Source organism: Bacteroides sp. AM16-24 (assembly GCF_003471885.1).
Taxonomy (GTDB): Bacteria; Bacteroidota; Bacteroidia; order Bacteroidales; family Bacteroidaceae; genus Bacteroides.
This window is the reverse complement of sequence record NZ_QRKI01000012.1, coordinates 115,343-173,013: the sequence shown is the minus strand read 5'-3', so window position 1 is coordinate 173,013 and position 57,671 is coordinate 115,343. Positions and strand designations below refer to the sequence as shown.

The following is a 57,671-nucleotide window of genomic DNA, read 5'->3' as shown; positions in this document are numbered from 1 at the left end:
GCCTTTCTACCAAATGCAGCATTAAACAAAGCAGACACATCAAATCCTTTCCAAGCGGCATTCAAAGTCAAGCCTAAGGAAGTGGTGGGGCGGCTTCCTAAATAATTGGTATGTGCACGCTGGTCTTTACCGTCAATTATACCATCACCGTTCAAGTCTTTACGCAAAATACTACCCGGAGTAGCACCTTGAGGGGTATGACTATAAACATCCTCCCAAGTCTGAGCCATGCCGTCATTCTCATAGCAATAGATAAATCCATAAGGCATATCAATGAAAGTAGTTCCACGGCCCAAGAATTCACTCCATTTCTCAAGTATATTTCGGTTATACGAACCGTTCAAATTAACAGAATAGTCCACCTGACCTATTTTATCTTTCCAATTTAAATTTAATTCAAAACCTTGGTTACGCATGTTGCCAATGTTTCTACGTGGAGCATTATAAGCACCATTCAAATGAATAGACATTTGTGAGGGACGAATCATATCGGTAGTCAGTCGGTTATAATAATCCAACTCCACTCTTAAACGATTATTCAAGAAGCCTAAATCCAAACCTAAATTAAATACTTTAGACACCTCCCACGTTAAATCCTTATTAATCATTTTTTTATTGGCAAAACCTTTCGCAATCTGGTCGTTACCCATGATATAATTCCACTGGCTTAATGTCTCCACCTGCTCAAAGCGACCAACACCGGAGTTATTACCGGTAGTACCGTAAGAAATTCTAAATTTACCCAAAGAGAGCCAAGAAGAGAGAAAATCTTTCAGAAATTCTTCTTCCGTAAAACGCCATGCGGCTGACACAGAGGGGAAGAAACCATAACGATGTCCTTTAGCATATTTAGAAGAACCATCGACACGGAAATTAAATTGGAACAAATATCTATCGTAAGCATTATAATCAAAACGGCCTACATAAGAGCGCAAAGCCTCAGAAGAAGAGCCACCGCCATTTCCATAAACATTGGTCAATGCAGCACCAATTTCGGAAGTGGACTCGTGGATACGGTCGTTACGATAAGCTCCTAAATTGCGTGCTTTCCAATACTCTTCACTGTACACGAACATCACATTGAGGTGATGGTCATTAGCAATGGTAGTCTCATAATTGGCACGAGCATTAAATTGCGTTTTATAATTGGTAGCATAATCATTCTTGATAGGTGCTTCATCGGGTACCCAATAACGTCCAATCTCCGATTCTGACTGGAAATTATAAGCTTTCCCGGTCGGCATGCTTGCTTGTTTCTTGAAAGAATGATGATAGCTTAAAGAATAGTCCACATGGGCAGTGAATCCCTTAAACACTTTCCAGTCCATAAACAGATTGCCGTTCATTTGTTGTACAGTCTCTGTATTTTTGGCATTTAAGAAAATAGCATAAGGATTAAAAGCCAAAATATCCTCACCATAAGCCATTGCACCACCATAGCGGCCTGTTTCCGGATCATACGGAGTAACACCGGCTACAGAGTGCATAAAATCACTACCGCCGGAACCCCCTTCTGAAAAGCCATCAGCCCAACTATAAGAAAAGTCAGACCAGTTTCCATCAAAGCGAGCTCCCACCTTCACATTATTGAATAGGTTATAGTCAAAATTGAAGCGAGTGTTATAACGGGTATAATCATTACAAATTTGAAGACCCTTTTGATCCATAACACCTACAGAAAGGAAAAAATTAGATTTATCATTACCTCCTGTAGCAGACACTGAATAATTTTGCTTAGATGCATTGCGCATAATGATATCTGTCCAATCTGTATTAGGATAACGAAGCGGATCAATCATTCCCAAAGCCATCCATTGATCAATGGTACCATCTTTAAAAATCAAATTTTCACGCGTATTGCTCTCTGACCCTATACGCTGCTCCAAAGTCAAAGAACGCGGATAGTCAGCCATGAAATCATAAGTTTTCATCGGATCTTCAAAAGCGTAAGAAGCATTGAAGTTAATGCTTGTCTTTCCCTTTTGTCCTGTACGGGTTGTTATCAAGATTACACCGTTTGCCGCACGCGAACCGTAAATAGAAGCAGAAGCAGCATCTTTCAACACAGAAATGCTTTCCACATCAGCCATATTAATACGGTTAAGGTCTACATCCGGCATTCCATCCACAACGACTAAAGGGTCGGCATTGTTTACCGTACCCAAACCACGAATCTGCAAAGAGGCACCGTCTTTACCAGCCATACTGGTATTTCCCTGAACCGACAACCCCGGAATCAAACCTGACAAACCTGAAGAAACGTTAGACAACGAACGGCTTGCGATTTTCTCATCAACGTTCACCGCAGCAACTGCACCAGTCAGATTTACCTTTTTCTGAGTACCATAACCTACTACAACCACTTCTTCCAGCATTTCGCTGTCTTCCTTCAAACGAATCGTGAGAGAACTTGCATCCTTCACCTTTACCTCAGTGGTTACATAACCGATAAAAGACACTTGAAGAACAGAGTTTTCATTGACGTTAATTGTAAAATTACCATCAATATCCGTAATTACTCCATTGGTCGTGCCTTTTTCCAAAACGTTGGCACCGATAATTGCCTCACCTTTATCATCCATCACTTTCCCGGTCACTTTCTTACTCTGCAGTACTCCGTCCATACCATGGTTTACAATAGCTTCTACCGATTTCCCACTTTCTAAGTTGTCCATCATAGAACTACCATCCACTGCCCAAATAGGGACTGAAAATAGCGATGAAAACAACACCATCCTCACTCTAGCAAAGTGATGACTGTATATATTTCTACAAATATAGAATATTTCTTTTCCCATATCCACTTTCCATTTATTAAATATTAAGGTTTTACTTACAAATTATTGAATATTATTTATTATGAAATAATATCGCGCATTCCAATAGTCAATGTTTTTTACGAAGTATCCATACACATTCTATTTTTTGTTAGAAAATCAAATTACATTATTTTTCTCAATCTATATCACAGGTTGGTCGGTCATTGTAAATACCAGTGTACCGCCTTTCATAATATCATTGTGGTGTATAGACAAGCCTTCAACCGCTTCTCCATTTAATGTAACAGACTTCACATACTTATTCTCCTCAGACAATCCCTTGGCCTCTATTATAAAGGTTTTATTGTCAGGTAATGTCAAAACCACTTTAGCTATTTGAGGAGCACCGAGAATATATTCACCACCCGCAGGATTTACCGGATAAAAACCCATAGCGGAGAATAAATACCAAGCAGACATTTGTCCGCAATCGTCATTACCGCACAACCCATCCGGTTTAGGTAAGTAAAAACGATCAAATATATCACGGATGCATGCTTGCGTCTTATCTTTTCTATCAGCATAACTATAAAGATAAGCAACATGATGACTGGGTTCATTGCCATGAGCATATTGGCCGATCAAACCAGTAACATCCGAAACGAACCCCTCACCTTCAATACAATCATCCATTAAGAACAAAGAATCAATTCTACCTGCAAAAATTTCTTTACCTCCCATTAAGTCTATCAATCCCGGAATATCATGTTGTACATGCCAAGTGTACTGCCAAGCATTGCCCTCCGTATAGTCACCACCGGAAGTAGATGCATGAGATAAAAGCAAAGGATTGAAAGGAGTGCGCCACTTACCATTAGAGTCCTTACCTCTCATCAGTTTGGTTTGTGGGTCAAACAGATTCTTGTAAAACTCTGAGCGTTTTTTAAAATATTCATAATCATCTGCCTTACCCAATGCCTTTGCCATCTGCGATACACAATAATCATCATAACCAGATTCAAGCGTTCGGGATATAGATTCTACGTTTATTATATCAAATGGATAATAACCATACTTATTGTAAGTTTCCCAGTCAGAGTTCAAGTGACTAACCACTGAAGAGCCCTTAATAGCTTCATAAGCATCTTCTACATTAAAACCTCTAAAACCTTTCAGATAAGCATCCACAATAACAGGAATAGAATGGTTACCAATCATACAATAGTTTTCTTTACCCCATAATGTCCAAATTGGAAGAGCACCTTTTACCTTATAATGAGCAATCATACTTTGTACCATACCATCCACACGCTCAGGAGCAAGAATTGTATACAAGGGATGCGCAGCACGGTAAGTGTCCCACAAAGAAAAAGTAGAATAGTAAGCACCGGTCGGAGAAGTGTAAACCTTATCATCAGCACCTCTGTATTTTCCATCCAAATCTGCAATATTGTTAGGTTGAATAAACAGATGATACATAGAAGTATAGAAATTATTTTTTTCCACTTCCGTACCACTTACCTGAGCACGTGACAACAATTCATTCCACTGATTAACAGTTCCTTGCCTTACATTTTCAAAATTCCAATCAGGATTTTCCTTTTCCAGAGAAGCTAAAGCCCCCTCTATACTGACCGAAGACATGGCAACCTTTGCCTGTATAACAGTTTCTCCGTCACCATCAAACGAGAGGATTAAACGTTTGGCTTTCTCACCTTCCTGCATCGGAAGTTCCTCTTCCACCTTATAAGGTTTATCAAATTTAATCACATAAAAGTATTGCCTCTGCACCCACTCCGTCACTTCATTGTTTCCAATAATAGTATATTCATCGGGCATCGAAATATTTGCATTCAGCACATGTGTATGCAGTCTTTCCATATCATTAACCAATCCCCTTTGCAAATCAAGCAAGATACGAGGGGTGCCATCCTTAAACAAATATTTATGAAAAGCAGTACGTGAAGTAGCAGTCAGTTCAACACCAACATGGGCATCTGTCAAGTCAACAGAATAATACCCGGCAGAAGCTTTCTGAGTTTCTTTATTATATCTGCTCCGATATACACTGTCGGGCAAATTACCACAGTAAGGTAGCATAAGTACATCACCCAAGTCAGGCAACCCTGTACCATTCAGATGAGTTTGAGTAAAGCCATCAATGAAATCGTCATCATAATTAAATCCTGAACAATATCTCCACGAACCAGTACCAGATTCAGGGCTAACCTGTATTAGTCCAAAAGGCGCACAGGCACCGGGAAAAGTATGTCCATTGTCTGCATTACCTATTAAAGGATTGACATACAATGAGTAATCCTCAACTTTCTGTTCTACAGTGCAGGAACAGAAGGTTAGCAACAGAAAAAAATTACACAATTGTTTTTTCATGAATATTTTATTTTAGAATTAATTGCAAATACAAGCTATATCTCCACAATTATAGTTACTCCGTTCTCATCGAACTTCTTCCTCAATTACTTTCAATATTGTAGGTTCAACAATTACATTCTTACGAACCCTATCACGGTTAGGAGGCAATGTCTCCCACTCTAAATGGAATTTCTTACCTTTTATTCCTTTACCACAATCATTCCCAATTTTCTTTACCAAAGTAGTTTCAGGCTTCTCAAAAGTCCTCTGCATCTCTTCCGGTGATTTAACCGTGACCGTATCAACTACCTTAAATGAGTTTTCATCAACCAACAAATACCCTTCGCCATATTTTATATGACTATAGCTAACCTTCAATAAGTTCTTTTTATACCTCTGTACTCCTTTTGTTTGGATTTCCCAGTGAACTCCACCACCACCAGAGAAATACCATCTATAATCCCAATCTGTAATTTGCTTAATTTTCCACTTTCTTTTTACATACTTAGCCATATACAGCTGATTATTCCCCTTCTCATCAAATTTTTGATAAGCAATCACCAAGCGATTCTTGCTATCAAATCCAGTACGATCTCCTCCATTGATGAGTCCTGCCTTCACCGGAACAGGATCAACCCATAGTTCCTGTTTATCAATGGTTAGAGGGAGCTCTACAGGCTTTCCATCAACACTCTCCCAATCTTTAAAATTACGACTACGAGCGTAAGAGAGGTGATTATTTGTTTCACATAAATAAGAATCTCTCCATACCCAAACCAAATGATAATATCCATCAGGACCTTTACTTGGCCCACTCATATAAGCATTTCGTTCTCCTTTACCATCCATAAAAGGTTTATCAAAAAAACGACTCCACGTCTGTTTTTTCACATCATATACATTATAAATTTCATTACCATTACCACTACCTCCATCTCTATAATGATAGATGAATTCATTATTCGGACCAGTCATAAAAGATGGATAAGTTACCTTTTTCTCATTCTCTCCCGTCATATAGTTGATAACCTTAAAGGAAGTGATATCCAATGGTTTGGTAGTTCTAAAATACACCAAAGGGTCTACATGCATATTTCCACTTAGATGAATTTGCCCGTCACTATCCACCTTCATTGCAATGGAATTATGGCCATCCCAACCTATTTTAGATGGCAATGTCTGAAATACCCATTTATCTTCATCAATATTACGAGAAGCAACCACCATCTGATGGTCGGGATTGTAAAAAGCTACAAATTGTTTATTTCCATGAGTTAGCAAACTGAAAGCCACCGGAACTTCAGACAAAGCCGGTGCCACAACTATTTCCTTTTTTGCATTTTGTGCAAATAGATTGGAAAAAGAAAATAAGAATATAATTAAAATAAATCCGATACCTTTTATATTGTTTTTTAATAAACAATGCCGTTCTAAAGATTTTCCTGAAGTGGTGATTACGTCTTCCAAATTCAAAGAAGTCTGCAAAAGAATCATTTCGTTTCTCATAATATAGCACTTTTAAAATAAACTGATTATTTTCAACGAGAGCAAAATTATGATTTAATTTACTACTATCACACTCTAAACAGAAAGGATTAATCCCATCCAAATAGGTAGCACTAACCAGTTTATATATCACTATATATCAACTGATTACACAAACAAAAAGAGAGTACCATTTTCTTTTGATACTCTCTTTTTCTAAAAATCATTCTAATAAAGTGCCTTTTTCTTTGATGTATTCGGCAGGAGACTTACCCTTCAACTTTTTGAAAGAACGAAAAAAAGAAGTTCGGGAACTAAACCCACACTGCTCCGACAACGAAGCTAATGTAAATCTGGCAGCCGACTTATCTTGTACACGCAATATAAATTCTTCAACCCTATATTGATTGATATAATCGGTAAAGTTGATATGCTTGTATAAGTTCAAAACCTGAGATAGGTCTACAGCACTACAACCAATAAAATTCGCCACATCCTGCAACTTCAAATCAGGGTTCAAGTACATCTTTTCCCGCTCCATGCAAATTACCAACTTCTCTTCAATGCGGAGAACCTCCTCTTCTTCAATTCTGGACTTTTGATATTTTTCTTTCGGTAATTCTTCTACAGATTCTTTTTGCCCCTGAATACCCGACTTTATTTTTCTATACTTATCCAATAGACTATAATAACAAAAAAACAGAATCAAACAGGCAATAATGCACAAAACGAAAATCCATATAACGAACGAAGCTCCTCTTACAACTTCCACTTTCATCGATTTAATGGCATCAGGATCAGATATCACCCTTACTTTAAAAACATAATCACCGACAGACAAGTTGGTATAAGTGGCCTGATTACTTATAGCCAAAGTCTTCCATCCTTCATCGTATCCATCCATGCAATATTCATACATATTGGTGTTTTCAATGGCATAGTTTAATGCAGAAAACGTAAAAGTAATATTATTATCACTGACAGGAAGCGTTATCTTTTCAAGGAAAGTGGAAGAAAAAGGCATTAATTCATCCCCTGCACAAAGAGTTTTACCAGATACAGAGATAGATGTAATAGCAGGAGGCAAGGATGTTTCTAACTGTTTAGAATCTGATTGAGGCATATAGCGTACTAAGCCACGCTCATTTCCCCACCAAATGGTACCATTTTCTGTTACCTGCACCGGACTATTAAATATATAACCGGGTATACCGTCATATAATGAGAAACTTTTATGGTGTCCATCTTTCAAATACACCAATCCACGTTGTGTCGCAAACCATAATCCTTTATTTTTGGGGTCTTCCACTATACTTCCAACTGAATTATCCGGAAGAAAATCATCCATTGTAATATGCTCAAACTTCGTAAAATCTCCGTTAACTTTCACCACCCCTTCCTTATCATCACAAAACCATAAATTATTGTCACTATCTTCATAAATGTGGCGTATACTCTTGGTGTATGGCAATATGTGTTCCGGAAATATGTCTGATTTGAACACACCAGCAGCTTTATCGTACAAGGATACAGCCTCACTTCCTCCAAACCATATTCTATCCTTGGAATCAACTTTCACGGTAAATATAGATTTGCTAGAAAGAGAAGAATTCCGGCTGTCATATACTATGTACTTATCTGTAGACGGCTCATACATATATACCCCATTAGAAGCACTTATCCAAAACTTTCCATCTTTATCTTGCTCACATTCAGTAAATGAATTTTCCATAAAACAATCATCCTGTTTAAAGAAAGAAAGTTTGCCAGTTTCAGGATTTAGAAGATACAGACCACCACCATAAGTTCCTATCAGATAATCTTCCTTCAAAGGCTTTACAAACAAGATTATATTAGAGCGCAAAATGGATGACTTAGATGTATAATTACGAATAAGACCTTCCCTTTCAGAAATATAACAAAGTCCATCTCTAGTTCCAATCACTTTCCTGCCCAGCGTATCAATATAAAAAGCACGCACATTCATATTATAAGAATCGAATAGAGATGAATAAGAATAAACAGAAAATACATTACCGCGTTTAGGAGTATAACTGAATCCTCCCATATAAGTACCTACATAAAGAGTATTTTTATCTTTAAGTAACGAATAAACAGCATTCGAACAGATTCCATCCGTGCCTAACGAATGTTCTATAGAAAACAATTCTTTGCCCGTAGTTGCTTTTACTATTTTTATACCACTACCATTTGTACCTATATATAAGGTATCATTTGCTACCGGAACCAGTTCATTGATACATCCGTTGCCAACTTCAGGATAGAGTGTAAAGGATTTATTTTTTATATCAAATCGTAACAGGCCTCTGCTGGCTGTTCCTAAGTAAATGAAGTCCCCTATCATAGCCAAACAACTATAACCATTGATTCCTCCTCTAAGATTATTTCTATAAACCTCAATTTTACTTGTCGCCACATTATAATAAACCAACCCGTCATTGGTAATAGCCCAAATGGAATTGTCCCCTCCATCAATCACTTTAAATACATTGTTTGTCAACGACAGTGCATTCGAGTCAAAAAGAACTTGACGAAATGTTCCATTTGAAAGCAAATATAGCCCCCGGCTGGATGACACAAATAATCTCCCCTCTTTATCCACCAAAACATGTTTCACCACCAAAGGTTTATCAGTCAGATGAATATGTTCCACAATTTCCGTTTTTCGATTGAATTTTATTAAGCCATTATCTGTACCAACCCATAAAAAAATAGAATCTATCTCTGCTACAGAGAATACAGTTTGTCCTTTAAACTGAGGATAGCTAATAATGTTAATACCATCAAATCTATCTAAACCAGTTTGTGTACCTAACCATACAAAACCTCGATTATCTTTATAAATAGCATTTACGGTATTATGAGATAATCCCTCTGATATAGTTACAGAGCGAAAAGAAAGGGATTTTGCGAATGAAGACAACGAAAAAAATAAGAGCAACAAAATTGCCAATAACCAATATAGTATCTTACTGAAAGGAGACATATTCATACCAACTGTATTTTTCATAAGATTACATAAATTCAGACTTTAACTAAGAGAGTGAACAAACTTAGTGATTTTTTCAATATATATATTCAAGTGCATGACAAAATTTTAAATATACAGAACTTTTTTCGTTCGAATGATCTAAGTTGCATATTTACGTGAGTTCAATTTTATCAGCTTTTCATGATCATGAGATTCTTTGTTCAATCCCGAGTCTTACTACAAGATGAAGATTTAGACTGTTAAGAGACTCCCATTCTTGACGACCTTTTTGTTTTTACACATCAGTTAAGTTAGCACCAATCAGGATATTTTAAATGAAAGGCAAATAGGTTTTTATTTTCAAAAAACTATAATAAATGAATAAAAGCAATGCAACAAAATATCCCAGATACGGAAAAGGAGAATCACACGGAATTCCTTTCCGAAGCCTTCTTCCAATAGGATTAAAGAATTTTTTTGTAGCTGGCCGTTGTATTTCAACCGATCATTACGCACATGGAAGTCTACGTGTAATGCCACTTTGCCTGGTGACTGGAGAGGCTGTAGGTGTAGCTGCCGGACAAATCTGCAGATCCCAATCACCTGACGTACATAATGTAGATATAAAACGACTTAGAAACAGGCTTCAACAGGTAGGTCAATTGTTGTAATACTGTAAAAAAGAAGGACGCCAAAAATCATGGCGCCCTTCTCCTATCAATCACAGTCTTACGAGAACTATTTCAAATCCAAAGTACTTCTTACTGTTGCAATAGCCGATTCACTTGGTGTAACCGCCTTCCTTGTACAATAATCAAATTCGGCTGATTTTTCACCGCTAAATGATTTCCATTTCAATTTTAGCTTAACTGTTTTACCCTCTGTATCAGGCAGTTCGTCCAACTTAAAAGCTGCTAAGCCATCACCTTCACTTCCGTAGGTATCGCCATACGCATTGTGGCGGAATTCTACCTCATAAGGATTCTCCGGATTTTGTCCCAACAACAAGTTAACGAAATGCTTTTTACTGCCTCCCCATATAGTCCTGAAACGAAGTGTCAGATATCCATCTTCAGCGATAGTTACCCAATCATTCACAATCTCTACAGGGTCTGTGCCATACACCTCATCATTTTTTTCTCCCAAATCCGGTGCAATAGGCTTGGTCAGGATACTGTCTATCCAGTTTATATGCACGGCCTTTGTGTAATCGCCACTGGGTTCATTCACTTCACTGTAATTCACCAAGGCTCTGACTTCTTTGTCTCCGAAAGGAGAAGTACTTACATTGGTCGGCAATAGGGTCGTCTTATCATCCAACTGCAGGAAGAATGCATCGTCGGCAGCGCCCTTCACTGTTACAAGAGCATTAGGGTACCTCAAATAATAGGCATTGTTATCATCATCGTCCAAACAGGACTGCAAGCCTATAGTACAAACAATAGCCCCGGCAAATAAAAGTGCTTTATTAAATACAGAATTAATTTTCATAGTGTGGTTCCTCCTATTAAACATTTAAAATAATTTTTCTACATTATAGAAATGAAATATGGGAGAAAAGACTGCATGACATATTGTTAATTAACAATAATCACTACAGATGTAAAGAAACAGAACGAAAACGGTGTAGGCAAGTGATTTATCAGCACTTACCTACACCGTACCTACACCCCGTTAATCAACTACATATCTGCAACTTATGCATCGGATGTAGAAGTGTATGCAAAAACGCATAAAACTCTTCTTTGTACAGCAAGTAATTCTCACTACTTACTGAAATCCCTTGGAGTCGGAACAGGTGGCAATGGCTTACGATCCTGCAATTCCTTCATCACTTCTTCGATAGCCTTATTGAGCTGTTCATCTTCACCGTTCCATTCCTTCACCGGATCATTATCTATCAAGATATCCGGATCGACACCATGATTTTCAATAATCCACTGGCCTGTTTTCACATCATAGCTGGTGAAGAAAGGAACACGGATATCCGTGCCATCCATATAAGGCAACGGGCCGCTGATACCTACAATACCACCCCAGGTACGGGTACCGATAAGTTTACCAAGCCCCAGTGCACGGAATCCCCATGGAAAGAGGTCACCATCGGAAGCAGAATATTTATTAATCAAACAGACCTTCGGTCCCACTTGCACGGCATCGGGTATAGTGCCGACACGCTTCGTACCACGTCCCATCGTCAATCGGTAAGGTTCGCGAGACAAACGTTCCAGAATCATAGGAGATACATTACCGCCACCATTGGCACGGTCGTCTATAATCAGACCTTCCTTATCAAGTTGCGGATAGAAATAACGGGAGAACTCGTTCAGACCTTCCGGACCCATATCAGGAATATAGATATAACCAATACGTCCATTGGATGCCTTTTCCACCTTCTTCAGATTATTCTGTACCCAGTTATAATGATAAAGAGGATATTCATTTTCCAGCGGACTGATGACAATCTTTCTTGCACCTGCCAATTGCGGCTTGCTGTTCAGCGAGATTTCTGTCGGTACATCAGCCTTTCCTACCAGTAAAGCATAGATATTCTTCACCGTATTTGTCGGTATGCCGTCAATGGCAACGATGTATTCCCCGGCCTTAACCTCAATACCCGGTTCAGTAAGCGGAGAGCGCAGTTCCTTACTCCAGGAAGCACCGGGAAGTATCTTATCCAAACGGAAGAAACCACTCTTATCTGCCGATACCTCAGCACCCAGCAAACCGGTCTTGATACGTGCCGGTTTATCCGTTTCACCCGGATTGACGTATGCGTGTCCGCAGTTAAGCTCACCAATCATCTCTCCAATGATATAGTTCAGGTCGAGACGCGTCTTTGCATAAGGCAGCAGAACAGAGTATTTCTGTTTGATTGCTTTCCAATCCACACCATGCATATTCTCCAGATAAAAACCATCACGATAAGCACGCCAGGCCTCATCGAAGATTTGTGCCCATTCCTTGGGGTAATCTATCGTAATGGACATATTATCCATATTGACAGGCGTACTCAGATTAGCCGCTCCTTCCGGTATAGCGGTTACATAAAGCTTGTTGTCCTTGTAGAACAAAGCCTTTTGGCTACCCGGAGTAACCGTCATCATAGCACCATCGGCAACCGTTTCTTCTTTCTGTCCTTCAAGATCGAAAAACTTCGTTCCGCCATTGCCCCAGTAATATACCTTCTTTCCGTTTGAATAGAAATTAGCATAATAAGAAGCCGACAATGGAAGCTTGATGATACGTTCGGTGATACCTTCCGGATCAAACTTGACGAGTGACGCAGAAGCAGTTTCCTGTTTCGCGTCTTTCTTTCCGGCAGTCTTTTCAGCAGCCTTCGGAGCCTCACTCTCACTGTCGTTCTTCACTCCGGCATCTTTCTGTATGAAAGGTGACGGGGTATCTTTTGAGAGCAAAGCAAGATAAACTCCATACATATTATTATAGACGTGGTTCCATTCCAACCAGCCGTATGTAGGATTGAAATCACGGGCAGATGAGAAAATCAGATACTTACCATCCGTACTGAATACCGGTGAAGAAGAATTATACCACTTGTCCGTCACCGGATATTCCTTCTTTCCGGCAATATCATAGACATATACAACAGTTATTTCATTATCTGCATCACGGGTATAGGTCAGCCATTTGCTATCCGGTGAAAAAGTCACATCCTGCGGTTCCCCCATCGGGTCCTGCAATAGCATAGTCACCTGTCGTGAAACTACATCCAGCAGATTGATCCGATTCTGGCGGTCGGTATAAACAATCTTTTTACTGTCCGGACTCCATTCGAAAGAGCGGATATACGTATCATTATTCTTGGTCAGCTGCACCGGATTACCTTCCACTGCATCCTGAAGATAAAGTTCTGTCTCCCCGGTAGCATCCGAGATATAAGCAATGTATTTTCCATCCGGAGACCATTGTGCATTACGTTCGTGGGTACCCGGAGTGCGGGTTATATTTTTCGTCACACCCTTGGTTGAGGGTAGATTAAAGACCTCTCCGCGAGCAGTCACCACCACCCGTTCTCCGTCGGGAGATGCACTGGCGGCTGTCAGATACTTAGCCCCATTCTTTATGGCGCTGCGTGCATAGATATTATCCGAAGCAAGACTGATATTGACTTTCTCGGGCTGACGGGTGGCAGCATCCATCTTATAGATATATCCGCCATTCTCAAACACAATGGTATTGCCGGAAGCACTCGGGAACTTCACATCATATTCAGTAAAGTTAGTAACCTTCGACGTCTGCTTTGTCTTCGTATTATAAACAAAGATATTCATGGTGCGGTCACGGTCGGAAAGGAAAAAGATATCATCGCCTATCCACATGGGGAAGATATCCTGAGCAACATTATTCGTTATATTCTCCACTGATTTCTTTGCCGGATCGTATATCCAGACATCATCCGCCATACCACCTTTATAATACTTCCAGGTACGGAATTCACGCATGGTACGGTTGTAAGCCAGTCGCTTGCCATCGGGAGAATAACTACAGAATCCACCCTCGGGCAAAGGAATAATTTCGGGCATACCACCCTCCTGATTGACAGAATAAAGCTTACCGGCAAAACCGTCACTGATACGGTTACGATAAATGACCTGTTTACCATCTGGTGTCCAAGTCATCACAATATTGTTAGGTCCCATACGATCGCCCAGATCATCACGGGAATTCGTTGCAGTATACGTCAGGCGTTGTGGTTCTCCACCGGCTGCCGGAATGGCATATACTTCCGTATTTCCATCATACTGACCGGTAAAAGCAATCGTTTTGCCATCGGGTGAAAAACGAGGGAACATTTCGTAACCCACATGCGAAGTCAGGCGCTGCGCCTCTCCTCCAGTGACAGGCACTCTATATAAATCGCCTGCATACGAGAAAACAATCTCGTTCCCGTTCGTTGCCGGAAAACGCAATAAACGCGCTTCACCTGCTGCCGAAAGACAGACAGATACACCTACAAGGGCAAATAGGGATAAAAGTAATTTCTTATTCATACTCTTAAATATTAATTGACTTACAAAAGTATGAAAAGAAAAATAATAATTACACAAAAAGCATACAAAAAGATCAATCCTGCCAATTTTCATTCAATAAAAACTCCGAGATATGCTTGTGTCTCACCCCCTCTATATTGTCCTGCCATATTTCATCCATACTCACTACATATTTGGGATAATGGTCATTAATGGCAAGTAAAGGTGTAAACTCCCTGTCAATGGTGGCCTGCGATGCCAATTGATAAGTGACCTGAACATAAATCTTTTCTTCTCTGCGCAATGCCACGAAATCGACCTCCTTATCATCCTGCTTGCCAATGTACACTTTATAGCCTCTCCGCTTCATTTCCCAATATACCACATTTTCCAACGCTCCAGCTATCAGGCGGTCTTTATATCCCATTACCGAGTAAATAAGCGACAAATCACTCACAAAATATTTTTCATTGGTCTGTAGCAATTCTTTCCCTTTTATGTCGTAACGCTGCACACGCTGAATGATAAATGCTCCTTCTAAAGCACTCAAATAGTTATAAATAGTATTAATATCCACCTTACGTTGCTGATTTTTGAAATAATCAGCAATATTCTTTGCATTCAAACGATTACCGATATTATCAAAAACAAATTTCACTATTCGTTCCAGCAGTTCCACATTACGAATGCCATGGCGTTGCACCGTATCGCGCAAAATAACAGAAGAATAAATATCATACACAATCTTATAAATAGCCTCATAAGTATAATCAGTCGTATGAATAGCAGGAAAACCACCCATACGCAAATATTTCCGAAACTCCTCATGAATTCCTATTTTATCTTGAAACAAAGACAGACCATGAAAATCCAGATACTCCCTGAAAGAGAGAGTCATAATATGAAAGTCAACATATCGGCCAGCCAAATAAGTAGAAAGTTCTGAAGAAAGCATACGGGAGTTAGAGCCGGTTACATAAATATCCACATCCCAATCTACCATAAACGAATTGACTGCCTTCTCCCAATGTTCCACTTCCTGTATTTCATCCAGAAGAATATAATATTTCTCCTTTGCACTTTTCACCACATTGCTAATATGGATATATAAAGCTTTAGCATTTTTCACATCCATCCATTCGAAACTCTCAAAGTTCATGTAAATGATATGGTTTTTATCCACTCCTCTCTTCATGAGTTCCTCACGGATTAATTGCAAAACAACCGATTTCCCGCAACGACGGATCCCGGCAATCACTTTTACAAAAGGCTGGTCTATAAAGGGAATGATTTGCTGCATGTATAGTTCTCTATCAATCATATCGGCAAAATGTTTTAGGGATTACAACCACAAAGATACACTATTTCCGGAAGACCTTTAGGGTTATACCCCGAAGAAAAGGATTGTTTTCGATTTTTTTTAGGGTTATACCCCGAAAACAATATCAAAAGCAAGAAAATCTTCGCCACTTTAAGTACAACTCAACCGATGCTCTGATTATTAACAAACTCTCCGGGTTTGATACCGAATTGCTTTTGGAAACATTTGGCAAAATAAGATGGATTATTAAAACCTACCATATAGCAAATCTCATTGATCCGGTATTTATTCTCTGAAAGCAAAGCAGCAGCTTTCTTTAACCTCACAATCTGAATCAGTTCATTCGGAGTAACATTAGCCAGCGTTTTTATTTTGGCAAATAATCCGGAACGACTGATGCAAAGTTCTTCTGCCAGAAAATCAACAGACAGTTCCGAATTTGAGAAGTTTTGCTCTATAATCTCATTGATACGGGTAAGGAATTTATTATCCATAGAATTATTGGCAATACTGTTCAATGGTACCAATGGCATTTTAGAGAATTTCTGACGCAACAAATTACGTAGATCAAGCAGATTCTTAATACATGCTTCCAGATACTGTACCGAGAAAGGCTTTTCAATATAAGCATCCGCCCCGCAGTCCATACCTTCTATCTTTGAATTCGTATCCGTTTTAGCTGTCAGCAAAATAAACGGTATATGACTGATGGCCTGATCAGCGCGCAAAGCCTTGCAAAGTTCCACCCCATCCATGCGCGGCATCATCCAGTCGCTCACAATCAAAGTCACATCATTCTCCTTCAACTTTTCCAAAGCCTCTATCCCATCTTCAGCCGTAAGAATAGAGTATTGATTAGAGAAACTGCCGGAAAGGAAGTTCAGCATTTCTTCGTTATCATCCACAATCAGCATGACTGGTTTATCCTTAGAGACTACTGCCGGTAAACTTTCCGATAAAATATCCTCAGGAATTGCCGGATTCAGTCCATTCGCTTCCCCTTCCTGAACTGCCTCCTGACTTTGTTCTATGGGCAACGTTACTATAAAGGACGATCCTTTATTGACTTCAGACTCCACTTCTATGCAGCCATTATGAGACTCCACAATACCTTTCACAATACTCAGTCCAATACCTGTACCGGGTTTATTGTCCATGGCCTGATAGAATGGTTTGAAAATCTTCTTCTGATCCTCCTTACTTATACCGATTCCGTTATCTGTCACTCTGATTACAAATGTATGCTGTTTCGGTTGCACCACACACGAAAGGATAACTTCATCTTTTGTATACTTACTTGCATTCGTCAGCAAATTACTGATAAGCTTTGTAACCGCCTCGCTATCCACCATAGCCGTAAAATTCGCATCGGGATACTCCACCGTAAGATGAGCACCATGTTGGGTTATGAAAGGATTAAACCGTTCACAAACAGCCTCCAGCAATTGACGGATATTCTGTGATGTGTACTTCATAGTCATCCCCTCCTGTTCCACTTTGCGGAAATCCAACAACTGATTTACCAAGAACAATAATCTCTGACTATTACGATCTATAATATTAAGGTCATCACGCAGCATCGCCGGCATAGGTATGGATGATCTCATAATCTTTTCCAACGGACCAATGATAAGCGAAACCGGAGTACGGATTTCATGAGCTATCATTGTGAAAAACTTAATCTTAGCTTCATGCACCTCTTTCTCTTTATTCACATTCAGTTGCTTAATCTCTGCTGTATGTTTCTTTTCACTCCTTTTCAGCAGAAAGCGGATGAAGAAAGTCAATGCCACACACAACAACAGGAAATAAAACAGTTTGGCCGGTAGACTCCAATAGAAAGGCGGATGAATAACTATTTTCAGGCTTGCTTCCTGTTCGCTCCAGATACCATCGTTGTTAGTAGCCCTCACCTTAAAAATATAGGTCCCGGCAGGCAGATTGGTATAAGTAGCCTTGTTTTGGGAACCTACATAATTCCATTCTTTATCAAACCCCTCCAGTTTATAAGCATACTGATTCTTTTCCGGCGTACAATAGCTCAATGAAGCATAAAGCAAGCTGAAGACATGATCTTTATAAGATAATTCCAGCTGTTCCATCTGGTTCAGAGCCTTCGGCAACAACTTATCACCTATCCGGATCTCTTTATTGAATACTTCCAGTCCCGTAATAATTACCGGAGGGAGTATCTTGTTCGTTCTAATCTGATAAGGATAGAAAGCATTAAACCCATTTACAGAACCAATGTAGATTTTCCCATCGGAAGCTTTCAAAGCAGCATTCACCAGAAATTGCTCGCTTTGCAATCCGTCGCTTCGTGTAAAGACCTGGCAACTTTCTCCGGGAACATATCGCACCAGCCCTTTTGTAGTAGTCAGCCATAAGACACGCTGATCTTCAATAATAGCACAAATATTACTGCTGGGAATATCCAATGGAATTAATTCAAATTGGTCTTCCTTTGCATTGTATTTGCAAAGTCCGTTCATCGTTCCAATCCACATTTCCCCATTACCATCTATCAATACACAATTCACCTGATCATTAATCAATGCACCGGGGGCACTGCTATGTACATAATTCGTCCATTCCTGCTTACCCGGATCATACTTGAACAACCCGTTTCCCTGAGAAGAGAACCAGATATTTCCATCGGCATCCTGATCTATGTCCATGATCCAAGAACCAAGATCCCTTATTCGGGTAAAGTTATCCTCGTCCCTGTTATACAAGTTTACTCCCGACATGGAGGTTACCCAAATACGGGCTTCACGGTCCTTAAAGATAGCATAAGAGCTGCTTCTATCAAGGGTCGTGGGATCTCCCGCTTTAGTTGTATAAACTCTGAATACCCCTGTCTTTGTATTCAACACATTAACTCCCCCCGTATAAGTACCAATCCATAAATCATCACCATCCATACAAAGTGCATGTACGTTATGATAAGAAAGACTATTTCTGTGCTCATCGGGCAGATAATGAGTAAAACGTTTATCTTTAGGTGAAAAGCAACTCAAACCACCGTCATCAGAGGCAATCCAAATATGCCCGTAAGTGTCTTCACAAAAGCGTCCGATAACAGTTCCATTGACAGAATTGGAAAAACGAGAATGAGCAAAGCACTCAAACTGCCCGGTATTGGGTGACAGATAATTCACACCACCATAGAAAGTTCCTATCCAGATTCCGCCTTCGCGGTCTTTTACAATAGGATAAACAAAACGATTGGACAAAGAATAAGGATTCGTTTCATCTTCTGTAAATAATTGGTGTTCGCATGTAAGGGTATTAAACAGCAAAAGCCCGTCATCCGAACCTATCAGTAGTTGATGGGGAGCATATTCCATCAAAGAGTGAATATGCGTTGCCCCTTTACCATCCGACGGGTGCAAGTAAGTAGTTGCCTTACCAGTATACCGGTCTATCTTTTGCAAACCACACTCCCAGGTTCCCAACCAGAGTGCATGTTCAGAATCTTCCAGCATAACCAAAGAGTTGGAATCATACCCACCCGTATCGTAGGTAATATGGAAAGGCTCAAATTTATTCTCCGCTTTATTCAACTTAGAGACAGTCGGGTATCCCCAATTAGTAACAGCCCATATTTGATTTTCACCGTCAATCAACACACTGGCCATTAACCCATCGGCATTTTTAAACTCATAATGCTCCAGATAATGTTTGGATACATTATATTTGAAGATTCCCTGACCTACGGTTGAAAACCACAAATTGCCATCCCTGTCTTCAGCAATATGATTCACATTGGTTTTAATACTATCCCCTTTAGCTGTCAGAAGCTTAAACGGTTCGAAGTTTTCCGTTTCATAATCATAAATATAAACTCCGTCCCCTGTTCCTATCCAAATTCGATCTGCAGTATCATATAAAAATGAGATATAATCATTAATTCCTTCAGGATTCAACCTGTATATTTTAATAGTGGTACCGTCATAACGGTTTAGACCATCATCTGTACCTAACCACATAAAGCCATATTTATCCTGCATAATAGCACGTACAGCAGAAGAAGACAATCCGTCTTCTACTGAAAAATGACGAAACCAAAAATCAGTAGAACCGGCAGAGAGCATCAGCGGAACCATAACAGCTATAATTGCAAGGATAATCTTTTTCATTTCTTTACCAGATATTGGTTGAACATAATTCCCAGTACAATCAATATGAGGCCGATATACGTTGTAAATACAATCTGCTCACCCAATATGATTGCAATAAAAAACAAAGACAAGAAGGGAGACAGGTAGCAAAGCTGGTTGACTAGTGCCGGATTGGATGTTTTCCGCATGGCAAGACTGAAAAAGATAAAAGGAATACCCATTTCGAACCCACCGACATACATACCCGACAAGATACCGGGCAAAGTATTCAAATGAACACCCACTATCATTGCGCCAATCAGCAAATACAACGTGCCGAACAGGAAACTCATAAACAGAGCGATACTACCATCTGCTTTATCTTTGAACTTATTGTTTATCATCCAATACATGGCCCACAGCAAAGCACTCAATGCCGCCAATAATAAGCCATGCACGGGTATATCCATACCTCCCGACTGTCCGGTTCCTACAGAAATAAGTACTACTCCACCCAGTGAAATGAACATGCCGATATATTTCTTCGGTGGTATGGGCTGATGGGCGAACAAGGCCAACAGAATAAGCAGTACAATAGGCCATGCATAATTGATGGGCTGTGCCACCTGTGCAGGTAGCAGGTCGTATGCTTTGAACAACACCAGATAATAAGCGACAGGATTCAGTAATCCCAATAATGCAAAGTATCCCCATTGGCGACCGGAAAGTTCCGACACCAGTCTCCACTTCTTCTGGAAAGTCAGCAAAAGGGCAAATATGACTAATGAAGTACAACTGGCTATCAGCAGCATCTCAAAATGAGTTAGATGCGTTAAAGCTATCTTAAAAGCAGTGGCTACAGTAGACCAACTAAGCACTGCAATGCAGGCATAAACAACGGCACTTGTACTGTTTTTCATCGGTTCATATATGTTTCTTTTGCAGACATCGTATTTATCTGTATGTTTATAAAGGATTGCTTCCCGTAACCCTGATGCGGTATGGCCATTGAGCATCTTTCTCTCCCGGAGCGGGATTCATCCAATGTTCCGTTGGCGCTCCCATCACAACCAGCCACAAATAAGTCAGAGTTTGATCTTTTGGAGCTGTAAAAATAATACTTTTCCCGCTATTATCGCCCATTTCCCCATAAATAGATTCACCTTCTGCCGTTACGGCAACAAAACCATAACGCCAACCCGCCTTATCTGTATGGATTGCAGTATATCTTTCCTTTCCCGCTTCTCCGCAGAAGTCCACTTTCACTTTCTCTCCCGGTTGAGGAACAAGCAAAGGAATCGCATTGAATCCATAATTTTCAGGACAATTCTCCGATGTTATTTCGTACCAACCATCCGGCTGAGTAATTAGCTGAGAAGTATATTTATTGGCATACGGGCGTGTTTCTTTCCAGACGCGCGGAAAGTCCCAGTTAATAAAGTGCCGGTAAGTATCAAACATCTCATCACAGAATTGTTGCTGATTCAAAGCAGCCAAACGTTTGTAGGTGATAACCGGGTCTTCTCCCCTCTTTCCCTGACGGTAAAGTTCGGCTATAATGGGAAGTCCCCGTTTCATACCCCAATATTCCAATACGTAAGGTGAATGATAAATGTTCTCCATGTGGAGATAAGCCTTGTGAGTCAACTTCATGAAAGCCTCCCAATGATATTTTTCATCAGTAATCCATTCGGGATTAACCTGCCACAGCATCCATTGCGAAGTCATTTCAAAGAAACCGCATCCTCCCCAGGCTTCACCCTGCCCATCGCAACTGATCTGTGCCTGAAAACTATGTCCCAATTCATGGGCGATACAGTTCAGTTTCTTATCTTGCACACGGTTGGGGGCAATCCATAATGCACCGATTTCTCCGTCATAATCTCCACCGTATGCCGTGCCTTCCAGGGAATAGTTCAACATCACCATCATACGATACTTGTCGCACTTGGAACCGGGACGTGAGAATTCCAGTGTATCACAGAAGAAACGGTAAAAGCTCTCCAACTTATCCATCAGATTCGGTAAATCAACTTTCATATCATGTCCTTCCAACTGTGGAGGGTTGGACAAATCGTTCCCGAAGCCTTTCTCCCAGAAGATGACGAAGTTTTCAGTGCAGGCCATGCGGCGGTAGCTCCACTTGCTTTCAGGGTTTTGCAAATCCATTCCCTGAAGGTCTTTGGGAATATAAATGGCTTTGCCAGCAGGTATAGGAACGGATGCCACATTCTGCGCCTTCAAGGCTAATCCCCAAACGATAGCAAGACTTAATAAAAGGATATACTTCTTCATAATCTTTATTTTGTTCCTGACGGATAGTTTTTAATAACAGTATCTAAATAATCGATACGTTGTTGAAGCCATTGTTTCATCCGGGTTATCTCCGTCTGATAATTTTTATCAATAGGCCAGCATTCGGCATTACGCTTCATTGCGCCGGAGCATCCTACGGCAAAACGACGTGTTTCTTCCCAAAATTCCGACATAATCTCACCCTTTATTTCCATCCAACGTGCCTTGTATTCGCTCACAAAGCGCTTATTTTTGAAAAGATCCGTAAAGAAAGACGGAACACGATAGCCTCCGGTATGATTGACCGGATCAGTCCCCAATACAAGTTCCCGATAGCTGGTGAAATAGTTATGTCCGGTATACATGGTTCCCCAGTCAAAGTCAAATCCTGCATCAAAATCCCAAAGTGGTCCCATAGTCCAAAGCCCGTTTTTATCTTTATGCATATAGATGCTGCGTGGAGCATCTACCTCCACATTGTACACCAGTTCCTGTATTATCATATAATCTATAAACGAAGCAATATTCATCAGCCGAGCGGTTGTTTCATAATCGCTGTCATGTATGCTCTGTTCTAATCGGGCAAAGTCATCCTGCACCCCTTTCAGTTGTGTGACAGTAGCGTCTTCCGGATGTTTCACACAAATGGGCATTCGGTAAACTGTCGACCAGAAGTTGTCTCCCCCGTTCGGATTCAATTCCGGTCCGTCGTCCGCATCCAACGAAATCAGCATACCCTGTTCGTCATCCACCGCTACGCGGCTACTCCCTTGTTCCACTTGCTCGGTCAACTGATAGAGCCCGATGTACTCACCGTTCAGTGTTACTTCCACATAACGAGAATGATTAGTATAAGGCAAACCTAACTTCTCACCTATAATAAATGTAAAGGTATTCATCATGTGGGTCGGATCACGGTAATTGGCAAGAAGCACCCAATCCTTTTCAGTAGCCAGTCCAAGTATTTCCGACTTCTTATCCAGCTTAATGCGATAAGGTTTCTTCGGATACCAAAGCCAGGTAGAATTCCCACGTCCGCGAATGCGCCCTGGTCCGGTATAGTCCCATTCTTCTTTTTCCGAGTCAATCATAAGGGTACAATTCACATAGTCCTTCTTGTCCTTTGAAATAACAGGAGCACCATTTTCGGTGTTGATGGTCAGTTGGGCAACTTGATACATGGAGGGTGATGGTACTTCTGGCACTATCGGGCAAGGGTCAACAGGCTCTGAAGCATCAGAGCAGTTTACTAAAAACAAAGATAAACAGACTAAGCCAAACAAATTTGAAAATTTCATTGATATATAATTTAAGGCAGTCTTAAAAACATTTTAGGACTTTTAGACTGCCTTTTTCTACATTAGTTAAATTTTAATTATACTTAAAATAGCAGAAAACATCCCTATAAGTTCAATTGACAGCTGGTAATACCTGAATAGGAATACTTAAAAAATTTACGTATCCGTTTATGGATATACACAATACAGCTCGCAATGAGCTAGTACCAACCGAAACCGTTCTCGGACAATAAAAAGCATTATTGGCAGAAGTAGGTTTCGTAAAAGAACTACCAGGTCCTTCCATAAATTGAAAATTATAATAATCAGGATAAGTCACAGAATTCCCGCCTAAACTATCATCATAATATAAATACAAGTAACCATTTTGATATACCTTTACAGGGCTATTAAAAGGATCCTTTAAATTGATGGTACCTACCTGTGTAGTAGAGCTACTACTCCCATCTGGACTCGTGCTCCATCTTAATTGTCCTGTTTCAGAATAAACCATAACATGATACACTTTCTTAGTTTCCGTAATAGTTTTATCACCAAAAGTAGCTCGCATAGTTATCGTATAAAGCTGTGATGGAGATGCATCATCCTGATTTACGATAGTAATCGAGTGCCCCGAAAATTGTTTTGAATACGCTTCATAGCCGCCTTTTTGCTTCGAATATGACTGACACTCAACCGTCCATTGAACGTCAAAACGATCTGCTAAGTCTACAGAATAAGTACCAGAAGTGGCAAAAAAATCAGAACCATTTATCCAAGGTTTAATTGTTGCCAACAAACCATAATTACGTTCTACCGTATTTAGCATCCGTTGATTTTGTGTTGAAGTAAATTGAGTACGACATGACTTGCCAGCATATGACATTAAATTTGAAGAAGAAGGAGAATAAAATTCCCCATTAGCATCAGTAATAGTCCCCACATAAGTGCATAAATTCCAAATATTAGGATCTGCAGGTGTATCACTAATATAATCACCACACGTAGTAGCATTTGAACCATCAACTAACTCAGCACAAGTGCCACTTCCTCTTTCACCTACGCTTGTACCATGATGAGTGTGATATAACCCTAAGCAGTGTCCTACTTCATGTGCTACAGTACTTTCTTTATAATAATTTCCTTTAATAATACAAGCAGTAGAAGGAATTGACTGTGCTTGCCCTGCAGCATTAAAATTAGTACCAGTAGTTAACACATAAATATTTATAGCATTAGAACGGCGATTCTTACCAAACAAAGGGTTAATCAAAGCACTCGGAAGGTTATTAAAGTTATCGTCATCTATATATTCAGAGCCTAATAAACTAAACGAGAAATTTGTATTTAAATAATCTCGATTGAGATTACTAATAATCGTTGAGGATACAGTTTCTTTATTAAATCCATACCCATAGGAGGTCCTAACAACATGGACAAAAACATTCAAATTATAATATTTTTCATTATTTAATCCTCGCGTATCAGATTCAAAAAACCAAGCTGGTGGAGGAGGTGCTGGAGTCCCACAAGTTCCTATTTCCGATACAGATATTTCTTCTATTTGTTCTGGGTTATTATCGCTACATCCCATAACGAAAAGACATATCAGCAGAAATATTATATACTTATTCATAACTGTATTAATTTAAAGTTAATAATAAAATAAAGAAAGTACACCCAAAGCGACCACAAACGACATGAAATAACACATACCACAACCTTAAAAATTATCAGTACAAAAAGAACATTCAGCTCATAAGGCTCACAATAAAAGAAACATAACGTATCGCCACTAGGGATACATTCTTTAACTTTCTTCCTTTTAGAAATATATGATTGGTAGGGGGATGAATAAACATCCCCCTACCAATCATATCATATGGAATACATACTTCAGGCCTTATACTATTCTATAATAAAATTAAATTTAAGAGTAGCAATGTATTCCTTACCATCCTTGGTATAGACAAGTTCAACGACTTGAGGATAAGTTTCTCCGGCAGTGAGAGCACCTGGCATAAAGCCTACTTCCATATCGTAGATGGTGTGAAGTTTGGTGTAAGTACGTGCATTTGCACCCCACCCTTGTGGTTCACCTGCAGCATTGCACCAGAATCCACCTAACTCACCAGTACAGTTATCTTCGTAACTATAAGTACCATCAGACAATTTCAAACGCATACAGATTTTTCCTTCAGCCAATCCGTTAGAGCTATGATGCTGAATTGCAGCTATATCTTCCGGCATCAGACAAAAAGCATGGCAAATGGCTGCATTATCGTAGTAGGCGATGTTATAACGAGCAAAATCATAAGATGAATCAGCCGTACCGCGCACATTGATAATCATCTCAATACTTTTAGGCTTGGCATTCGGATCAAGTTCCACTTCAACTACATCATTATAACTTTCCACGTCGGTGCCACTCAAAGTAATAGTGTAGGGCCATTGTTCGTCATCAGCTTCCTTATCATTCCAATACTGACGATTGTATTCATCAGGAGCAGCCATTATGACGAAATAGAGTTCATTAACGCCGGCAGGTACTGTATACGAAGCCGTACCTTCGGCACCTTTACTCATTTCTGAATAGGTCGGTTTACCATTTACTATAGCTACATAACCATAACGGTAGTTGGATGAAGTGTTATCCGAATCGTTGTAGGTCGTGGTTTTAGCCACAACTTTTCCATCTCCGTCTACCTGTTCGCCTTTATCTCCCTTAGCAAGAGTACTTCCGGGAGTAATAGCACTAACTGTAGTAGAAACAGTAACACCAGCAGCAGGCACTTTCATTTTAATAACATTGAAGCCAGTAGTTCCAGGACAACTCGCATAACCCACCTGATATTTGAGGTCACCCACCTTATATAAGTCAGTATTGTAATCACCTTTCACATTATCGGGTACAATCACCGGTTTATTATCATTATTGGCAAACTTTAAGTCATAATATACCATACGTGAAGCATAGTCGTACAGATCAGCATAGAGAACATTCTTATCATTGCCGCAATATAAACGCTGATAAGTTTGTAGTGGATCTTCAGGAAATTCCGAATCACGCCAGATATGCCCATAAGCATTGATACCATGTTTCTCTACCCATGTGTGCTGCAACCAGTAGCTTGCATAACGCATCCATTCATGATTAAAGTGACGATGACAGTTTTTCTTCCACACGTCGAGGTGATAGCCGAACATTTCTTCCGGATAGTCTAATTGAGCTTGCCATTGTGCACATTGTTCCCAAAAAGCACATCCACCAGCACCGTCAGGGCCAAAACCATAGCGGAATCCATGATGCAAATCAGCCGGGTATCCTTGTTTGTTCACTTTATCAGCATAAACCTGATATTGGAATGAGTGACCTATTTCGTGAGCTATGGTAGAACCTACAGGATGACAAGTAGACGGGTTTACCCAAAGGGCACCAATTTTGTCATCATAACCGGAACCAGTAGCGAGCCATTCATCCTGATAAATCAAATAAATCTGCATTTTATAGTCATCAAGCATGGATTTCCCTTCTCCAAGGACAGCCATACCGAGAGTATTAATATTAGTCGTAAAATATTGTTCAGCTTTCTGAAGTAGATCATCAATGTCCACCCACATACCACTACTCTGATTTTCCGCAGAGTTGGGATCGTTTCCAAACTCAGGCGACCAAAATACAAAGAAGTGTTCCGACTGTTTCATACGATGCCATGAATAGTAACTGTCATGACGCAACATTGCATCAGGACCATTTTCAAAGTGCGGATTCCAAACTCCGGGACAAGTATACTTATCATAATCCTCAATATCAGCAGGATCAAGATATAACACTTTATAGTTCTGGGCAATAGTGATCGAACTTGAAGCTCCCTTTTCTGTAGATATTGTCACTGTAGCAGTACGGGAATTGGAGATATCCTCGTTTTCCTGTAAAGTCACTGTAATAGCCTGACCTTCTCCGGCCTCCCCGTTTTCAGGCGAGATTGAAGCCCATTGGCAAGCATTACCTTCACTATCAATTATCGCAGCAGTCCACGCCATGTCAGAATTGAAAGTTATCGTAGCGGACTTCACATTAGATTCAAGATTATAATCGGCTGTACCGAATCCACCAATTGCCCCTTTGTAACGAGGGTCGTAATCAGGTTTTGACTTTGACATATCATCATCTTCACAACCCGTTGCAAGCAACAATGTCCCACCCATAGCTATTACAGAAGCTATTAAGTGAAAATAGTGTCGAATATTGTATTTCATCTTTTTAGTTTTAAAGTAGTTCTTAATTATAGCATTGCCATTATGATTTGACATAACGGCAATGCCCTTCCTAATTATTATTATTCAAAAGTAGCAGTAATAAAGAACGATAGCATCTTTGACTGGTCACTGCTTGCTACACCAAATTTTATCAGATAAACCGTTCCCGATGCAATACCAGGAGCACGCCCTATGGCAAAAGTTGCTGAGTCATCCCCAATATTGGGCTCAATGAAATAGGAAAAACCGTCGGCACCCCAAGCGCAAATCTCATTTTTAGAATTACACCAGTAGCCACCATTATTAGCAGTCGACTCACCATCCCACAAATAAGCGTTAGTTTCAAGATTCATCATGTATAGCTTAAGTATACCATCACTCAGACTGTTTGCAAAATCAACTGATGACATCCCAAATACGAAGTTGATATTCTCAGCAACATCATTGAAATTTAGCTGATAAGCACTATAATCACCGGCAGGAATCTTTATATCCATAAATATGAAACTCCGGTCATAAATAGTGATAGAGTTAACAAAGCGGATGCCTGTGTTATAGTTAGGACCATTGAGGGCAAAACCTATTTCTATGGAAGCCGCACCACCAGCATTTTCATCAGCATAAAAATTAAAGTTATGGGATGCCGGATCAAATTCTATAATACCATACAGGGCTTCATCATCAGCCTTACAAACATTACCCGATTTGTTAACATACCATCCATATTGTTTCCCATCCACATTCGCTTTCGCCTTGTTCCATACATTACGAGAGGGATTAATAGGACATACCACAACCGTACCTTTCTCAATATTGGTAAGCATTTCACTCACAGTCATGCCAAATTGTTTCTGGATGACGTCTTCATACAAATCAATATTCAGTGATATCGGCGTTGGATTAGTGCCTTGCATCTCATAAACATTGGATATGGTAGAGGTAGCATCGCTCTTTACAGGCGGATTTTCATCAGGTCCATATACATGGGGACTTGTAGCGTCCTCATAATCATTGGAGCAAGCAGACGCAATAAACAAAGCACTGCAAACCATCAATGCATATAATAATTTTCTTTTCATAGTATTTATTATTTTGTATAACCAGGGTTTTGTTTTAATTTCGGATTAGCATCCAGATTATCTTTCAAGATAGGGAATATATCTAAATGGTGGTCGTTCGGATTCGTATTGGCACTCTTCCCAAACCATGATTTACCATTGAATACATTACACCCATTGGTCATCTTGAAACGTATCAAGTCTTGACGGCGGTGATGTTCATACACAAATTCCCAAGCGAGGTCATCAAGCAATCCACCAAGGATAATATCATCTCCACCTTCGTGAGTTTCAATAATTTCTATTTTGGTAAGGTTTTTATCTTCATCAAGCACACCTTGCGTCTCGCGCAATCCATAATCATATACGCTACCTCCCTTGAGTTGTGCAACGGTACGGACTGCCTTTTCCGGATTATTTTTAAACGCACGTCTACGAATCATCGTTACGATATCGGCTGCATCTTGTTCAGTTTCACCTTTATAACCACTAAGACGAAGAAGACATTCAGCTTTAATAAAGTAAGCATCAGTAAGACGGAAGAAAGGAACATTGTCATCACTTGTACCAATATCACCTGGCTGAATCTCATAAAGCCATAAACGTGCACCCTGATAGTCACCGGCACCCGGTTTCTCAATGGCCCAAACTTCAGGAGTCAAATTAACCTCCTTACCATTGTCATAAATGATATTTCCTTGTGTATCTCTTTGTACCCCCCATTTCCAAGTATCGGCCTTACGTGTATCAGCTTCATCATAACTATAGAAAAATTGGGGAACGCAAGCACTACCGTTCCATGGATCAAATGACACTCCAAACACGTCTTTGCATACAGCCGGGAACCATTTACAGAAGTGATTGGTACCATGCCCTGCATACTTGTTATCATACATCAGTTCAAAAATATTTTCCTTACTCCCAGCTACGGAAAATGGTTCACGATAACTATCTGCAAGCGTGTAAACACCACTATTGATAACTTCATTAACCTGTTCAATAGCTAAACCATAATATTTGTTGTCGGGTGCATCAGGAAACCAAGCATCATGGTTAAGGTACATCTTGGCAAGTAGCATACATGCTCCATAGTAATTTATCTGTCCCTTTTCTGCTACTTTTGTCAGCAAAGGTTTAGATTCTTCCACTTCTCTTACTATAAAATCAAAAGTAAACTGAGGCGTTTCTTGCTCTGGTGAGAATCCATCGGGCACATTTAAAGTAGTAGTAACCGGTATATTACGCCATAAATCGAACAGCACATAGTAGAATAGTGCACGGAATGTACGAAGTTCCGCCACAGCCGTTTCATTTTTATTAATGGTTTCATTGTCCAGAAGTTGGTTACATGAGTTTACACCCTGATAACAGGAATACCACGGACGATACAAGTGGTTAATTGTGGAGTGAAATTCATGCTTATGTAAAGCCACATATTGAGCACCCCATCCACCATAAGTACGATAAGGAGTCATGAGCAAGTCTCCACATTCCTGGCTAATATCCATATAACCCTCCCAACCATCGTACATGTCGCGGAGGCGGTCATAGATAACACCATACTGTGCTTGTATCTCTGTATCAGAGAACTCATAACTGCCATCTCCAGGAAGCTCACTGAAAACTTTTTCATCAAGGTCAGTGCAGCCGCAAAGCACTACAGAACCGGCAAACAAAATGCCTATTACTTTATTTTTGAATATATTGAGTTTCATAATAAAAATGCTTTAATCAGTTAGAATGTAACATTAAGACCCACAGTGAACGAACGAACAGTAGGGTACTTATCACGGTCATCTACACCAGCATACCAAAAGTTATTACTGCCAAGTTCAGGATCTGTTCCTTTATACTTAGTGATAGTAAACACATTATCAATACTACCATAAAGTCTAAGAGTTTTCACATAAGGACTATGCTTAAAATCAAATGTATAACCAAGAGTCATGTTGGTCAATTTGAAATAGTCACCATCTTCAATATAGTAACTGGTTACCGCCTGTACCTGTTGAGCTGAAAGCGAACGAATACCACCAATCTTATCAGCCGCCGACTTTAATTTATTATAAGCATGTGCATTGTTTTCATAAAATACACGCTGCTGATTAATAATCTTGAAGCCGAATTGCCCTGTAGCTTGCAACGCAAGATCAAAGTTCTTATACCTGAAAGTATTATTCCACCCCATGGAAACTTTAGGAATGCCATTACCCATACGCTGATACCACCCATCACGGTCATCACGCATTTCCTGATAAAACTCGGCAACTTGGCCTGTTGCAGGATTTTCAATCAAAAATAAGCCTGTTGCTTCTGAAACGCCCACAGCCTTAAGTGAATAAATCTCACCGAAGCTTTTACCTACCTCAACCTTGTGAGTATATTGTGATACTGGGTCACCTACGCCTCTCAACCATTGAATGTTTTCAGTTTGATACAAATCATTAGACAAGCTTACAAGTTTATTCGTATTATGTTGCAAAGTCAATGCAGAACTCCATTCAAAGTCCTTTGTTCTTACAGGAATAGCACGAACAAGTATTTCAATACCAGAATTACGCATCTTACCAACGTTGGCCATAGTTGAAGTATGTAAATTAGGAGGACTCGGTACTTGATAATCGTAAAGCATATCTGAAGTATTCTTGATATAGTAGTCTACAGTACCGCCCAAACGATCATTCAACACACTCCAATCCAAACCTATGTTGAATTCCTTTGCTTTTTCCCATTTCAAGTCAGGGTTCGGATTGGATACGGCCTTCAAACCTTTCGACCATTTACCATCCCTGTAGTAATTACCCCCACTGAACGTGTAACGAAGAATTGAAAGATAAGGGTCATTCGGAATCACACCGGTTATACCATACCCTGCACGTAATTTAAGGCTGGTGAGCCAGTCACGAGTACTCTCCATAAAAGCCTCGTTGTGTATATTCCATCCCAAAGATACAGAAGGAAATGCCCCCCACTTATGATTAGCACCGAATTTCGAAGAACCTTCATAACGAATAGATGCCAGAATGTTATAACGATCATGGTAGCCATAGCTAACACGAGCGAAAAAGCCAATAAGTTTTGATTCATTTTTTTTACTAGACATAGTAGCTTTCCCATCAGTAAGGTATTCACCGGCACCTATATTGTTATATCCGAAATAGTCGGTGGGAAAATTGGCATTCCACATAGAGGCTTCCTCATACTCACTTTTAGACCAACTATACCCTACCAAACCTTCCAAACGATGTACCTTATTAAAGGTCTTGTTGTACTTGGAAGTCAGTTCTAAATAATCTGTCCGACTCTGAGAGTCTCCCAGTGATGCTTCACCTGTACGGTTAGCAATAACAGTGGTTGTATGGTATTTTGTATTATACGATCCTGACTTACCAATGCTTCGATGTGAAGCAATCATCAAATTAGTCTGCCACCCCTTAATTGGCTCTAGCGTGATATTTCCAGTCATACGCATGCTCTGTGACTTGTTCTCTCCCGTATTCTCATTCTGCAACGACACCGGATTATAATATTGTAACAGTGAACGCTCATTATAAGAGCCGTCTTCATTCCAAATAGGTGATGAAGGGTTACGAATAACTGCTTGTCGGTATATATAAGTCGCATTATTGATATCATACTTGTAGTTGTCAGAAACGACATTCAAATTAACTTTCAACATATCATTGAGCATCCAATGGCTGACATCGAAAGACATACTCAAATCTTCATTACCAGTTTTCTTCATTACGCCCTCCGCCTTACGATAAGAGACGTTTCCATAATAGGAAGTTGATGAAGAACCGCCAGTTATAGTAAAACTATGATTCTGCGTGACAGCTGTGCGACTGACAGCTTTTAGCCAGTCAGTATCATAACCTTCATCATTATACTGTGTTTTACCTGCACGTATATCTTCTGAAGTCATGAAATCGGCTTTCTTCGCCCAATTGGAGAATGATACATAACCAGTATAAGTGGCGGTAGCTTTCTGCTCACGCATGCCCGTCTTAGTAGTAATCAGTATGACACCACCAGCACCACGTGTACCATAAATAGCGGCTGCGGAAGCATCCTTCAATACATCAATAGAAGCAATATTCTCTGGAGGTACGGTACCAAGATCACCAGGAACACCATCTATCAGCACAAGAGGAGAAGCGTTACCCGATACGGATACAATACCACGCAAACTTATTTCCGTACCTGCACCGGGATCTCCTGAAGGTTTAGTAATTGTTAATCCCGCAACCTTACCCTTCATTAATTCACCTGCATTATTAAAGTTACCAACCAAGAAGTCTTCAGACTTCACGCTAGCAATAGCACTCGTTACGTCACCTTTGCGCTGTGTACCATAACCGATAACCACTACTTCATCCAGCAGTTCCGAATCCTCTGTCAGTACTACATCCAGATTACGGTTGGCACCTACCGTAATTTCTTGTGGCTGATAACCTATATAAGAAATCACAAGTACCGCATTCGCATTTTTCACTTTTAGTGTAAAACGACCATCCAAATTAGTAATCACTCCGTTTGAAGTTCCTTTTTCAAGTACATTGGCACCAATAACCGTCTCGCCACTCTTGTCCTTCACAACACCAGTGATTGTCACAGCTTGTTGCTGCACAACCTCGATGTCATTTGTCCCCATCTTCTCCGGAAACGCAAATGCCGGACTCACACTGGCACCTGCTGCAAGAAAAAGACAGGTTGTAGCCTTTAAAACAGCTTTGCTGAACAAGGCTCGATTTTCATGTGTCTTCATATTACATCTTCAATTAAAAGGTTAATATTCAATTACAAGTTATTAATTTCTAATTTTAAAAAAAATGGATTAGTTCACTTTCCATTCAATCACCCCACCCGAAACACCTTTCTGCAACTGAGCAGCAATTTTCAATCCTGTCGTTTTTACCGGTTTAAAGTCAAGGCTGTTGTAGCAGTCTTTCTTTACCGTGTATTCATTCAATGCTTCTACTTCTTTCCAAGTTTTACCATCTTTATAGTAGAGTTTCCAGCTTTCCGGCACGCGGAAGTTCCCATCGTAATGATCGAAATCCAGCCAATAAACCTGCACGTTTGAAACGGTATAAGGCTGATCAAATTGGTAAGCCAGCGTTTCCAGTGTTCCGTTTCTCAACCACCAATAGTGGTAAGGCTTAGAAATATCCGACGAACATTTCGGTTCCCATTGGTCATTCACCCCCCATGCCCAGCTTTCTACGGAGGCTGATTCAGGAGCATCTTTTTGTATAGGAGCCTGTATCATCAGAGTCCGTGCCTTGCTGGCAATTGTCGGTTCGGGAATGGGACGAGCATACTCGGCAGCTTCAGGAATCCAAACTGCCATTTGGTCTGCACCGCGATTATTCCAGGTTGAATAAGGAATGGCTTTAAAAGGAACCTCTTTCACACTACCATCTTTATCCACTTCTTTCGCATTACCGGTCAGCACTACAACACCGTTCAACAGATTAGCGTCATAAGCTGCTTCCATTGGAGTGGCATCAGGAATAAACTTGTTGAAAACAGTGCTGTCAGACTGATCTTTACCTTCCAGACAAAACATGATAGGCCCACGTTCGATAGCCAGTTTACCACGGTCATCTTCCACATTATCATTGGCTTTAATACGGCGCACATCCATCGGAAGACTGATTTCTACCACATCACCCGCTTTCCAAGTACGTGAAATAGTAGCGTAGCCATCATATTGTTTGGCATTTACTTTCTTACCGTTAACAGAGATGCTGTAAACACCTGCCTTATCAGTAAATGAGTAAAGATCCGTCGGTACGGGAGCATCCTGCGCCCAACCCGGGATACGAAAACGTAAAGCAAATTCCTGCTCTTTCTCAGGAGTAACTAAGATGGAAACCTTTCCTTCCCAAGGATACTCAGTAGTCTGTTCCAAAGCTACATTATTGCTGTCCGTATTAAGGTCAGCTTTACTCTGGATATAAAGATTGACATAAATATCATTGCCCTGAGTGGCGTACATATAATAAGGTACGGAAGCCATGAAGCGGGTTACATTACCCGGACAACAAGCACAACCAAACCAATGCTGGCGTTCGTGCTGCCCCATAGATTCAAGCGGATTATCATAGAAGAACTTGTCACCGCTGAGGGAAACACCCGAAATCACACCATTATAAAGTGCACGTTCCAACACATCGGCATATTTGGCGTTTCCCGTAGCCAGAAACATGCGGTGATTCCAATAAACATTGGCGATGGCTGCACAAGTTTCGCAATATGCGGTATGATTGTTCAGTTCATAGTCAGGTCCAAAGCCTTCACCCTGCGGACGGGAACCTATACCTCCGGTAATAAAGAGTTTCTTGCTTGCCATATTCTCCCAAATACGACTCAGTGCGTTAAAGTAAGCTGTGTCCTGGGTCAGGGCAGCCACATCGGCAACACCCGAATAAAGGTATCCGGCACGCACGGCATGACCTACGATTTCGTCTTGCTGCAAAATAGGTTTGTGATCCTGACTGTATTCGCTGAGACGATGACCGTCTGTTCCGCGTCCGGTTTCCTCCACGAAATATTTAGCCATTTTCAGATATTTCTCGTCACCTGTCACTTTATATAATTTAGCAAGCGCCATTTCGGCAATGGGGTGTCCCGAAGGAACATGCTTTTGTCCTTCACCGGGACCAAATACCTGACAAACAAGGTCGGCATTTTTGATAGCTACATCAAGCAGAGAGCGTTTACCTGTCGCGCGATAGTGTGCAACGGCAGCTTCGTACAAGTGACCGCTATTATAAAGTTCGTGACTGTTGATTTTTTCCCAACGATGCGTTCCCCACCAACCGGAAAGACGGTAGCATTTATTAGTTACGCACGTAGTAAGATAGCCGTCCGGTTCCTGAGCGGCTGCGATAAGGGAAATGACACTATCCAGATAAGCATCCAGTACTTTGTCATACTTCACAGCCAGCGAGTAGGAGGCTCCTTCTATTATCTTATAAGGGTCGGTATCGTCAAAAGAGAAATCACCACGGTGTTCGCCTTTCATTAATCCTCCGGCAATGGCAAAGTTATCGAAGCGCCCGTTCTTCTCACATTCTTTAAATGCGGAAGGTATGGAGACTGTACGATTGGTTTCAATACGCGGAGTCCAGAAGTTATCGTTCAGGTGAACTTGTGTAAAAGGAACTTCTTTAATCGGAGCATCAGGCTGAACGTAAAGTTCGCTACAAGCACTCATGCTCAGAAGGGCGATGCTACCGAAAAGGAATTGGATTCGTTTCTTCATAATATCATATATGTATTTTTAGTTCGTTACCAAAAGTGTACGGCAAAGGAAAAGGATTTATCTTAAACTGAATGAAACGAAAGTCTATATGAATGCAAAAATAGTCGGGCTACAAAGGCTCTGGAGGATATTTAGATTATTATTGCATTGGCTTGGATTATTTTTTCATGGCTGCAGATATTATACCCGAACCGCACCCGGGATGCACTTGCTCCGTACATTCTTCACTCAGAGGTACCTCTGCACGGAGAAAGTACGGGGAAGGTACGGAGCAAGTACGGTACAGGTACGACGCAGAGGTATTTCTGATACAGCGCAGAGGCATAGTTTCTCAAGAATAGTTTCTTAATCTAATGGAAATCATCTATCTTTGTCATTCAGAAACATTGCTTAAAGGAGGAACTGATTATGATGTATATGGCACCTGCGAACAGAAAACGTTTACCTTATGGTATGATGAACTTTGAGGATATCCGCCTCGAAAACTATTATTATGTAGACAAGACCGCCTTTATTCCCATGATTGAGCAGGCAGACCGCTTCTTTTTCTTTATCCGTCCCCGCCGCTTCGGCAAGAGCCTGACGCTGAACTTGCTACAACACTACTATGACGTGCGTGCCAAGGACAAGTTTGACACGCTGTTCGGCGACCTCTACATTGGGCAGCATCCTACGCACGACCGCAACAGCTATCTGGTACTGAAGCTCAACTTCTCCGGCATCATCGGTGAGCTGAACAATTACCGCCAGGGACTGGATGCGCACTGCCAGACCATGTTCGACTATTTTTGTGATATTTATGCCGACTATCTGCCACAAGGCATCAAGGAAAAGCTGGATGAAAAAGATGGTGCGGTAGAGCAGCTTGAATATCTATATACAGAATGTCAAAAGACGAATCAGAAGATTTACCTCTTCATTGATGAATACGATCATTTTACCAATGCCATCCTTTCGGATGCCGGAAGTTTGCACCGTTACACAGACGAGACACATAAGGAAGGTTATCTGCGCGCTTTCTTCAATAAGGTGAAAGCCGGAACCGACTCTTGCATCAAGCGCTGCTTCATCACCGGAGTCAGTCCTGTGACGATGGATGACCTGACCAGCGGTTTCAATATCGGGACAAACTATTCCCTTACGCCGGAATTTAACGCAATGATGGGCTTTACGGAAGAGGAAGTGCGCGAAATGCTGACATACTATTCCACGAACAGCCCATTCCATCACAGCGTGGACGAATTGATAGAGATAATAAAACCGTGGTATGACAATTATTGCTTTGCCGAGGAATGCTATGGTGGAACTACGATGTACAATTCCAACATGGTGCTCTATTTCGTTAAGAACTATATTCAAAATGGCAAAGCTCCGCGAAGTATGTTAGAAGATAACATTCGTATCGACTACGAGAAGCTGCGCATGCTCATCCGCAAGGACAAGGAGTTTGCACACGATGCTTCCATTATCCAAACCTTGGTAAGCCAAGGCTTCATCACTGGGGAATTGAAGAAAGGTTTTCCGGCTGTCAACATAACCAATCCCGACAACTTCGTGAGCCTGCTCTATTATTTTGGGATGCTTACCATCAGCGGCACGCACGAAGGAAAGACGAAGCTCACCATCCCCAACATGGTAGTCCGCGAACAGTTATACACCTATCTGCTGAACACCTACAACGATGCCGACCTCAGTTTTGACAGTTATGAAAAGAGTGAACTGGCAAGTGCCTTGGCCTATCGTGGCGACTGGCAAGCTTACTTCGGTTACATCGCTGATTGCCTGAAACGTTACGCCTCCCAGCGCGACAAGCAGAAGGGCGAATTCTTCGTCCACGGCTTTACCCTTGCCATGACGGCTCAGAACCGCTTCTACCGTCCCATCTCCGAGCAGGACACGCAGGACGGCTATGTAGATATCTTTCTTTGTCCGATGCTGGAGATTTACTCTGACATGAAACACAGTTACATCGTGGAACTGAAATATGCCAAATACAAAGACCCCGAAACCCGGGTGGAGGAACTTCGCCGGGAAGCCATCGAACAGGCCAACCGTTATGCAGAGACAGACACGGTGAAGTGTGCCATCGGCGCCACAGAATTACATAAGATTGTGGTGGTATATAAAGGAATGGAAATGCGGGTGTGCGAAGAGGTGTAGCCTCCGTCCCGGTGCCTATGCAAAAATAGTCCAAAGACTAAAAAGATAATCCAAACATAGTCCAAGAATGCCACAAAAGGGCGATTCTTGGACTATTCTTTTATTACATTATATTATTCAGTCCTTCCGTTCATCCTTTTTTCGTTTACTTTGCACACGAACCAAATGAAGAGCTAATCGATTATGAAAAACTGCACATCTCTCAAATTAGTCGTTATTTCCTTGTTTTTATACTTCGGGAATAATCCACTCGGGGCAGCTCCCGGAAAGAAATATGCGCTCTCCTCTCCTGATGGTAAGTTGAAGGTGGAGGTTACTGCCGGAAACGGACTGTCTTATCAGGTGATGCACGAAAACGATACAATTCTCTCTCATTCTAACATAGGATTAGTTCTGGCAGACGGAACTACAATAGGAAACAATTCTCAGGTAACGGGTATTAAAAGGAAAAAGGTCAGAGATAATGTAGAATCTCCTTTCTATCGCTTCAAGGAGTTCATAGCCACATGCAATGAACTTAACTTGAAGCTGAAAGGTGATTTCGGCATTACCTTCCGCGCATATAATGAAGGAGTGGCTTATCGTTTTTACACAACACAAAAGACAGAAGTAACTATCAAAGAGGAAGTGGCAGAATTTAACTTCAATCAGGATTACACAGCCTATCTTCCTTATACAACCAACGATAAGAAGCCAATGGCAATGGCTTTCCAGAATGTCTACGACGTTACTCCACTATCGAAAGTACAGCCGAAACCGGCTTTCCTGCCCGTAACTGTGGACTGTGGTAAAGCCAAGCTGACGATATTGGAGTCTGACCTCGAAGCTTATCCCGGTATGTTTGTAGAGAAAGTTGTCTCCTCGTCAACTTACTCCCTGAAAGGAATATTTGCCCCCTACCCTACCAAGACAGATTTCTATCCCTGGCGCAGACAGGAGTATGTGACAGAGACAACCGATTTCATAGCCCGCAGCAAAGGTGCCCGTCCTTATCCCTGGCGTGTGCTGGCTGTGACGGAAAAAGATACGGATATGCCCGTCAACAATCTGGTTTATGCACTGGCATCCCCCAACCGCATAGGCGACACTTCCTGGATAAAAACCGGGAAAGTGGCCTGGGACTGGTGGAATGACTGGAATCTGAAAGGTGTCCCCTTCAAGGCAGGTATCAACATGGATACCTACAAATATTATATAGATTTCGCCAGCCGCAACGGCATCGAGTTTATTGTGCTCGATGAAGGCTGGTACGCCCCCAAAAGCGGTGATATGCTGACCGTCATTCCCGAACTGAACCTCCCGGAGCTGGTCGCTTACGGAAAGGAGAAAGGAGTGGAACTCATACTTTGGACAGTATTCAACGTACTCGACAACCAATTGGAAGCTGCTTGCAAAAAGTACTCCGCCATGGGCATCAAAGGTTTTAAAGTCGACTTCCTCGACCGCGACGACCAGACAGCCGTTGAAATGGTATACCGCATTGCCGAAGCCACCGCCAAGCATAAACTGACGCTCGACCTTCACGGCATCTATAAACCGACAGGCATCAATCGTACTTATCCAAACATCATCAACTTCGAAAGTCTGTTTGGCATGGAAGAAGTGAAATGGACGGACATTAAAAATAATATGCCGCTTTATGATGTCACTTTCCCCTACATCCGTATGATGGCAGGTCCGGTAGACTACACACCGGGAGCTATGCGTAATGCCACAAAAGCAGACTGGCGGGCCGTTTACTATACGCCAATGAGCATGGGAACCCGTTGCCATCAACTGGCCGCCTATATCGTGCATGATTCCCCCCTCACCATGCTGTGCGATGCACCGACAAATTATCTGAATGAACAGGAATGTGTAGATTTCATCACTTCCATTCCTGTAGAAACTGATTCTACTTTTATCGCCACAGGCAAATTAGGAGAATACATTGTGACTGTCCGTAAGAAAGACATCAACTGGTACATCGGCGGAATGACGAACTGGGATGAGCGCGATGTGGAGATTGATTTCTCCTTCCTGCCAACAGATGCCCGTTACACCGCCACGCTGTTCACTGACGGCATCAACGCCAACAAACAGGCGGAAGATTACCGCATAGAAACGCTCACAATAGATAAAAACAGCCGGATGAAATTGCATTTAGCTTCGGGAGGAGGATTTGCAATGAAGCTCGAAGCCTGTCCGGTACGCGGAACGGTGACGGCAATACCCGAAGGCAAGAATATTCCTTCTTTCTATAAGAAATACATTGAAACGGAAGGTTTATATGTCACTTCATCTGAGCGGGTGAGCGACGAGGCATTGCTGAAAGCCTGTGATATTATCAGTCTGATGCTGGCCAAACGTCCTGACGTAAAAGCGCACATGGTGAAGAAGGGTTGCCACGTGATGGTAATAGGGAAAGATGAAGCGACTTGCGACTTACCGGAGTTTGCCCATATCTGCAATTCTCCCGACAGCATTGCTTACTGGAACTGGCGTGCCCGAGGTTTCGGAGGTGCACCGGAAGATGAATTCTCCGCCAGTTGCGGAGAGGAGAACCTGCTGGCTTTGCCACAGGATAAGTATACGGGTGAAAATATCCTGATTCATGAATTTGCACACCTGATACACATGGTAGGGATAGTTGGTGTAGAACCTGATTTCAATGACCGACTGGAGGCTTTATGGAAAAACGCAGGCGAAAAAGGATTATGGGCAAATACTTATGCCTTAAGCAATAAAGAGGAATATTTTGCCGAATGTGTGCAGTCTTTCTTTAACTGTAATCGCTATGCCGAGCCTGCCAATGGAGTGCACAATTCCATGAACCGACGTGTGAAGCTGAAAGCATACGACCCGGATATGTATAAGTTACTGAAAGAGTACTTTTATGAGATAGAAATACCGATTAATAATGAAATACATAAATAATAATTTATCGCGCAAAGCGCGATAAGTAACGAGCTACGAGCTACAAGTGACAAGTACCTTTCGGCGTGATAGCCAGGCGAATTATTATTCGCCCACGAGTACAGCGCAGCAACTCGTAACTGGTAGCTCGTAACTTAATTTAGCGGCAAAGCCGCTAAATTATCATTTATAAAACAATCAAGCAACAGCATGAATAGAATCATCTTTTTGACAGCTTCCCTCTTACTGGGAATACTCTCCGTCTTCTCGCAGACCGATTTCAATACCCCGGGCGCAGGTAATCCCGTCATCCCCGGATACTTTGCCGACCCTACTATAAAGAAGTTTGGCGACACTTATTATATGTATGCCACAACCGATGGTAGTGGTGCCGGCTTCGGCCCTGCCCAGGTGTGGACGAGCAAAGACTTCGTAAACTGGACCCTGATGCCCATGAACTGGCCCGACAGCCACTGGATATGGGCTCCCGACGTGATACAGCACACCGATGGCAAGTATTACTATTTCTATTGCCAGCCCTGCATCATCCATTGCGGTGTAGGGGAAACCCCGCGCGGACCGTGGAAGAACATTCTGGGAGAAAGCGAAGCAGTCCTCATTCCGGATCGTTTTGTAACAAATGCTATCACACTGGACGGACAGACTTTTGTGGACGATGATGGTTCGGTCTATATGTACTGGGGAACTTGGGGTATTTACAAAGGTTTCGGTTGTGGTGCCGGAAAATTAGCTCCCGATTTGAAGAATTTTACTGAAACCCGCCTCATTCCCAATACCGAAGCCACTGATTTCTTCGAAGCACCTTTTGTAATCAAACGCAATGGAACCTATTACTTTATGTATTCCTCCGGTTCCTGTCACGACCACACATACCGTGTGCAATACGCCACCTCAGACAAGCCTCTGGGGCCTTACACCTATGGCGGCTGCATCCTCGAAACCAATACTGACGGAACCATTCACGGTCCCGGACATCACAGCATCCTCCAGGAAGGTAATGATTACTATATCGTCTACCACCGTCACGACAATCCGCACTCCAACCGTGGCTTCCACCGCCAGCTTTGCATCGACCGCATGACATTCAATGCAGACGGGACGATTCAGAAAATCATCCCCACTCATGACGGCGTAGGCGCACTGGCTCCTTCCGTTGTTAAATCAACCAACCTCGCCTTTGGAAAAAGCGTCCGCGCCTCTTCTTTTTATGACGATAATTTCCGTCCTGAATATGCCGTAGATGATAATAACGGGACTTTATGGCGCCCCCGTGGTATGGGACAGGAATGGATTGAAATAGACCTGGAACGTACCCAGCCGATTCAAACCATCTGGACACAATTTGAATACGGTACGCAGTTCTATCAATATCTGATTGAGACTTCCACCGATGGAAAACGTTGGAATATCTTTGCTGATAAACGGAACAATCATCTGGCAGGCAGTCCGATGGTGGACTTCGGAAAGACTAAAGCCCGCTACGTCCGTCTCACTTATACCGGCGGACAAAAGAATGGTTTCGGCGGTGCTATCTGGAACATTAAAGTATTTTCCGGCATCGAAGAATCCGCTCCGCAGCAATGGCTCGGACTGACTGCCGCCGACTGGGACGGTCGCGAATGGCAAAACAACGAAGGGATGTTGGGAGGAGCTTTCACCCTTAAAGAAGGTGCAGCCCGCACCGGACGTATGGACGGACGTGATGCGCTGATTCTTGAGCCGGGTACTACACTGGAATTCCGTCATCCGTTGATTTCTCCTTCCAAAGAACATACAATTAGTGGGTTAGTTTATAGATTAGGTAGGTGGCAAAGCTACGAAGCGGAGTCCGCCCTTTCATCGGGTGTGATTTCGCTTCAAAGCGGAGCCGAACCTTTGATAATCACTAACCTCCGTTATTATAACTGGAAACAGGAACCTGCCGAGCAAGCCTACGATACCACCACGGACATTGTTCGTCTGCCGGCAGCCGACCAGCAAAAGCGCGGCCTGATAGTGAGCGTTACCGCCGATGACTTTGCAGCCGGAGACACCGTGCACTATTTCTCCAATCATGGAGTAGACGGATACTTTGAAGCTCAAAAAACGCCTTCCATCATCAAAGAAGTGCAAGGCAAGAAGAGCTTCCACTTTGAGGGACATCAGGTATTCCGTTCCAGTTTCTCACTCCCTGCAACCTTGCTGGACAATGCTCCCTATACATTGGAAGCCTGGATACTGAACGATTCCATCGCAGAAAACGAATGTGTGGCCGATTTCACGACATCACACGACGAATTGGAAAAGATTATGCTGGTAAACGGTACAGAACCGCGCTGCGGAGTCATCAACCACTACGGCTGGTACGAAGACACCGGTTATAAAAATATGAAAACGCTGGAAGGCAAATGGCAACACGTCTATATCTGCTTTGACGGCCGGATGGAGCAGGTATATATAAATGGACAACTAATCAGCGAAAAAGATATTCAATTGCTGATAAAACCGTCACAATACGTAACTTTGGGGCAGAATGCAGAACGCAACTGGCCGTTCACAGGCTACCTGCATTCACTGAAACTCTGGGACGAATATATTCCGATAAAAAAATAACACCATAAATAGAATGATAACCATGAAGAAACTTTTAGTAAGCACTTTGATGCTTGCCACTGCAATAGGCGGTCAGGCACAAGTGAAAAATCAGTCGCACGGCTACCCCATTGACCCTGTGCCCTTCACTTCGGTGAAAGTAACCGACTCCTTTTGGGGGCAGCGCCTCAACGCAAGCCGTGAAGTAACCATTCCTCTTGCTTTCAGCAAATGCGAGGAAACAGGAAGATATCAGAACTTCGTCAACGCAGCGCATCCCAGCGATACGATAAAAGTCGGCGGACTGGCCTTTGATGATACGGACGTCTATAAAACCATTGAAGGTGCCAGCTACCTGTTGCAGACTTATCCGGACAAGAAACTGGCTAAGTACATCGACAGTGTACTGGTGATTGTGGCCGCCGCACAGGAACCCGACGGATACCTCTACACCAGCCGCACCATGAACCCGAAGCATCCGCACGAATGGGCGGGAAGCAAGCGCTGGGAAAAAGTAGAAGACCTGAGTCACGAGTTCTACAATCTGGGACACATGGTGGAAGGTGCCATCGCCCACTATCAGGCAACCGGGAAGAAAAACTTCCTTGATATCGCCATCAAGTACGCCGATTGCGTATGCCGTGAGATAGGTACAGGCGAAGGACAGCAAATCCGTGTTCCCGGACATCAGATTGCCGAAATGGCACTTGCCAAACTTTATCTGGTCACCGGAGACAAGAAATACCTCGACCAGGCTAAATTCTTCCTCGACCAGCGCGGTTACACCAGCCGCACGGACGAATACAGTCAGGCACACAAACCCGTTGTCCAGCAGGATGAAGCCGTGGGACACGCCGTTCGCGCCGCTTATATGTACGCAGGAATGGCCGACGTGGCAGCTCTCACCGGAGATACCGCCTACATTCATGCCATCGACCGCATCTGGGACAATATCGTCGGTAAGAAGTATTACATCACCGGCGGTATCGGAGCTACCGCTGCCGGAGAGGCTTTCGGTAAAAACTACGAGTTGCCCAATATGTCAGCCTATTGCGAGACTTGCGCAGCTATCGGCAATGTATATGTCAACTACCGTCTGTTCTTGCTCCACGGCGAATCAAAGTATTATGATGTATTGGAACGTACCTTATATAACGGTTTGATTTCGGGTGTATCACTGGACGGCGGCGGTTTCTTCTACCCGAATCCGTTGGAGAGTATGGGACAACATCAACGCCAACCCTGGTTCGGTTGCGCTTGCTGCCCCTCTAATATCTGCCGTTTCATTCCGTCATTGCCGGGATATATCTATGCGGTGAAGGATAAAGATGTCTACGTTAACCTCTTCATGTCCAACACTTCGGACCTGAAAGTAGGCGGTAAGGCTGTTTCTATCGAACAAACAACGAAGTATCCCTGGAACGGAGACATCGCCATCGGTATTAAGAAGAACAATGCCGGGCAGTTCACTATGAAAGTACGTATCCCGGGATGGGTACGGGGTCAGGTAGTTCCGAGTGACCTTTACACCTACAGCGACGGCAAGCGTCTGAAATATACGGTAGCCGTGAACGGAGAACCCGCACAAAGCGAACTGAAAGACGGCTACTTCTGCATCGACCGCCGTTGGAAGAAGGGCGACAAAATAGAAATACACTTCGACATGGAACCACGCACCGTGAAAGCCAACAATAAAGTGGAAGCCGACCGTGGACGCATTGCCGTGGAACGCGGCCCGATTGTGTATTGCGCTGAATGGCCGGATAACAACTTCGATATTTTCAGTGTATTCATGAACCGCAACCCGAAGTTTGAAGTAGTGGAGAAGCCCGATTTACTGTATGGCATCAACCAACTGAAGACAGGGGCGCAGATTCTTGGATACGATGACCAGGGACGCCTGACTACCACTGACGTGGATTTGACCCTGATTCCTTATTATGCATGGGCACACCGTGGTTCGGGAGCCATGGGAGTATGGTTGCCGCAGGAATTAAGCGCATCCCGCCCCACCATGCCCGCCACGCTGGCTTCGGAAAGCAAGATTGATGCCTCACACAAAGTAAAATCTATCTCAGCCATCAACGACCGCCTGGTGCCAAAAGATGAGAACGACCGCTCCATGCCTTACTATCACTGGTGGCCGAAACAGGGAAGCACCGAATGGATTTCATACGAATTCCCGGCAGAAGCAACCGTCAGCAGTGCTACCGTATATTGGTTTGACGATGCTCCCTGGGGTGGTTGCCGCGTTCCAAAGAGCTGGAAGATTTATTATAAAGATGCACAAGGCGAATGGCAACCCGTCACCGGTGCCGACAAATACGGAGTTGAAAAAGGTACGGGAAATGTGGTTAACTTTGACCCGGTAAAGACAAAAGCCGTCAAACTGGAAATCAGACAGCCGGATAAATATTCATCAGGCTTATTTGAATGGGAAGTTAAGTAAAGATTAGGTATATGAAAATGGTTAGATTAGGTTTGTCAGTAGCCATGCTCCTTTGCGGGGGCATGGCTATTGCCCAAGGTACGGTAGAGGATTACAACCGTGCCTATTCATTGAGAGAGAAGTTCAGCGCAAACAAGATATTCTACTCCAATGTCACACCGACGTGGATAGAAGGTACACATCAGTTCTGGTATGTGCGCAATACACCGGAAGGACGTATGTATGTATCGGTGAATGCAGACAAGAAAGGGAGAAAAGAGTTGTTCGACCATAGCCGCCTGGCTGACGCACTTACCAAGGCATCCGGCAAAGAAGTGAAACCTTCCGCCATCAATCTGGAGCGACTACATGTAAACAAGAGTCTGGACACACTCCGCTTTGTTTTCAATAACCAGCGATGGATGTATGCCACCCGGAAAAACCAGTTGGCAAACGAAGGCGCTCTCCCCGTTCCCCAAAAGCAGAAACACTGGATGGAACGGGATGATGAGAAGACTACCAATCCTATTCCTTCACCTGACGGCAAGTACACAGCATTCATCAAGAATCAGAATGTATACGTGAAAGAAATTGCCACAGGGAAAGAAAGACAGTTGAGTATAGACGGCACACTGAGCAATTATTATTCAGCCTATATCCGCTGGTCACCGGACAGCAAGAAAGTGGCTTCCTGCAAGATACGTCCGGTTGAGAAGCGTTATGTATATTATGTGGAGTCTTCTCCAACGGACCAACTGCAACCTAAGCTCCACAAGCAGGAGTATGCCAAACCGGGAGATGAACTCCCATTTAAGGTGCCTTGCATCTACGAAGTGGAGACAGGACGCAGTATTATCCCTTCCACTGATTTGTTTGCCCAACAGTATGAGATATACGGCCCCGAATGGAACCCGGACAGCCGTGCCGTAACCTTCGAGTACAATCAGCGCGGGCATCAGGTGTACAGGGTATTGGAACTTTCGGCAGAAACCGGCAAGGTACGTCCACTGATAGAGGAAAGCAGTGATAAATACGTAAACTACACCCGCCATTTCCGCCATGACCTGAGGGACAACAAGCATATCATCTGGATGAGCGAACGCGACAACTGGAACCATCTGTATATGTACGACCGCACCACTGCGCAGCCCGTCCACCAAATCACAAAAGGCGAATGGTATGTGCGCGAAGTGCTTCGTGTAGATGAAGACAACCGGCAGATTTACTTCTCCGCAAATGGTGTACAACCCGGTGAAGACCCTTATCTCATCCGCTATTACCGCATCGGCTTCGACGGGAAAGACTTGGTTTGCCTTACTCCGGAAGAAGGAATGCACCGTGCCTGGTTCTCGGGAGATATGAATTATCTGGTAGACGTTTACTCTATGGTAGACAAAGCTCCTGTAGCCGTGCTGCGCAGCGCCAAGGATGGCAAAGTAGTAATGCCATTGGAAACTGCCGACATCAGCCGCCTGATAGCCGAAGGCTGGAAAGCACCGGAAGTGTTTACCGCCAAAGGGCGTGACGGCAAAACGGATATGTGGGGACTGATTGTCCGTCCCACTAATTTCGACCCGAACAAGAAGTATCCGGTTATCGAATACATTTACCAAGGTCCCGGCGACCAATATGTACCCAAGACTTTCATTCCGTACAATTGGTACATGACTTCACTTGCCGAACTCGGCTTTATCGTCGTCATGGTGGATGGAATGGGAACTTCTTTCCGTTCACGCGAATTTGAGAATGTATGTTATAAGAATCTGAAAGATGCCGGACTGCCTGACCACATCGCTTGGATTAAAGCTGCCGGAGAGAAGTATCCGTATATGGATATGGACCGCGTAGGCATCTACGGCTGTTCCGCCGGAGGTCAGGAGTCCACCACTGCCGTGCTGCTGCATCCCGAATTCTACAAAGCCGCTTACTCCGCCTGTGGTTGCCACGACAATCGCATGGATAAAATCTGGTGGAACGAACTCTGGCTCGGATATCCCGTAGGCGACCAGTACAAAGAAGGCTCGAACGTAGAGAATGCCCATTTGTTGAGTCGTCCCCTGATGCTGGTAGTCGGTGAACTGGACGACAATGTAGACCCAGCTTCAACCATGCAAGTAGTAAATGCTTTGATTAAGGCGAACAAGGATTTTGAACTGGTAGTCATCCCCGGCGCACACCATACAATGGGTGAAGACTTCGGGGAACATAAACGGTATGATTTCTTTGTAAGACATCTGATGGGGGGAAACCCGCCGAAGTGGGACGAGGTGAAGAAGTGATTAGTGATTCATGCGAATCAGGAGTTGAAATTCATTCATAACCGTGCAGAAATGAATTATTTCACCACAGATTACACAGATTAGCACAGATTTAATTTATTAATAATCAGAGACATCTTTCCTAATCTGTGTAATCTGTGGTGCATCATAACCACTCAGAAATGAATATAATTCAATCACTAATACCGAATACTTATCACGAACCTGCTCCCCTTTCCCAATTCACTTTCCACCGTCAGCGTGCCGCCATGAGCCTCCACAAAGTCCTTTGAGATGGACAAGCCCAGGCCACTGCCTTGCACCTTCGTACCCGGCACACGGAAATAGCGGTCGAAAATACTTTGATGATAACGCGGGTCGATGCCCTTGCCAAAGTCCTGCACGTACATCTCAATGATTCCGTCTTCATGCTTGGCACCAATCACCACACGTCCGTTTTCTTTGGAGTAGCGGATGGCGTTGCTCAGAAGATTCGTCAGTACCCAAGCTATCTTTTCACTGTCCACAAACAGTTTCGGCATCTTCTCGTCGGGATATTCCACTTCTATCTGGATACCGAATTTATCAGCCTGCACCTGATTGGCCTTGATGGCATACTCAATAAGCTCGATAGGCTTCGTTATCTTCGGCATCATCTGGAGCTTGCCGGCTTCTACTTGTGTCATATTCAAGAGTTCACCGGTGATACCCAACAGACGGTCGGCATTCTCTTTAATACTTTTCGATAGTTGTTCCTGCTCGTCGTTCAAAGCCCCTACCCGTTTGTCTTCCAGCAATTGCAGACTCATAAGAATGGCAGAAATAGGCGTTTTCAGTTCATGGGAGATGGTGGAGATGAAGGTGGTCTTGGCAGAGTCCAGCTCCTTGAACTCGGTGATATTCTTCAACAGGATGACGTCACCCAGGTTTTGCGGTTCGTCCGTATCGGTTTCCGTGTTCATAATCGTGATATAGGACGCCTGGAAATAACTCTCCTTGTTGTCCGCATAGATTTTCAGCGGTTCCTTCTTTTCACTGGGAGTGATAAGTTCGCGCACCAGACGGCGGAGCAGGTCGTTCTTCAGCGAGAGTTCCTCGGCGGAACGACGGATAACCTCTTCCCGCTTCAAGTTCAGCACGGTGAGCGCCTCTTTGTTGATGAAAAGTATTTCATGCTCCCGGTTCAGGCCGATGATAGGCTCGTGAATACTGTTCACGATGGCTTCCAGAAACTTCTTGGCAGCAAGAATATCATTCAGTGTGCTGGCACGGTATTCCGTCAGCCGTTCCGCCATGCGGTTGAAGCTGTCGGCCACTGCGCTGAACTCTTCGTGCCCGCTCATGTCGAGGCGTTTCTCGTAATTGTGATTGGCTATTTCGAAGATGCCGTGCGTCAGTTCCTGAATAGGCTTACTAATGGAACGGGGTAACCAGACCAACAACACGATACTGGCAAGAATACAGACGCCTCCGGTAACGGAAATCCACAGCAGAGCACGCTGCAAACCCGGCATGGCGGCAGGGCTGTCCGGTTCGGTGGCCGTCAGTATCTGAAGATTCACTACGGAGAGAGCAACCAGCAGAATGATCATACCGGTCAGAATGCCTACACTGAGTATCAATTTAGTACGAATATTCATAATGCACTGATGAATTAAATATTATGCAAGTATAATCAAATCTATGTTTGCTTGCGCCAATTCGCTCACAAATTTTCTGTATTTCAACACCATGAACAAGGATTGCGGAAAGCGGAAAGCAGGACTGCCCATGCAAACAGAAGTAATCTGTCTCTCCTTACAAGTACGGATAATGGCATCCAATACATCTTTCGATTGTACCTGAAGGACTTCACCATCCAACTCAGTGACCAGTTTGAAGTGGTTCAGCAGATAACGCTGGCTTGCCAGGTCGATGCGGTCGGCACTCTCGCGGGGCGTCTGCACATACAGGGCAATGAAAGAAGTATTGTAGCGGGTAGCCAGCCGTGCCGCCTTACGGATGATGCGCCGTGGCGTCTTCTCATGACTGCTGATGCATGCCAGAAACTTCTCGTGCCGGACGCCTACGCTCGAAATGACGACTTCGTTCTCCACCTTCTTCTCCACTCGCAGGGCTACTTCCTTCAAGGCCAGTTCACGGAGTTGGAGGATGTTCTCGGTCCGGAAGAAGTTGGTCAGTGCCGTCTGCACCTTCTCCGGGCGATAAATCTTGCCGGCTTTCAGACGGGTTATCAGTTCTTCGGCAGTCAGGTCGATGTTCACCACCTCGTCCGCTTCCTGAAGGACACTGTCGGGGATGCGCTCTTTGACTTCGATGCCGGAGATGCCTTGCACTTCTTCGTTCACGCTCTCGATGTGCTGGATGTTGACGGCGGAAATCACGTTGATGCCTTCGTCCAAAAGGTCCATCACGTCCTGCCAACGCTTTTCGTTACGACTGCCTTCTACGTTGGTATGCGCCAGTTCGTCCACGATGACTATTTCGGGATGGATGCGGATGATACCCTCCAAATCCATTTCTTCCAGTTCCTTGCCTTTGTAGAATATCCGGCGGCGGGGGATGACGGGCAGGCCTGCAAGAAGAGCTTCCGTCCCGGCACGTCCGTGGGTTTCGATGTAGCCGATTTGCACGTCTACGCCGTTGTCCAGCAGGTCGTGGGCTTCCTGGAGCATCCGGTAAGACTTGCCCACACCGGCTATCATGCCGATGTAAATCTTGAACTTGCCACGACGGGATTTCTTTATCAGGTCGAGGAAGTGTTGCACGTTTTGTTCTCTGTCCATACCTTTAAGTAGTTATCATTATGGGTTAGCCGGGATTAGTAAGTGAGTTGGCATATCATCAATACGGATGATGGGTATCATCAATACGGATGATGAGTACCATCAATACGGATGATGGGTAGAATCAATGCCAATGATTCCTACAATCAATGCCAATGATTCCCACAATCAATGCCAATGATTCTATGCTAAGTCATAGAGACAAGATACCTCTGTCACTTACATTAAGGCTTTAAGGTTATGCCAAAGACTAAGTGGGTATCTTCCAAACAAGGATTCCAGATAGCCTGTGCAAATATAGGCAATGAAAATGAGTCTGTTATCCTGATAGCCGTAGTAGCTTTCAATGCTACATTGGTAAAGGCAAAACCGGAGTTTCCATATCCTACCGTATAAGTTTCATAAGGAACGAATCCTACGGTTGCATTCAAACCTACCGACTTCACGCTGAACGGATAGTTCAGTTCACAATAGGAAGAATAGTTTTGCGCGCCTTCCTCATTCTTATCGGCTCCCGCAAACATAGTGTACCAAGCTATGGACAGGGGAAACTTCTCGCAAGGCAACGTATAGGCCAGACCAGCTTCAAAGAAATGTGCCGTCTCATGACTTTTGAAGTTGAAATACTGACGGGCACCCTGTCCCGCCCACCAAAGGCTCGCCACAGACAGTGACAGACCGGACTCGCCGAATGCGTAAGTTGCCGTCAGGTCTATCTCCTTGTTTGCCTGGCCTTCGGTAGATTTATAACCGTCGAAGTCCGTGGAACCCCACGCAGTCAGAGAGAAGCCGCTGATGCCGAAACCCAGTGTAGGTTGGAAGCTGGCTCCCGTCTGATATACGCCGCGCCAGACGTAAGAGCTTACTAAATCACCCTGCACGGTAAATTCCTGTGCCTTCACATCGTTTGTCCCGAAAAAACATGCAGCAACAATGGCTGCTATTACAAAAAACGTTCTTTTTACTTGTTTCATAATTCATTCAATCTTTAAAATACAATCTCTTAAAAAGAGAGAGGCGTGTCTCCGTTCACCCTGTTTTTAGACATCACCATGGCAAAATATGAACGGAGCCTGTCCGCCTCTCTTCTACCAACCTAAAGTTAGATTCTGATTATTAAAATAATTGGTTGTACAAATGATAATTTAGGGGCGCCTCGCCCCTAAATTATCATTTAATATTGTCTATCTCTTCAAGTGCAATGTTCAGTTTCAACACATTCACCTTTTCCGTCCCGAAAAGACCGAGCAGTGGTTTCTGTATCGTCTCGTCCACGATACTCTTCACCTTCGCCTCATCCATGCCACGTGCCTGGGCTACGCGTTTCACCTGTACGTATGCACTGGCGGGAGTGATATCCGGATCAAGCCCCGAAGCACTGGCTGTCACCATTTCAGCCGGAACGTCCTTGCGTTGCAGATAGGGATGGTGCACCAGGAAAGTATCAATACGGGCTTCTACTTCCGAAAGATATTCTTCGTTGGTAGGGCCTTTGTTGCTACCGGAAGAACTGGCAGCATCGTAACCGTCACCGGCATGGGAAGGACGTCCCCAGAAGTAGATGTCTTTTGTGAACATCTGCCCTACATTAGCGGCACCGACCACCTTACCATCCAGAGTCGCTACTTCCGCATTACCCTTATTTGGACCTGCCACCTGAGCAAATATCCACAGGATAAGGATATAGAATACAGAGAAGAACACGCAAAAAGCAAGTGTTATTTTGAGGGATTTGAATAATGTTTTCATTATCTTGTTATTTATTAGTTTGTTATTATCAGGCCTTCTTCCGAAAGGAAACCCGGCCGGGGCGCCTCGCCCCTAAAAGAATAAACTGACCACCATATCTATTAATTTAATTCCGATAAAGGGTGCAATGACACCGCCTAAGCCATAAATCAGCAAGTTGCGGCGAAGCAATGCACTGGCACCAATCGGTTTATACTGTACTCCTTTCAGTGCCAACGGAATCAATATAGGAATAATGATAGCGTTAAAGATTATAGCTGAAAGGATGGCTGACTCAGGACTATGCAGCCCCATGACGTTCAGCGGTGCTAACTGAGGGATGGCTACCATAAACAAAGCGGGAATAATCGCAAAGTATTTAGCCACGTCATTTGCTATAGAGAACGTGGTCAATGTACCGCGCGTCATCAACAACTGTTTACCGATTTCCACAATTTCAATCAGCTTCGTAGGATCATTGTCCAAGTCCACCATATTACCGGCTTCCTTTGCAGCCTGCGTACCGCTATTCATAGCAACGCCCACATTTGCCTGTGCCAATGCCGGAGCATCATTTGTACCGTCTCCCATCATTGCCACCAGCTTACCGGACTGCTGCTCTTTCTTGATATATTCCATCTTGTCTTCCGGCCGGGCTTCAGCTATAAAATCATCCACACCGGCCTTTTCTGCGATGTACTTTGCTGTCAGCGGATTATCTCCGGTCACCATTACCGTCTTCACTCCCATCTTGCGAAGGCGTTCGAAACGTTCCTGAATACCCGGTTTGATGATATCCTGCAACTCAATAACGCCAGCCACCTGCCGGTTGACACACACTACCAACGGTGTACCGCCGTTACTTGAAATTGCAGCAATCACATCTTCCACCTCTTTCGGGAAACTGTTTCCGGCACTCTCCACAATCCGGCGGATAGCATCGAAAGCACCTTTACGTATCTGAGTACCATTTTGCAAATCCACGCCTGAACACTTTGTTTCGGCAGTGAACTTAATCATCCGGGCACCCGTAGTATTCAGGTCACGCATACGGCGACCTGTTTCCCGTCCCAGTTCTATAATTGATTTACCTTCCGGTGTTTCATCGGAGATGGAGGACAGCAGGCAAGCCTCAATAAAATCACGTTCGTCCACACCGGGAGCTGCATAGAACTTCGTAGCTTTACGGTTACCGATTGTAATAGTTCCCGTCTTATCCAGCAGCAACGTATCAATATCACCGGCCGTTTCCACCGCCTTACCCGATTTCGTTATCACATTGGCACGAAGCGCACGGTCCATACCTGCAATGCCGATAGCGGAAAGCAGACCACCGATTGTCGTCGGTATCAGGCAGACAAACAGGGAGAGAATAGCTGCAATCGAGATGTACGTTCCCGGATGATCTATATTTGTATAGTCCGCCATCGGAATCAGCGTGACGCAAACAATCACGAATACCAGTGTGAAACCGGCCAGCAGGATAGTCAACGCTATTTCATTCGGTGTTTTTTTCCGGGTAGCGCCTTCCACCAGAGCAATCATCTTGTCGAGGAAGCTCTCACCCTGTTGTTGGGTTACCAATACCTTTATCTTATCAGAAAGCACCTTCGTACCACCGGTTACAGAACTCTTATCTCCACCCGCCTCACGGATTACCGGGGCAGATTCGCCTGTGATGGCACTTTCATCAATGGAAGCCAGTCCTTCTACAATCTCACCGTCAGCCGGAATCATATCACCGGCTTCGCAAATAAAGTAATCACCTTTCTTCAGGCGTGCGCTACTGATATTGCAGACTTTGCCATCAATCAGGATTTTAGCGGGAGTCTCCTCACGCGTCTTGCGCAGGCTGTCGGCCTGGGCCTTACCACGAGCCTCGGCAATGGCCTCAGCGAAGTTGGCGAACAGCAGAGTAACAAAGAGAACGACGAACACCAGGAAGTTGTACCCGAATGTTCCATATTCCGTAGTCCCCAGCGATAGGATGCAGACTACCAGCATCACCAGCGTCACAAGCTCCACCGTAAACATAATCGGATTCTTAATCATCACCCGTGGATCCAACTTCACGAATGATTGCTTCAAGCTTTCCATAACTTGCTCCTTTTGAAACAAAGAAGCTGATTTCTTATCTTTCATATCTTTCTTTTTCTACTACTTACAAACTAAAATGTTCAGCAATCGTACTCAACGCATGCACCGGGAAGAATGACAGGGCAGCTACAATGAAGATAACCGCAAAAGTCATCACTGCAAATGTCACCGTATCCGTCTTCAGCGTACCGGCACTTTCCGGGATGAACTTCTTCTGCGCCAGCAGTCCCGCAATGGCCACCTGACCGATAATCGGAATAAATCGACTCAGGATAAGCACCCAACCACAAGCATAGTTCCAGAAATAAGTATTATCTCCCAGTCCCTCGAAACCGGACCCGTTATTAGCTGCACACGAAGTAAACTCATACAATTGCTCGCTCAGCCCGTGGAAACCCGGATTATTCAGCCAACCGCCCTCGCTCGCCACGAAATCGGGATGATGGGCAAACAGATACGTGGACAGAGCCGTTCCTACCAGAATCACAAACGGATGAAGCAACGCCACAACGGTCGCAATCTTCATTTCGCGTGCTTCCACCTTCTTACCGAGGAACTCCGGTGTACGCCCTACCATTAGTCCGCTGATAAACACGGCTATAATTATAAATGTATAGTAGTTCATCCAACCTACCCCGACACCACCAAACCAGGTATTAATCTGCATATTCAGCATCTCCATCAGTCCGCTGAGCGGCATCGTAGAGTCGTGCATACCATTCACTGAACCATTGGAAGTGACGGTGGTCGTAATGCTCCACAAGGCTGTTGCAGCCGCACCAAGCCGTACTTCTTTTCCTTCCATCGCTCCGCCATCCTGCGCAATACCCAGTTCGTCAATACGCGGGTTACCGTTCATCTCCTGGTAGACATTGATGCCGACACCCGCCAGATAGGCAAAGAGCATTACACCGAATATACTATAAGCCAGTTTCTTACGATTGGAATAGAAACCGAGTGCGAAAACCATTGCCATCGGGATGATAAGGATAGACCAACATTCCACCATATTGGACAGATACGTAGGATTCTCCAACGGATGCGAAGAGTTTACACCGAAATAACCGCCGCCATTGGTACCCAGTTGCTTGATGGGCACGATGGCAGCCGCAGGGCCTTGTGAAACCATCTGTTCCTGTCCTTCGAGCGTGGTCACCTCCATCTTTCCGTCAAAGCTCATCGGAGTACCTTCTATAATAAGGATGAAACCCACAATCAGCGAAAGTGGCAACAGGATACGTGTACTACTCAATACAAGGAAGTTCCAGAAGTTACCTATTGTCTTCGTTGTCTTCACGGAAATAGACTTCATGATACCTGCCATAGCCGCCATACCCGTTGCCGCCGTAATAAACTGGAAAAGCATGATGACAAATAACTGCGTGAAGTAAGTCAGCCCGCTTTCACCGGAATAATGCTGCAAGTTACAGTTCACCATGAAGCTGATGCAGGTGTTGAATGCTTGGTCCGGTGTCTGCGGCCCGTTACCGTCGGGATTCAGAGGCAACCAGTGTTGAGTAACCAACAGCACCATGCCCCACACAAACCAGAAAGCGTTTAATATCAGAAGCGCTTTCAGAAACTGTTTCCAGTTCATCTCTTCGGTGGGGTTGATGCCACACACTTTAAAAATAAGTCTCTCAATCGGCTTCATGAAGTCCGACCATGTCTTTTGTCCTTTATAGACTTTTGCAATATACTTTCCCAACGGATAAGCCAACGCCACCATCAGGACTATCTGCAAGATTACACCTAAAATCTCTGTGTTCATTTCTCTAATTCATTAATAAAATGATACCTTAATTGTCAATGATCAATTGTCAATTGCCTAAAACTTTTCCGGTCTCACAAGTACATACATCAAATACCCGAAAACCGCAATACCCAATACAAATAATGTTATATACATAATCTTTCTCTCCTTCTTAAATCTTTTCAAACCAATCCACACATTTCCAGAACAGCCCGAAAGCGAGCAACCCGCTCGCGAGGCAGAAAATAAATGAAATCGTTATTCCCATGTCTTTTACCTTTTATCAGATTAATACTATTACTTTGTTTGCCACAACAATGCCAAAGACGTGCCAAAAGCGCGAGAAGAGCCTTAACAATCTGATTTACAATAAGCTGACAATTCCATTACAGCCAATCCGCCTCCGCCCCACCCTTCCAAAATGAAAGAGTGCCCTATCAAAACAGAAAACGGCAGAACCCCAAAAACCAACCCGGACGGCGATGGCAATTTAGAAGAGAACCCGCTAGGATAGACAGCACGCACAAAGGCAGGAAGACAGAAATCCCTTTCGGACAGTAGATTAGTGCTGCTGGAAGGGAATTTTAATGGTTAAGTTGATAAAGGATAACAGGTCTACAGAGACAGATAAATCAACTGTATTTATTTTTAGCCAATGCTTTTTCTATGGTTTCTCCGATAGATTTACTACATTTGCATCAGCCACATAAAACGTGTTAAAGCATGGAAAGAACCTATATTAATGAATTTCATAAGCAATGGATAGAAAGCACCTTGAAGTCGA

29 protein-coding genes and 2 pseudogenes (2 of these 31 running past the window's edge) are annotated in these 57,671 nt (G+C 43.1%); 7 read left to right on the top strand and 24 right to left on the bottom strand.

Annotation, left to right across the window (positions count from 1 at the left end; translation table 11 throughout):
• From DW182_RS14840 to DW182_RS14825, 4 genes are all read right to left on the bottom strand, one after another.
• A protein-coding gene (locus DW182_RS14840; RefSeq protein ID WP_233564166.1) for a TonB-dependent receptor crosses the window boundary here: on the bottom strand, window positions 1-2,678 show its 5' portion. The gene continues 376 nt to the left of window position 1, outside the view; only the first 2,678 of its 3,054 coding nucleotides appear in the window; its start codon is at window positions 2,676-2,678; its stop codon lies beyond the left edge, outside the window.
• A gap of 282 nt (window positions 2,679-2,960) precedes the next feature.
• Complete coding sequence (locus DW182_RS14835) at window positions 2,961-5,150, bottom strand: GH92 family glycosyl hydrolase (RefSeq protein WP_118295988.1); 2,190 nt, start codon at window positions 5,148-5,150, stop codon at window positions 2,961-2,963.
• Between the two features lie 66 nt (window positions 5,151-5,216).
• Entirely contained in the window at window positions 5,217-6,638 is a 1,422-nt protein-coding gene (locus DW182_RS14830) for a BNR repeat-containing protein (protein ID WP_118295987.1), read from the bottom strand.
• A 202-nt stretch (window positions 6,639-6,840) separates the two neighbouring features.
• Window positions 6,841-9,648: a two-component regulator propeller domain-containing protein gene (locus DW182_RS14825; protein ID WP_118295986.1), complete on the bottom strand. Its 2,808-nt coding sequence runs from the start codon at window positions 9,646-9,648 to the stop codon at window positions 6,841-6,843.
• 359 nt (window positions 9,649-10,007) lie between these two features.
• Between DW182_RS14825 and DW182_RS14820 the strand changes: the two are divergent.
• A pseudogene (locus DW182_RS14820) lies at window positions 10,008-10,280 on the top strand (FAD-dependent oxidoreductase); the annotation flags it as partial.
• Window positions 10,281-10,347: 67 nt separating this feature from the next.
• Here DW182_RS14820 and DW182_RS14815 read toward each other — a convergent pair.
• The 13 genes from DW182_RS14815 to DW182_RS14755 all read right to left on the bottom strand — a co-directional run bounded on the left by DW182_RS14815 (window position 10,348) and on the right by DW182_RS14755 (window position 36,190).
• On the bottom strand, window positions 10,348-11,100 hold the full coding sequence (locus tag DW182_RS14815) for a NigD-like protein (RefSeq protein ID WP_118295985.1): 753 nt from the start codon (window positions 11,098-11,100) through the stop codon (window positions 10,348-10,350).
• A gap of 275 nt (window positions 11,101-11,375) precedes the next feature.
• Window positions 11,376-14,624 (bottom strand): S41 family peptidase, encoded by a 3,249-nt coding sequence (locus DW182_RS14810; RefSeq protein WP_118295984.1) that lies wholly within the window; start codon window positions 14,622-14,624, stop codon window positions 11,376-11,378.
• Window positions 14,625-14,697: 73 nt separating this feature from the next.
• A complete protein-coding gene (locus DW182_RS14805; RefSeq protein WP_118295983.1) occupies window positions 14,698-15,924 on the bottom strand; it encodes an ATP-binding protein in 1,227 nt (408 codons plus the stop codon).
• 161 nt (window positions 15,925-16,085) lie between these two features.
• Window positions 16,086-20,066, bottom strand: coding sequence for a hybrid sensor histidine kinase/response regulator transcription factor (locus DW182_RS14800; RefSeq protein ID WP_118295982.1), 3,981 nt, complete (start codon window positions 20,064-20,066; stop codon window positions 16,086-16,088).
• The gene (locus DW182_RS14795) at window positions 20,063-20,947 is read right to left on the bottom strand and encodes a DMT family transporter (RefSeq protein ID WP_118295981.1); all 885 of its coding nucleotides are present in this window, start codon (window positions 20,945-20,947) and stop codon (window positions 20,063-20,065) included. The genes DW182_RS14800 and DW182_RS14795 overlap by 4 nt, the downstream gene beginning before the upstream one ends.
• Window positions 20,948-20,993: 46 nt before the next feature.
• Window positions 20,994-22,322 carry a DUF6055 domain-containing protein gene (locus tag DW182_RS14790; RefSeq protein ID WP_118295980.1) on the bottom strand — a complete coding sequence of 443 codons (1,329 nt, stop codon included), beginning with the start codon at window positions 22,320-22,322 and terminating at the stop codon, window positions 20,994-20,996.
• A 5-nt stretch (window positions 22,323-22,327) separates the two neighbouring features.
• Entirely contained in the window at window positions 22,328-23,620 is a 1,293-nt protein-coding gene (locus tag DW182_RS14785) for a CotH kinase family protein (protein WP_118295979.1), read from the bottom strand.
• A gap of 112 nt (window positions 23,621-23,732) precedes the next feature.
• Window positions 23,733-25,235, bottom strand: a complete 1,503-nt coding sequence (locus tag DW182_RS14780; protein ID WP_118295978.1) for a M43 family zinc metalloprotease — start codon at window positions 25,233-25,235, stop codon at window positions 23,733-23,735.
• A 272-nt stretch (window positions 25,236-25,507) separates the two neighbouring features.
• Window positions 25,508-27,859, bottom strand: a complete 2,352-nt coding sequence (locus DW182_RS14775; protein ID WP_158580808.1) for a DUF6055 domain-containing protein — start codon at window positions 27,857-27,859, stop codon at window positions 25,508-25,510.
• Between the two features lie 80 nt (window positions 27,860-27,939).
• Window positions 27,940-28,938, bottom strand: coding sequence for a DUF4859 domain-containing protein (locus DW182_RS14770; RefSeq protein ID WP_118295976.1), 999 nt, complete (start codon window positions 28,936-28,938; stop codon window positions 27,940-27,942).
• An 8-nt stretch (window positions 28,939-28,946) separates the two neighbouring features.
• Window positions 28,947-30,632, bottom strand: a complete 1,686-nt coding sequence (locus DW182_RS14765; RefSeq protein WP_118295975.1) for a RagB/SusD family nutrient uptake outer membrane protein — start codon at window positions 30,630-30,632, stop codon at window positions 28,947-28,949.
• 20 nt (window positions 30,633-30,652) lie between these two features.
• A complete protein-coding gene (locus DW182_RS14760) occupies window positions 30,653-33,685 on the bottom strand; it encodes a TonB-dependent receptor (protein ID WP_118295974.1) in 3,033 nt (1,010 codons plus the stop codon).
• Between the two features lie 69 nt (window positions 33,686-33,754).
• Window positions 33,755-36,190 carry a glycoside hydrolase family 127 protein gene (locus DW182_RS14755; RefSeq protein WP_118295973.1) on the bottom strand — a complete coding sequence of 812 codons (2,436 nt, stop codon included), beginning with the start codon at window positions 36,188-36,190 and terminating at the stop codon, window positions 33,755-33,757.
• 411 nt (window positions 36,191-36,601) lie between these two features.
• On the opposite strand from DW182_RS14755, the gene DW182_RS14750 reads away from it, so the two are divergent.
• The 5 genes from DW182_RS14750 (at window position 36,602) to DW182_RS14730 (ending at window position 48,544) form a co-directional block, all read left to right on the top strand.
• On the top strand, window positions 36,602-38,350 hold the full coding sequence (locus DW182_RS14750; RefSeq protein WP_118296007.1) for an AAA family ATPase: 1,749 nt from the start codon (window positions 36,602-36,604) through the stop codon (window positions 38,348-38,350).
• 183 nt (window positions 38,351-38,533) lie between these two features.
• Window positions 38,534-41,266, top strand: a complete 2,733-nt coding sequence (locus tag DW182_RS14745) for a glycoside hydrolase family 97 catalytic domain-containing protein (RefSeq protein WP_118295972.1) — start codon at window positions 38,534-38,536, stop codon at window positions 41,264-41,266.
• A 189-nt stretch (window positions 41,267-41,455) separates the two neighbouring features.
• Window positions 41,456-43,858, top strand: a complete 2,403-nt coding sequence (locus tag DW182_RS14740; protein ID WP_118295971.1) for a family 43 glycosylhydrolase — start codon at window positions 41,456-41,458, stop codon at window positions 43,856-43,858.
• Between the two features lie 22 nt (window positions 43,859-43,880).
• Window positions 43,881-46,286 (top strand): glycoside hydrolase family 127 protein, encoded by a 2,406-nt coding sequence (locus tag DW182_RS14735; RefSeq protein ID WP_118296006.1) that lies wholly within the window; start codon window positions 43,881-43,883, stop codon window positions 46,284-46,286.
• 11 nt (window positions 46,287-46,297) lie between these two features.
• The gene (locus DW182_RS14730) at window positions 46,298-48,544 is read left to right on the top strand and encodes a S9 family peptidase (protein WP_118295970.1); all 2,247 of its coding nucleotides are present in this window, start codon (window positions 46,298-46,300) and stop codon (window positions 48,542-48,544) included.
• Window positions 48,545-48,723: 179 nt separating this feature from the next.
• Here DW182_RS14730 and DW182_RS14725 read toward each other — a convergent pair whose 3' ends face one another.
• From DW182_RS14725 to kdpF, 7 genes are all read right to left on the bottom strand, one after another.
• Entirely contained in the window at window positions 48,724-50,163 is a 1,440-nt protein-coding gene (locus DW182_RS14725) for a PAS domain-containing sensor histidine kinase (RefSeq protein WP_118295969.1), read from the bottom strand.
• 21 nt (window positions 50,164-50,184) lie between these two features.
• Window positions 50,185-51,309, bottom strand: a complete 1,125-nt coding sequence (locus DW182_RS14720; protein ID WP_007660277.1) for a sensor protein KdpD — start codon at window positions 51,307-51,309, stop codon at window positions 50,185-50,187.
• 224 nt (window positions 51,310-51,533) lie between these two features.
• Window positions 51,534-52,283: a TorF family putative porin gene (locus DW182_RS14715; protein WP_118295968.1), complete on the bottom strand. Its 750-nt coding sequence runs from the start codon at window positions 52,281-52,283 to the stop codon at window positions 51,534-51,536.
• 196 nt (window positions 52,284-52,479) lie between these two features.
• On the bottom strand, window positions 52,480-53,058 hold the full coding sequence (locus tag DW182_RS14710; protein ID WP_117987677.1) for a K(+)-transporting ATPase subunit C: 579 nt from the start codon (window positions 53,056-53,058) through the stop codon (window positions 52,480-52,482).
• 72 nt (window positions 53,059-53,130) lie between these two features.
• Window positions 53,131-55,179, bottom strand: coding sequence for a potassium-transporting ATPase subunit KdpB (kdpB, locus tag DW182_RS14705; RefSeq protein ID WP_118295967.1), 2,049 nt, complete (start codon window positions 55,177-55,179; stop codon window positions 53,131-53,133).
• Between the two features lie 19 nt (window positions 55,180-55,198).
• Entirely contained in the window at window positions 55,199-56,905 is a 1,707-nt protein-coding gene (kdpA, locus tag DW182_RS14700) for a potassium-transporting ATPase subunit KdpA (RefSeq protein WP_118295966.1), read from the bottom strand.
• A gap of 57 nt (window positions 56,906-56,962) precedes the next feature.
• Window positions 56,963-57,043 carry a K(+)-transporting ATPase subunit F gene (kdpF, locus tag DW182_RS22800; protein ID WP_115503135.1) on the bottom strand — a complete coding sequence of 27 codons (81 nt, stop codon included), beginning with the start codon at window positions 57,041-57,043 and terminating at the stop codon, window positions 56,963-56,965.
• Between the two features lie 602 nt (window positions 57,044-57,645).
• On the opposite strand from kdpF, the pseudogene DW182_RS14690 reads away from it, so the two are divergent.
• Window positions 57,646-57,671, top strand: a pseudogene (locus DW182_RS14690) (hypothetical protein) (it continues 547 nt past the right edge of the window).

Bases quoted from the DNA above. Each gene is read 5' to 3' on its own strand.
- DW182_RS14720 (WP_007660277.1), bottom strand. From the start codon at position 51,309: ATGGACAGAGAACAAAACGTGCAACACTTCCTCGACCTGATAAAGAAA.
- DW182_RS14715 (WP_118295968.1), bottom strand. From the start codon at position 52,283: ATGAAACAAGTAAAAAGAACGTTTTTTGTAATAGCAGCCATTGTTGCT.
- DW182_RS14760 (WP_118295974.1), bottom strand. From the start codon at position 33,685: ATGAAGACACATGAAAATCGAGCCTTGTTCAGCAAAGCTGTTTTAAAG.
- DW182_RS14815 (WP_118295985.1), bottom strand. From the start codon at position 11,100: ATGAAAATTAATTCTGTATTTAATAAAGCACTTTTATTTGCCGGGGCT.
- DW182_RS14790 (WP_118295980.1), bottom strand. From the start codon at position 22,322: ATGAAGAAGTATATCCTTTTATTAAGTCTTGCTATCGTTTGGGGATTA.
- DW182_RS14765 (WP_118295975.1), bottom strand. From the start codon at position 30,632: ATGAAACTCAATATATTCAAAAATAAAGTAATAGGCATTTTGTTTGCC.
- DW182_RS14710 (WP_117987677.1), bottom strand. From the start codon at position 53,058: ATGAAAACATTATTCAAATCCCTCAAAATAACACTTGCTTTTTGCGTG.
- kdpA (WP_118295966.1), bottom strand. From the start codon at position 56,905: ATGAACACAGAGATTTTAGGTGTAATCTTGCAGATAGTCCTGATGGTG.
- DW182_RS14750 (WP_118296007.1), top strand. From the start codon at position 36,602: ATGTATATGGCACCTGCGAACAGAAAACGTTTACCTTATGGTATGATG.
- DW182_RS14775 (WP_158580808.1), bottom strand. From the start codon at position 27,859: ATGAAATACAATATTCGACACTATTTTCACTTAATAGCTTCTGTAATA.
- kdpB (WP_118295967.1), bottom strand. From the start codon at position 55,179: ATGAAAGATAAGAAATCAGCTTCTTTGTTTCAAAAGGAGCAAGTTATG.
- DW182_RS14740 (WP_118295971.1), top strand. From the start codon at position 41,456: ATGAATAGAATCATCTTTTTGACAGCTTCCCTCTTACTGGGAATACTC.
- DW182_RS14735 (WP_118296006.1), top strand. From the start codon at position 43,881: ATGAAGAAACTTTTAGTAAGCACTTTGATGCTTGCCACTGCAATAGGC.
- DW182_RS14730 (WP_118295970.1), top strand. From the start codon at position 46,298: ATGAAAATGGTTAGATTAGGTTTGTCAGTAGCCATGCTCCTTTGCGGG.
- DW182_RS14745 (WP_118295972.1), top strand. From the start codon at position 38,534: ATGAAAAACTGCACATCTCTCAAATTAGTCGTTATTTCCTTGTTTTTA.
- DW182_RS14810 (WP_118295984.1), bottom strand. From the start codon at position 14,624: ATGAATAAGAAATTACTTTTATCCCTATTTGCCCTTGTAGGTGTATCT.
- kdpF (WP_115503135.1), bottom strand. From the start codon at position 57,043: ATGTATATAACATTATTTGTATTGGGTATTGCGGTTTTCGGGTATTTG.
- DW182_RS14800 (WP_118295982.1), bottom strand. From the start codon at position 20,066: ATGAAAAAGATTATCCTTGCAATTATAGCTGTTATGGTTCCGCTGATG.
- DW182_RS14830 (WP_118295987.1), bottom strand. From the start codon at position 6,638: ATGAGAAACGAAATGATTCTTTTGCAGACTTCTTTGAATTTGGAAGAC.
- DW182_RS14805 (WP_118295983.1), bottom strand. From the start codon at position 15,924: ATGATTGATAGAGAACTATACATGCAGCAAATCATTCCCTTTATAGAC.
- DW182_RS14825 (WP_118295986.1), bottom strand. From the start codon at position 9,648: ATGAAAAATACAGTTGGTATGAATATGTCTCCTTTCAGTAAGATACTA.
- DW182_RS14770 (WP_118295976.1), bottom strand. From the start codon at position 28,938: ATGAAAAGAAAATTATTATATGCATTGATGGTTTGCAGTGCTTTGTTT.
- DW182_RS14835 (WP_118295988.1), bottom strand. From the start codon at position 5,150: ATGAAAAAACAATTGTGTAATTTTTTTCTGTTGCTAACCTTCTGTTCC.
- DW182_RS14755 (WP_118295973.1), bottom strand. From the start codon at position 36,190: ATGAAGAAACGAATCCAATTCCTTTTCGGTAGCATCGCCCTTCTGAGC.
- DW182_RS14725 (WP_118295969.1), bottom strand. From the start codon at position 50,163: ATGAATATTCGTACTAAATTGATACTCAGTGTAGGCATTCTGACCGGT.
- DW182_RS14795 (WP_118295981.1), bottom strand. From the start codon at position 20,947: ATGAAAAACAGTACAAGTGCCGTTGTTTATGCCTGCATTGCAGTGCTT.
- DW182_RS14785 (WP_118295979.1), bottom strand. From the start codon at position 23,620: ATGAAATTTTCAAATTTGTTTGGCTTAGTCTGTTTATCTTTGTTTTTA.
- DW182_RS14780 (WP_118295978.1), bottom strand. From the start codon at position 25,235: ATGAATAAGTATATAATATTTCTGCTGATATGTCTTTTCGTTATGGGA.